General features: G+C 72.1%; 46 protein-coding genes and 1 riboswitch. Of the genes, 17 read left to right on the top strand and 29 right to left on the bottom strand.

Annotation, left to right across the window (positions count from 1 at the left end):
- Positions 1-194: 194 nt before the first annotated feature.
- The 16 genes from OTB19_RS27535 to rsmH form a co-directional block, all read right to left on the bottom strand.
- Entirely contained in the window at positions 195-1,409 is a 1,215-nt protein-coding gene (locus OTB19_RS27535) for a DivIVA domain-containing protein (RefSeq protein ID WP_267801198.1), read from the bottom strand.
- Positions 1,410-1,491: 82 nt separating this feature from the next.
- Positions 1,492-1,788, bottom strand: a complete 297-nt coding sequence (locus tag OTB19_RS27530) for a YggT family protein (protein ID WP_030155988.1) — start codon at positions 1,786-1,788, stop codon at positions 1,492-1,494.
- Between the two features lie 60 nt (positions 1,789-1,848).
- A complete protein-coding gene (locus OTB19_RS27525; RefSeq protein WP_267801197.1) occupies positions 1,849-2,457 on the bottom strand; it encodes a cell division protein SepF in 609 nt (202 codons plus the stop codon).
- Between the two features lie 166 nt (positions 2,458-2,623).
- Positions 2,624-3,343, bottom strand: coding sequence for a YggS family pyridoxal phosphate-dependent enzyme (locus tag OTB19_RS27520; RefSeq protein ID WP_267801196.1), 720 nt, complete (start codon positions 3,341-3,343; stop codon positions 2,624-2,626).
- A 3-nt stretch (positions 3,344-3,346) separates the two neighbouring features.
- Positions 3,347-4,078 (bottom strand): peptidoglycan editing factor PgeF, encoded by a 732-nt coding sequence (pgeF, locus tag OTB19_RS27515; protein ID WP_267801200.1) that lies wholly within the window; start codon positions 4,076-4,078, stop codon positions 3,347-3,349.
- On the bottom strand, positions 4,078-5,283 hold the full coding sequence (ftsZ, locus tag OTB19_RS27510; RefSeq protein WP_267801195.1) for a cell division protein FtsZ: 1,206 nt from the start codon (positions 5,281-5,283) through the stop codon (positions 4,078-4,080). Before ftsZ ends, pgeF begins: the two co-directional genes overlap by 1 nt.
- Positions 5,284-5,561: 278 nt before the next feature.
- Positions 5,562-6,404, bottom strand: a complete 843-nt coding sequence (locus OTB19_RS27505; protein WP_267801194.1) for a cell division protein FtsQ/DivIB — start codon at positions 6,402-6,404, stop codon at positions 5,562-5,564.
- 29 nt (positions 6,405-6,433) lie between these two features.
- Positions 6,434-7,528, bottom strand: a complete 1,095-nt coding sequence (gene murG, locus OTB19_RS27500; RefSeq protein WP_053676007.1) for an undecaprenyldiphospho-muramoylpentapeptide beta-N-acetylglucosaminyltransferase — start codon at positions 7,526-7,528, stop codon at positions 6,434-6,436.
- 6 nt (positions 7,529-7,534) lie between these two features.
- Positions 7,535-8,914: a putative lipid II flippase FtsW gene (gene ftsW, locus OTB19_RS27495; RefSeq protein ID WP_267801193.1), complete on the bottom strand. Its 1,380-nt coding sequence runs from the start codon at positions 8,912-8,914 to the stop codon at positions 7,535-7,537.
- A 68-nt stretch (positions 8,915-8,982) separates the two neighbouring features.
- Positions 8,983-10,410 carry a UDP-N-acetylmuramoyl-L-alanine--D-glutamate ligase gene (gene murD, locus OTB19_RS27490; protein ID WP_267801192.1) on the bottom strand — a complete coding sequence of 476 codons (1,428 nt, stop codon included), beginning with the start codon at positions 10,408-10,410 and terminating at the stop codon, positions 8,983-8,985.
- Positions 10,392-11,462 (bottom strand): phospho-N-acetylmuramoyl-pentapeptide-transferase, encoded by a 1,071-nt coding sequence (mraY, locus tag OTB19_RS27485; protein ID WP_053676010.1) that lies wholly within the window; start codon positions 11,460-11,462, stop codon positions 10,392-10,394. Before mraY ends, murD begins: the two co-directional genes overlap by 19 nt.
- Entirely contained in the window at positions 11,459-12,883 is a 1,425-nt protein-coding gene (locus OTB19_RS27480) for a UDP-N-acetylmuramoyl-tripeptide--D-alanyl-D-alanine ligase (protein ID WP_267801191.1), read from the bottom strand. The genes mraY and OTB19_RS27480 overlap by 4 nt, the downstream gene beginning before the upstream one ends.
- Positions 12,880-14,595, bottom strand: coding sequence for a UDP-N-acetylmuramoyl-L-alanyl-D-glutamate--2,6-diaminopimelate ligase (locus tag OTB19_RS27475; protein ID WP_267801190.1), 1,716 nt, complete (start codon positions 14,593-14,595; stop codon positions 12,880-12,882). The genes OTB19_RS27480 and OTB19_RS27475 overlap by 4 nt, the downstream gene beginning before the upstream one ends.
- Before the next feature lie 37 nt (positions 14,596-14,632).
- Positions 14,633-16,657: a peptidoglycan D,D-transpeptidase FtsI family protein gene (locus OTB19_RS27470; protein WP_267801189.1), complete on the bottom strand. Its 2,025-nt coding sequence runs from the start codon at positions 16,655-16,657 to the stop codon at positions 14,633-14,635.
- Between the two features lie 111 nt (positions 16,658-16,768).
- Positions 16,769-17,203: a hypothetical protein gene (locus tag OTB19_RS27465; RefSeq protein ID WP_324290548.1), complete on the bottom strand. Its 435-nt coding sequence runs from the start codon at positions 17,201-17,203 to the stop codon at positions 16,769-16,771.
- A 77-nt stretch (positions 17,204-17,280) separates the two neighbouring features.
- Positions 17,281-18,210, bottom strand: a complete 930-nt coding sequence (rsmH, locus tag OTB19_RS27460) for a 16S rRNA (cytosine(1402)-N(4))-methyltransferase RsmH (protein WP_329448123.1) — start codon at positions 18,208-18,210, stop codon at positions 17,281-17,283.
- A gap of 278 nt (positions 18,211-18,488) precedes the next feature.
- Between rsmH and OTB19_RS27455 the strand changes: the two genes are divergently transcribed.
- The 4 genes from OTB19_RS27455 to OTB19_RS27440 all read left to right on the top strand — a co-directional run bounded on the left by OTB19_RS27455 (position 18,489) and on the right by OTB19_RS27440 (position 24,047).
- On the top strand, positions 18,489-19,103 hold the full coding sequence (locus OTB19_RS27455; protein WP_385646928.1) for a beta-class carbonic anhydrase: 615 nt from the start codon (positions 18,489-18,491) through the stop codon (positions 19,101-19,103).
- A 158-nt stretch (positions 19,104-19,261) separates the two neighbouring features.
- On the top strand, positions 19,262-20,272 hold the full coding sequence (locus tag OTB19_RS27450; RefSeq protein WP_267801187.1) for an AAA family ATPase: 1,011 nt from the start codon (positions 19,262-19,264) through the stop codon (positions 20,270-20,272).
- A complete protein-coding gene (locus OTB19_RS27445) occupies positions 20,272-21,636 on the top strand; it encodes a DUF58 domain-containing protein (protein WP_267801186.1) in 1,365 nt (454 codons plus the stop codon). Before OTB19_RS27450 ends, OTB19_RS27445 begins: the two co-directional genes overlap by 1 nt.
- Positions 21,633-24,047 carry a DUF3488 and transglutaminase-like domain-containing protein gene (locus OTB19_RS27440; RefSeq protein WP_267801185.1) on the top strand — a complete coding sequence of 805 codons (2,415 nt, stop codon included), beginning with the start codon at positions 21,633-21,635 and terminating at the stop codon, positions 24,045-24,047. The genes OTB19_RS27445 and OTB19_RS27440 overlap by 4 nt, the downstream gene beginning before the upstream one ends.
- Positions 24,048-24,316: 269 nt before the next feature.
- Here OTB19_RS27440 and OTB19_RS27435 read toward each other — a convergent pair whose 3' ends face one another.
- Genes OTB19_RS27435 through OTB19_RS27425 form a run of 3 tightly spaced genes read right to left on the bottom strand, consistent with a single transcriptional unit; the run spans position 24,317 to position 28,045 of the window.
- Positions 24,317-24,961, bottom strand: coding sequence for a TetR/AcrR family transcriptional regulator (locus OTB19_RS27435; RefSeq protein WP_420716918.1), 645 nt, complete (start codon positions 24,959-24,961; stop codon positions 24,317-24,319).
- 14 nt (positions 24,962-24,975) lie between these two features.
- Positions 24,976-27,069 (bottom strand): YhgE/Pip family protein, encoded by a 2,094-nt coding sequence (locus OTB19_RS27430; RefSeq protein WP_267801183.1) that lies wholly within the window; start codon positions 27,067-27,069, stop codon positions 24,976-24,978.
- Entirely contained in the window at positions 27,041-28,045 is a 1,005-nt protein-coding gene (locus tag OTB19_RS27425) for an ATP-binding cassette domain-containing protein (protein ID WP_267801182.1), read from the bottom strand. The genes OTB19_RS27430 and OTB19_RS27425 overlap by 29 nt, the downstream gene beginning before the upstream one ends.
- A 281-nt stretch (positions 28,046-28,326) precedes the next feature.
- Between OTB19_RS27425 and OTB19_RS27420 the strand changes: the two genes are divergently transcribed.
- The 5 genes from OTB19_RS27420 to OTB19_RS27400 all read left to right on the top strand — a co-directional run bounded on the left by OTB19_RS27420 (position 28,327) and on the right by OTB19_RS27400 (position 32,544).
- Positions 28,327-28,830 (top strand): SAV_6107 family HEPN domain-containing protein, encoded by a 504-nt coding sequence (locus tag OTB19_RS27420; protein WP_267801181.1) that lies wholly within the window; start codon positions 28,327-28,329, stop codon positions 28,828-28,830.
- A 72-nt stretch (positions 28,831-28,902) separates the two neighbouring features.
- A complete protein-coding gene (locus tag OTB19_RS27415) occupies positions 28,903-29,661 on the top strand; it encodes a class I SAM-dependent methyltransferase (RefSeq protein WP_267801180.1) in 759 nt (252 codons plus the stop codon).
- Positions 29,662-29,926: 265 nt separating this feature from the next.
- Positions 29,927-30,328 (top strand): DUF3040 domain-containing protein, encoded by a 402-nt coding sequence (locus OTB19_RS27410; protein ID WP_267801179.1) that lies wholly within the window; start codon positions 29,927-29,929, stop codon positions 30,326-30,328.
- A gap of 92 nt (positions 30,329-30,420) precedes the next feature.
- Entirely contained in the window at positions 30,421-31,050 is a 630-nt protein-coding gene (locus OTB19_RS27405; RefSeq protein WP_267801178.1) for a DUF4126 domain-containing protein, read from the top strand.
- Between the two features lie 96 nt (positions 31,051-31,146).
- Positions 31,147-32,544, top strand: a complete 1,398-nt coding sequence (locus OTB19_RS27400; protein WP_267801177.1) for a phytoene desaturase family protein — start codon at positions 31,147-31,149, stop codon at positions 32,542-32,544.
- 27 nt (positions 32,545-32,571) lie between these two features.
- Here the strand turns inward: OTB19_RS27400 and OTB19_RS27395 are convergent, their stop codons facing one another.
- The 5 genes from OTB19_RS27395 to OTB19_RS27375 all read right to left on the bottom strand — a co-directional run bounded on the left by OTB19_RS27395 (position 32,572) and on the right by OTB19_RS27375 (position 36,938).
- Entirely contained in the window at positions 32,572-33,474 is a 903-nt protein-coding gene (locus OTB19_RS27395; RefSeq protein WP_267801176.1) for a hypothetical protein, read from the bottom strand.
- Positions 33,475-33,524: 50 nt separating this feature from the next.
- Entirely contained in the window at positions 33,525-34,439 is a 915-nt protein-coding gene (gene metF / locus OTB19_RS27390) for a methylenetetrahydrofolate reductase [NAD(P)H] (protein WP_267801175.1), read from the bottom strand.
- A gap of 73 nt (positions 34,440-34,512) precedes the next feature.
- Positions 34,513-35,151 (bottom strand): thiamine phosphate synthase, encoded by a 639-nt coding sequence (thiE, locus tag OTB19_RS27385; protein ID WP_267801174.1) that lies wholly within the window; start codon positions 35,149-35,151, stop codon positions 34,513-34,515.
- A gap of 82 nt (positions 35,152-35,233) precedes the next feature.
- The gene (locus tag OTB19_RS27380) at positions 35,234-35,599 is read right to left on the bottom strand and encodes an Rv2175c family DNA-binding protein (RefSeq protein WP_053676030.1); all 366 of its coding nucleotides are present in this window, start codon (positions 35,597-35,599) and stop codon (positions 35,234-35,236) included.
- A gap of 118 nt (positions 35,600-35,717) precedes the next feature.
- The gene (locus OTB19_RS27375) at positions 35,718-36,938 is read right to left on the bottom strand and encodes an NAD(P)/FAD-dependent oxidoreductase (protein ID WP_267801173.1); all 1,221 of its coding nucleotides are present in this window, start codon (positions 36,936-36,938) and stop codon (positions 35,718-35,720) included.
- A gap of 91 nt (positions 36,939-37,029) precedes the next feature.
- Positions 37,030-37,142: riboswitch (TPP riboswitch) on the top strand.
- Here OTB19_RS27375 and thiO point away from each other — a divergent pair.
- From thiO to OTB19_RS27345, 6 genes are all read left to right on the top strand, one after another.
- Complete coding sequence (gene thiO, locus OTB19_RS27370; protein WP_267801172.1) at positions 37,140-38,330, top strand: glycine oxidase ThiO; 1,191 nt, start codon at positions 37,140-37,142, stop codon at positions 38,328-38,330. It overlaps the preceding riboswitch by 3 nt.
- On the top strand, positions 38,327-38,527 hold the full coding sequence (gene thiS / locus OTB19_RS27365) for a sulfur carrier protein ThiS (RefSeq protein WP_267801171.1): 201 nt from the start codon (positions 38,327-38,329) through the stop codon (positions 38,525-38,527). The genes thiO and thiS overlap by 4 nt, the downstream gene beginning before the upstream one ends.
- Positions 38,528-38,532: 5 nt before the next feature.
- On the top strand, positions 38,533-39,327 hold the full coding sequence (locus tag OTB19_RS27360) for a thiazole synthase (RefSeq protein WP_267801170.1): 795 nt from the start codon (positions 38,533-38,535) through the stop codon (positions 39,325-39,327).
- A gap of 88 nt (positions 39,328-39,415) precedes the next feature.
- Positions 39,416-41,326 carry a Stk1 family PASTA domain-containing Ser/Thr kinase gene (pknB, locus tag OTB19_RS27355; RefSeq protein ID WP_267801169.1) on the top strand — a complete coding sequence of 637 codons (1,911 nt, stop codon included), beginning with the start codon at positions 39,416-39,418 and terminating at the stop codon, positions 41,324-41,326.
- A gap of 4 nt (positions 41,327-41,330) precedes the next feature.
- On the top strand, positions 41,331-42,191 hold the full coding sequence (locus tag OTB19_RS27350; RefSeq protein WP_267801168.1) for a deoxyribonuclease IV: 861 nt from the start codon (positions 41,331-41,333) through the stop codon (positions 42,189-42,191).
- An 89-nt stretch (positions 42,192-42,280) separates the two neighbouring features.
- On the top strand, positions 42,281-42,805 hold the full coding sequence (locus OTB19_RS27345) for a DUF4396 domain-containing protein (protein ID WP_267801167.1): 525 nt from the start codon (positions 42,281-42,283) through the stop codon (positions 42,803-42,805).
- A 10-nt stretch (positions 42,806-42,815) separates the two neighbouring features.
- On the opposite strand, the gene OTB19_RS27340 is transcribed toward OTB19_RS27345, so the two are convergent.
- Positions 42,816-43,448, bottom strand: coding sequence for a sulfite oxidase-like oxidoreductase (locus tag OTB19_RS27340; RefSeq protein WP_267801166.1), 633 nt, complete (start codon positions 43,446-43,448; stop codon positions 42,816-42,818).
- Between the two features lie 173 nt (positions 43,449-43,621).
- Between OTB19_RS27340 and bfr the strand changes: the two genes are divergently transcribed.
- Complete coding sequence (gene bfr, locus OTB19_RS27335) at positions 43,622-44,101, top strand: bacterioferritin (RefSeq protein WP_053676038.1); 480 nt, start codon at positions 43,622-43,624, stop codon at positions 44,099-44,101.
- Between the two features lie 14 nt (positions 44,102-44,115).
- Here the strand turns inward: bfr and OTB19_RS27330 are convergent, their stop codons facing one another.
- Both OTB19_RS27330 and OTB19_RS27325 read right to left on the bottom strand, forming a co-directional pair.
- Complete coding sequence (locus OTB19_RS27330; protein WP_267801165.1) at positions 44,116-44,355, bottom strand: (2Fe-2S)-binding protein; 240 nt, start codon at positions 44,353-44,355, stop codon at positions 44,116-44,118.
- 177 nt (positions 44,356-44,532) lie between these two features.
- Positions 44,533-45,888 (bottom strand): class II 3-deoxy-7-phosphoheptulonate synthase, encoded by a 1,356-nt coding sequence (locus tag OTB19_RS27325; protein WP_267801164.1) that lies wholly within the window; start codon positions 45,886-45,888, stop codon positions 44,533-44,535.
- Between the two features lie 309 nt (positions 45,889-46,197).
- On the opposite strand from OTB19_RS27325, the gene OTB19_RS27320 reads away from it, so the two are divergent.
- A complete protein-coding gene (locus tag OTB19_RS27320) occupies positions 46,198-48,075 on the top strand; it encodes an anthranilate synthase family protein (RefSeq protein ID WP_267801163.1) in 1,878 nt (625 codons plus the stop codon).
- An 87-nt stretch (positions 48,076-48,162) separates the two neighbouring features.
- On the opposite strand, the gene OTB19_RS27315 is transcribed toward OTB19_RS27320, so the two are convergent.
- Positions 48,163-49,152 (bottom strand): 2-hydroxyacid dehydrogenase, encoded by a 990-nt coding sequence (locus OTB19_RS27315; RefSeq protein ID WP_267801162.1) that lies wholly within the window; start codon positions 49,150-49,152, stop codon positions 48,163-48,165.
- 86 nt (positions 49,153-49,238) lie between these two features.
- Positions 49,239-50,267, bottom strand: coding sequence for a 6-phosphofructokinase (locus OTB19_RS27310; RefSeq protein ID WP_267801161.1), 1,029 nt, complete (start codon positions 50,265-50,267; stop codon positions 49,239-49,241).
- Positions 50,268-50,449 lie beyond the last annotated feature (182 nt).

Here is a 50,449-nt window from a genome sequence, read left to right as displayed (position 1 = left end):
GACACCCCCCGCCCCGCCGACACCCCCCGCCCTGCCGAACACCCCCAGCCCCGCCGGCGTTTGAGGCGCGGGGTCCGGGGCGGAGCCCCGGGAACGGCGGCCCGGGACCGGGTACGGAAACGGGCCGGGCCCGGTACCCCCTGAGGGGAACCGGGCCCGGCCCGAAAGACTGCCGACAGACGCGGCGGCGGCGCCTAGTTGTCGTCCTCGTCGATCAGGAAGCCACGCATCGGCGACGGCGCCTGCATCGGCTGCGGAGCAGCCGGCCGCACCGGAGCCATCGGCTGGGTCATCGCCGGGGACATCTGCTGCTGGCCACCATAGGACGGACCGCTCATCGGGGACTGGCCACCCATCGGGGAGGGACCACCCATGGGGGACGGGCCACCCATCGAGTGCCCCATCGCACCGGCCGGAGCCATGGAGGGCGACGGCGACGGCGGCAGCGCGGGTCCGGCCGGGTTGCGGGGCGGGGCCAGCGAGTCGTCGGCCTGGGTCTCCAGCTGGCGCAGCTGGGACTCCAGGTAGGACTTCAGACGCGTGCGGTACTCACGCTCGAAGCCTCGCAGGTCCTCGACCTTGCGCTCCAGCGTGGCGCGGGCGGACTCCAGGGAGCCCATCGCGACGCGGTGCTTCTCCTGCGCGTCCCGTTCCAGGGCGTCGGCCTTGGCTCGGGCGTCCCGCTCCAGGCCCTCGGCGCGCGAACGGGCCTCGCCGACGATCTTGTTGGCCTCGGAACGGGCCTCCGCGATCGCCTGGTCGGCGGTCTGCTGCGCGAGCGACAGGACGCGGGCGGCGCTGTCGCCACCGGGGCCCTGCTGCGGGAGCTGCTGGTGCTGCTGGTGCATCTGCTGGCCCATGGGCTGCATCTGCTGCCCCATCGGCTGCATCTGCTGGCCCATCGGCTGGCCGAGCGGGTTCTGGCCACCCATGGACTGCTGCTGCATCTGCTGCATCTGCTGGGGCTGCTGCATCTGCTGCGGCTGGCCCATCTGCTGCTGGCCACCCATGTTGTGCTGCTGCATGGGGCCGCCCATCGGGCCGGGACCCTGCTGGCCCTGTCCACCGGGGCCGGGGGGCAGCTGCGGCTGACCGCCGGGCAGCTGGGGCGGGCCCATCTGCGGCTGCTGCTGCTGCGGCGGGCCGGATATGGCCGCGGGCACGGGTGCGCCGGGGCCACGCTGGTCCTGGGGTTCGGGCTTGCGCATGCCCTGCTGCTGCTGGTTCTGCGCGGCGGCGCGTGTGGCGGCGGCCAGCTTGGCGCGCAGGTCCTCGTTCTCGCGCAGCAGGCGCGTCAGTTCGGACTCGACCTCGTCGAGGAAGGCGTCGACCTCGTCCTCGTCATAGCCTTCTCGCAGGCGGACGGTCGTGAACTGCTTGTTCCGCACGTCCTCGGGAGTCAGCGGCATGTCTTCTTCACCTCTACGTAGTCGTCGGCAGTCGGCAAGACCGTATCGGGACTGTCCCCGGATTCGCGGGGAAGCACATCGTTCACACGCTTCTCGCAGCGGTGCTCACGAAACTGATGAGGATGTAAACGATGATCATCAGAACGAAGAAGGACAGGTCGAGTGCCACGCCCCCGAGACGCAACGGCGGAATGAAACGCCGAAGAAGCTTGAGCGGTGGATCGGTGACAGTGTAGGTGGCCTCCAGAACGACCACCATCGCCTTGCCGGGTGTCCATGAACGTGCGAACTGGAACACGTAGTCCATGACCAGTCGGAAGATCAGCACGATGAGGAAGCACATCAGAGCGATGTAGACCACTTGCAGTGCGACGCCCATCCCGCGCTTCCCTCTCCCCTGCTCCCACTGTGTCCCCGGCCCCGTGTCTGACGGATCGGTCTAGCTTTGGTTGAAGAACCCGCCCTCCGCGATGCGGGCCTTGTCCTCCGCCGTGACATCGACGTTAGCAGGAGACAGCAGGAACACCTTCTGCGTCACGCGTTCAATGCTGCCGTGCAGACCGAAGACGAGGCCGGCGGCGAAGTCGACCAGACGCTTCGCGTCGGTGTCGTCCATCTCCGTGAGGTTCATGATCACCGGAGTGCCCTCACGGAAGTGTTCCCCGATGGTACGGGCCTCGTTGTAGGTCCGGGGGTGCAGCGTCGTGATGCGGTACGGCTCCCGCTCGGAGACGACCTTGGGCATGATCACGGGTGCGTTCTTCTCCAGGTTGGCGCGGTCAGGTGTGATGGACGCCACGGGGGCGATTCGCGCCGGACGTCCGTTTTCCACCGGCATCGGGATGGGTTCCCGCTGTGCCGGGGGCTGTACTGCTCGTACCGGTTCGTCCGTTACGGGCGGTTGGTGCGCGGGCTGCTGACGCCGGCGATCCCGCTCCGGCTCCGGCTCGGGTTCGAACTCGTCATCGGGGTCGTACCCCGGGTTGTCGTACCGGTCGTCCTCCACGAGGCCGAGGTAGACCGCCATCTTGCGCATCGCGCCGGCCATTCTCCGAGTCCTCCGCTCTGTGGTGGATCGCCCTGTCGCAGGTGTCGCCGTGCCACCAAAGTCGCTGTGTCACCAAAGTCACCAACTGCCCGCGATCCACGTGGTCTGTCCGCTCATCAGCGGAAATGACCATATTTTCTGCTGTGGTCCGACTTTCTTCGCGACGTTACCCGAGCCGGGGTCTCGCGCCGAGTACCGCAGTGCCGACGCGTACATGTGTCGCACCCGCCAGCACCGCCTGTTCCAGGTCGGCGCTCATTCCCGCCGAGACCATCGTGGCAGCAGGATGGTCGGCGCGCAGGCCGGATGACAATTCCATCAGCCGCTCGAAGGCCGCCTGTTCGCGGCCCGCGTACGACCCCGCCAGCGGGGCCACGGTCATGAGACCGTCGATCCGCAGTCCCGGCGCGGCGGCCACGAGGTCCGCCAACTCCGGGAGGAGGTCCGGCGCCGCCCCGCCCCGGGCCCCCCGCTCCCCCGACTCGGCGTCGAGGGCGATCTGCACGAGGCAGCCGAGTTCCCGTCCGGCGGCCGTGGCGGCCGCCGAGAGCGCGGTGACCAGTTTCGGCCGGTCGACCGACTGCACCACCCGCGCGTATCCCGCCACGGAACGGACTTTGTTCGTCTGCAACTGGCCCACGAAGTGCCAGTCGAGCGCCAGGTCCGCGCAGGCCGCGGCCTTGGGGGCGGCGTCCTGGTCGCGATTTTCCGCAACATGACGGACACCCAGGTCCGCCAGCAGTCGTACGTCACTCGCCGGGTAGGTCTTGGTGACCACGATGAGGGTCACCTCTTCCCGCCCGCGCCCCGCCGCCGCGCACGCCGACGCGATGCGCTCCTCGACCCGCGCGAGGTTCGCCGCGAGCTCGGCCTTACGTTCCGTCATCCCTCAGTCCAACCAGACATATCCGGCAAGCCGCCCGGTCACCCGGTCACGGCGGTACGAGAAGTGGTCCCGTGACTCCAGTGTGCAGACCGGGGAGCGGTCGGCGTTCGCCACCCCCGCCCGCGCCAACTGCGCGTGCACGCCGGCGACCACGTCCACGGCCGGTGTCCCCCAGCTCGTCTCGGCCCGCGCCGCCGGCACCACTTCCGCGACCGCGTCCCGCATCTCGGCGGGCACTTCGTAGCACCGTCCGCAGACCGCCGGTCCCGTACGGGCGACCATGCGTCCGGGGTCCGCCCCGAGGGCGACCATCGCCTCGACGGTGGCGGGCACCACCCCGGCGACCAGTCCGGGCCGCCCCGCGTGGGCCGCTCCCGCGATCCCCGCGACCGGGTCGGCCAGCAGGACCGGCACGCAGTCGGCCGTGAGCACCGCCAGGGCCAGTCCGCGACGGGCGGTCACCACCGCGTCCACCGAGGGGATCGGCTCCCGCTCGGCGTCCCACGGGCCGTCCACCACCGCGACGTCCCGGCCGTGCACCTGGTTCATCCAGATCACCAGCTCGGGAGCGAGGCCGAGGGACCCGGCCGCGGTCGCCCGGTTCGCGCGAACGGCGGCCGGGTCGTCTCCGACCGCGCCGCCGAGATTGAGCTCCTCGTACGGAACGGCGCTCACCCCGCCCCACCTGTCGGTGAAGGCGAAGTGCGCGCCGTTCTCGTCGTGCTGTCCCAGGATCACTTCAAGAAGTCCGGGACATCCAGCTCTTCCGCCGGGCTGTCCTGGTAGGGACGGGCCGTCGGGACGTGGGCCGGCGGCGGGAACTCGTTCGCCGGCTCGGGCTCGACCGGAGCCTGGGGCTCCTCACGCGGGGTGACCGAACCGAGCCCGCCGAAGGCCGGGCGGACCGGCTCGGCGGCGCGGGTCGGCGCCGGGGCCGGCTCCTCGCGCTTGGTGGAGGCCGCGCCGATGACGTTGTCCCGGCGGGCCGGGGGCTGTCCTCCGTCGAACCCGGCGGCGATGACGGTGACCCGTACCTCGTCGCCGAGCGCGTCGTCGATGACGGCGCCGAAGATGATGTTCGCCTCGGGGTGCGCGGCCTCGCTCACCAGCTGCGCGGCCTCGTTGATCTCGAAGAGACCGAGGTCCGAGCCACCGGAGATGGAGAGCAGCACGCCGCGGGCGCCGTCGATGGACGCCTCCAGCAGCGGCGAGGAGATCGCCATCTCGGCCGCGGCCACGGCGCGGTCGTCGCCGCGGGCCGAGCCGATGCCCATGAGGGCGGAGCCGGCCTCGGACATCACGGACTTGACGTCCGCGAAGTCGAGGTTGATCAGGCCGGGGGTGGTGATCAGATCGGTGATGCCCTGGACGCCGGACAGCAGGACCTGGTCGGCCGACTTGAAGGCGTCGAGCACGCTGACCTGGCGGTCCGAGATGGACAGCAGGCGGTCGTTGGGGATGACGATGAGGGTGTCGACCTCTTCGCGGAGCTCGGCGATGCCGTCCTCCGCCTGGTTCGCGCGGCGCCGACCCTCGAAGGTGAACGGTCGGGTGACCACACCGATCGTCAGGGCGCCGAGCGAGCGCGCGATGTTGGCGACGACAGGTGCGCCGCCCGTGCCGGTGCCGCCGCCTTCACCGGCGGTGACGAAGACCATGTCGGCCCCCTTGAGGACCTCCTCGATCTCCTCGCGGTGGTCCTCTGCCGCCTTCCGGCCGACGGCCGGGTTGGCGCCGGCGCCGAGGCCCCGGGTGAGTTCACGGCCGACGTCGAGCTTGACGTCGGCGTCGCTCATCAACAGCGCTTGGGCGTCCGTGTTGATGGCGATGAACTCGACGCCCTTGAGACCGACCTCGATCATTCGGTTGATGGCATTGACACCACCGCCGCCGACACCGATGACCTTGATGACTGCGAGGTAGTTCTGCGGTGCTGCCACGTCGAAGGCCTCTCGCCTCGAGTTACGTGTCGCCGCCTCGCGGGCCTGCGTTGCGACGACTGATGCCGAAATTGGGCCGGTTCGTACACGCCGACCCGAACCCTAACCCTGAAGTTTAGGGTTATGAGTGTGTCTGTTCCTTGGACTCTCCGAACAGGACACTAAGTCGACAAGTAGCGCGTGTTCAACGAACACGCCGAACCTCCCGTTTTTCTTTTCACCCTATGTGATCACCCGTATCGCTGGCCAACCAGGGTGCGTCGCTGTTCGACTCGACGTCAACTCCCGGACACCGCCGGGGCGGTGGGGACGCTCACGTCGAAGTGGTCAGCCTTGGGCGAGGCCTTCAGCAGGGCGGTCAGCGCTCGCCCTTTCGCTTCACCCAGTTCGCCGCTTCCCCACACCACGGTTCGGCCCTTGGTGAGCGCCAGCACGACCGAGTCGTACGACTCCACCCTGACCTGCAGGGTCTCCTTCGCGACGGCCTCGGGCAGGCTGCCCGCGATGCCCACCGCCTCGCGCAGCAGCCGCTGCTCGTCGAAACGGCGGGCGCTGGGTGACCGTTCCGCTGCCAATTCGAGGACGGGAACGCCTCCGGGTGCTTTCGCAACCGTGTCGAATCGCACACCCGAAGAGTCCACTTCGACGAAGTCCGTGCCCTTCTTGATGAGCAGCACGGGCTTGCGTTCCGTCACTTTCAGGCTGATTCCACGCGGCCACGACCTCGTCACATCGACCGAATCGATGCGGGGCAGCCGCTCGCGCAGCCGGCTCTCGATCTCGTCGGTGTCGATGCTCACCAGCGGCGCGCCGATCGGGACGGCCGCGGCCGACACCACCTGCCCCGCCGTGAGCACCTCGGTGCCGGCGGAGGAGACCTTCTCGACGCGGAGCCAGGAGGATCCGTAGAGCACCCAGGTGCCGCCGGCGGCGAGGAGCACCGCGGCGGCCAGGCAGGCCAGGACGAGGACCCGGCGCCGTTTGACGCCGGGGCCCCGCGGGCCGGATCCCCTCGACGACTTGGGACGCCTGCCCGGCTTGGGAGGGCCGGGGTTCCTGCCCTTGCGGGCGTCCCCGTCGGAACCGGGTGTCCCGCGCTGTGCGGTCGTCGCTCCGGCCACTCCTGTGCCTCCTGGTCAGTGCTCCCGCCTCAGCGGGCTCTGCGTGCGGCGATCGCCTCGTAGACCAGACCGACGAGCAGGTCGTCGGCGTCCCGGCGGCCGAACTCGGCGGCGGCGCGGGACATCTCGTAGAGGCGGTGCGGGTCGGCGAGCACCGGGAGGACCTGACTGAGCACCCATTCGGGCGTCAGCTCCGCGTCGTCCACGAGCAGGCCACCGCCGGCCTTGACCACCGGCTGGGCGTTGAGCCGCTGTTCGCCGTTGCCGATCGGCAACGGTACGTAGGCGGCGGGCAGCCCGACGGCGGAGAGTTCGGCGACGGTCATCGCACCCGCGCGGCACAGCATCATGTCGGCGGCGGCGTACGCGAGATCCATCCGGTCCACGTACGGTACCGGCACATAAGGCGGCATCCCGGGCATGTTGTCGACACGCGGCAGTTCGTTCTTCGGCCCGACGGCGTGCAGGATCTGGATCCCGGAGCGCTGGAGGGTCGGGGCGACCTGCTGGATGACCTCGTTGAGGCGCCGGGCGCCCTGCGAGCCGCCGGAGACCAGCAGCGTCGGCAGGTTGGGGTCGAGACCGAACGCGGCGCGCGCCTCGGGGCGCACGGCGGCCCGGTCCAGGGTCGAGATGGACCGCCGCAGCGGGATGCCCACGTAGCGGGCCCCCCGCAGCTTGCTGTCCGGGGTGGACACGGCGACGGCGTGCGCGTACCGGGAGCCGATCTTGTTGGCCAGTCCGGGCCGGGCGTTGGCCTCGTGGACGATGATCGGCACCCCGAGCCGCTTGGCGGCCAGGTAGCCGGGCAGCGCCACGTAGCCGCCGAAGCCGACCACGCAGTCGGCCTTGGTGCGCGTGAGGATCTCCTCGGCCGCCTTGATGGTGCCGCGCAGCCGTCCCGGGACGGTGATCAGCTCAGGGGTGGGCTTGCGGGGCAACGGCACGGCTGGGATCAGGCCCAGCTCGTAGCCGCGTTCCGGCACCAGGCGGGTTTCCAGTCCGCGCTCCGTGCCGAGGGCGGTGATGCCCACTGAAGGGTCCTGCCTGCGCAGGGCGTCCGCGAGGGCGAGCGCCGGCTCGATGTGGCCGGCGGTCCCCCCACCGGCGAGTACGACATGCACCGAAATTCACCGCTCTCCGGACGGACGCTTCTTGACGCGCCGTCTCATCGACTTCCATCTCAGCCCGGTCCGCGGCCGGCCGGTCTTCGGCTGCCGCATCGCGAGCGCCGCGCGCGCCGCCGGCTCCTCACGCGCGAAGGCGATGAGCAGTCCGACCGCGAACATGGTCGGCAGCAGGGCCGACCCTCCGTAGGAGAACAGCGGGAGCGGGACCCCGGCGATCGGCAACAGGCCGAGCACCGCACCGATATTGATCACGGCCTGCGCCGTGATCCATGTGGTCACGCCTCCCGCGGCATACCGTACGAAGGAGTCCTCCGTGCGTCCGGCCACGCGGATACCCGCATAGCCTAGAGCCGCGAACAGGGCGAGCACCGACAGCGTCCCCGCCAGACCCAGTTCCTCGCCCGTGATGGCGAAGATGAAGTCGGTGTGGGCTTCCGGCAGTTGCCCCCATTTTTCCACACTGGCACCCAGCCCGGAACCGAACCATCCCCCGGACGCGAGGGCGTAGGTTCCGTGGACGGCCTGCCAGCAAAGGTCGTTCTTGCCCGGTTCTGTCGCACCGAGGCAGGAGAGCCGGTCCATCCGGTGCGGACTCGTCTTGATCAGCAGTGCGATGATCACACCCGCGAACGCGAGAACACCCACGAACATCCGGGTGGGCGCGCCCGCCAGCCAGAGCAGGCCGAAGAGGATCGCCCCGAGGATCATCGCGGTGCCCATGTCACCGCCGAGCATGATGAGTCCGAGCAGCAGGAAGGCGACCGGTACCAGCGGCACCAGCAGGTGCTTCCACTGGCTCAGCAGCCCCTTGTCGCCCTTGCGGGCCAACAGGTCGGCCCCCCACAGGATCAGCGCCAGCTTGCCGAACTCGCTGGGCTGGAGCATGAACGGGCCCCCGAGGGAGAGCCAGTTCCGGTTGCCGTTGATCGACACTCCTATCCCGGGGACCTGCACCAGGACCATCAGGAAGAGGGTCCCGGCCAGTACCGGGTAGGACAGGGCCCGGTGGAGCTTCACGGGCATCCGGGAGGCGGCCAGCAGCAGGACGGCGCCGATGAGGGCGGCGAGGAACTGCTTCTTGAAGAAGTACGCGTCCCCCAGGCCGAGCTGGAGCGCCTTGATCATGGAGGCCGAGTAGACCATCACGAGGCCGAGCACGGTGATCAGCAGCGAGCTGCCGAAGATCAGGTAATACGCCGTGAGCGGACGGTCCCAGGCTTTGCGCAACTGCTGTTGCGTACGCCGGAGCCCGGCGAGCGGCCCGCGCCCACCGGGCAGCTTCCCCCCGATCACCGGGCGCTTGCGCCCCTGCGCCTTGACGGCTTTGACGGCCTTCGCGGCGGACGGCCGCCGCCCCGGCAGTACTTGCTTGGCCGGCATCTGTGATCTTCCCCTCCACTCGTGCGAGGCGAGCAGCCGGTCGGGAAGGACACCTGCCCTGGTTCGACCTAGGCGCTCTCGGCGGCCAGTTCGCGCACCGCGTCGGCGAACGCGTCCCCACGCTCGTTGTAGTTCGCGAACATGTCCATCGAGGCACAGGCAGGTGCCAGCAGGACCGTGTCGCCGGGCTCGGCGAGACGGGCCGCTTCCCGGACCGCCGCGAGCATCGCCCCAGTGTCGGTCCGGTCGAGGTCCACGACGGGTACCTGCGGCGCGTGTCGCGCCAGCGCGTCCGCGATCAGGGCCCGGTCGGCGCCCATCAGGACGACGGCCCGCAGACGCTCGGCCGACTTCCGCACGAGCTCGTCGAAGGTCGCGCCCTTGGCGAGGCCGCCGGCGATCCACACGACCGGCTCGAAGGCCGCCAGGGAGGCCTCCGCCGCGTGGGTGTTGGTGGCCTTGGAGTCGTCGATGTACGTGACCCCGTCCACCTCGTCCACGTGCGCGACCCGGTGGGCGTCCGGCCGGAAGTCGCGCAGGCCGTCGCGGACCGCGCGGGGTTCGACGCCGAAGGCGCGGGCCAGGGCCGCCGCGGCGAGCGCGTTGGCGATGTTGTGCGGGGCGGGCGGGTTGACGTCCTCGACGTGCGCGAGTTCCTGGGCGTTCTTCTGCCGGTTCTCCACGAAGGCCCGGTCCACCAGGATCCCGTCGACCACGCCCAGCATGGAGGGGCCGGGGGCGCCGAGGGTGAAGCCGATCGCCCGGCAGCCCTCCTCGACGTCGGCTTCCACGACGAGGTCCTCGGTGGCCCGGTCGGCGACGTTGTAGACGCAGGCCACCGTGTTGCCCTCGTAGATGCGGCCCTTGTCGGCGGCGTACGCCTCCATCGAGCCGTGCCAGTCGAGGTGGTCGGGGGCCAGGTTGAGGACGGCCGCCGAGTGGGCGCGCACGGAGGGCGCCCAGTGGAGCTGGTAGCTGGAGAGTTCGACGGCGAGGACGTCGTACGCCTCCCCGCCGGTCACGACGTCGATGATCGGGGTGCCGATGTTGCCGACGGCCGCGGTCTTGAGGCCCGCGGCCCGCAGGATCGACGCGAGCATCTGGGTGGTGGTCGTCTTGCCGTTGGTGCCGGTGATCGCGAGCCAGGGGGCCGCGTCGGGGCCGCGCAGGAGCCAGGCGATCTCCACGTCCCCGACGACCTCGACACCGGCCTCGGCGGCGGCGGCGAAGAGCGCGCTGGCGGGCTTCCAGCCGGGCGAGGTGACGACCAGGTCGGTGCCCTCGGGCAGGGTCGTGGCGTCCGCGAGGCGCACGGAGATCCCCGCCGCCTCCAGCTCCGCCGCCCGGGCCCGGTGGCCCTCGCTGTCGCCGCCGTCGACGACGGTCACCGAAGCGCCGAGGCCGGCCAGGGCGCGGGCGGCACTGATGCCGCTCACGCCGAGGCCGGCGACGGTGATGTTCTTGCCGTGCCAGGAGGTCACTTGTCGGCTGCCCATCCCGCGTAGAAGAGACCGAGACCCACGATCACGCACATGCCCTGGATGATCCAGAAGCGGACCACCACGAGGACCTCGGACCACCCCTTGAGTTCGAAGTGGTGCTGGAGTGGCGCCATCCGGAAGACGCGCTTGCCGGTCAGCTTGAAGGAGCCGACCTGGATGACGACCGACATCGTGATGAGCACGAAGAGGCCGCCGAGGAGGGCCATCAGGAACTCCGTGCGGGAGCAGATGGCGAGGCCGGCGAGCGCGCCGCCGAGCGCCAGCGAACCGGTGTCACCCATGAAGATCTTGGCCGGCGAGGTGTTCCACCACAGGAAGCCGAAGCAGGCGCCCATGAGGGCCGAGGCGACGACCGCGAGGTCCAGCGGGTCGCGCACCTCGAAGCAGGCGGCCGGGTTGGTCAGGGTCTGCGCGTTGGCGCAGGACTCCTGGTACTGCCAGACGCCGATGAAGGTGTAGGCGCCGAAGACCATCACGGCGGCGCCGGTGGCCAGTCCGTCCAGGCCGTCGGTCAGGTTCACGCCGTTGGACATCGCCAGGATCATGAACAGGGCCCAGACGACGAACAGCACCGGCCCGAGCGCCCAGCCGAAGTCCGTGACGAACGACAGCTTGGTCGAGGCCGGGGTCAGCCCCTTCGAGTCCTTGAACTGGAGGGCGAGCACCGCGAAGGCGATGCCGACGATCAGCTGGCCGGACATCTTGGCCTTGGCCCGCAGACCGAGCGAGCGCCTCTTGACGATCTTGATGTAGTCGTCGAGATAGCCGACCAGTCCCATGCCGGCCATCAGGAAGAGGACGAGCAGTCCGGAGAAGCTCACCTCTTCCCCGGTGATGACCTTCGTCAGGGCGTACGCGATGAGCGTCGCCAGGATGAAGGAGATGCCACCCATGGTGGGTGTGCCCTTCTTCCCGGCGTGGCCGCGGGGGCCGTCGTCGCGGATGAACTGGCCGTAACCCTTGCGGGCCAGCAGCTTGATCAGGAGAGGGGTGCCGATGAGGGTCAGGAACAGACCGATCACACCGGCGAAGAGAATCTGCCTCATCGGTCGGCGACCTCGCCCTCGCGCTCCAGCAACGCAAGCGCGACCCGCTCCAGGCCGATCGACCTGGAAGCCTTCACCAGCACGACGTCACCCGGGCGCAGTTCACTGCGCAACAGGTCGACCGCCGCCTGCGCGTCGGACACGAGCACCGACTCCTCACCCCACGAACCCTCGTTATATGCGCCCAGTTGCAGCCAGGACGCTTCCCTGCCCCCGACTGCGACGAGCCTGCTCACGTTGAGCCGGACGGCGAGCCGTCCCACCGCGTCGTGCTCGGCCAGCGATGCGTCACCCAACTCGGCCATGGGACCGAGCACCGCCCACGTGCGTCCCCCGTCGGCCCGCGCGGAGCCGCCCATCGCGGCAAGCGCGCGCAGGGCGGCCCGCATGGACTCGGGGTTCGCGTTGTAGGCGTCGTTGACGATCGTCACGCCGTCCGCTCGCTCGGTGACCTCCATCCGCCACCGGGACAACGTGCCCGCCCCGGAGAGCGCGGTGGCGATCTCCGGAGTGGACATGCCCAGTACATGGGCGACGGCGGCCGCGGCGAGCGCGTTCGACACGTGGTGCTCACCGTACAGCCGCAAGGTCACATCGCTGCACCCGGAGGGTGTGTGGAGTGTGAAGGCGGGCGTTCCCCCGGCCGTCATCCGTACGTCCGTGGCCCGGATGTCGGCGTCCTCGGCCTCGCCGAAGAGGACCGTACGGGCCTTCGTGCGGGCGGACATGGCGCGCACGAGCAGGTCGTCGGCGTTCAGGACGGCGACGCCCCCGTCGGCCTCGGACGGCAGGGCCTCGACCAGTTCGCCCTTGGCCTGGGCGATCTGCTCGCGGCCGCCGAACTCCCCGATGTGGGCGGTGCCGACGTTGAGGACCAGGCCGATGCGCGGCGGGGTCAGGCCGGTGAGGTAGGCGATGTGGCCGATCCCGCGGGCACCCATCTCCAGCACCAGGTGCCGGGTGTCCTCGGTGGCCTTGAGGGCGGTGAGCGGCAGGCCGATCTCGTTGTTGAGGGAGCCGGGCGTCCACACGGTGGGTGCGTGCTGCTGGAGCACCTGGGCGATGAGGTCCTTGGTGGAGGTCTTGCCGGCCGAACCGGTCAGGGCCACCACGTCGGTGCCGAGGCGTTCGACGACGGCGCGGGCGAGGGCGCCGAGCGCCTTCTCCACGTCGGGGACGACGATCGCGGGTACGCCGACGGGCCGGGCGGCGAGGACGGCGGTCGCGCCGGCCGCGACCGCGCGCTCCGCGTAGTCGTGGCCGTCGACGTGCTCGCCCTCGAAGGCGGCGAACAGGCTGCCGGCCTTCACCTGGCGGGAGTCGATGACCACGGCCCCGCTGATCCGCACCGCCGGATCCGGTATGTCGTGGGGCCGCCCGCCGGTGATGTCGGCGATCTCGGCGAGGGAAAGGGCGATCACTGGTTCACCTCGGCCTGCGTGGTTGCGTGGTGCGGGGCCGCGGTGCGCGCCTCGATGGCCGCGCGCAGGACCTCGCGGTCGTCGAAGGGGCGTACGACGCCCGCGGTGTCCTGGCCCTGTTCGTGGCCCTTGCCCGCGACCAGCACCGTGTCACCGGGACGGGCGCTCGCGACGGCGGCGGCGATGGCCGCGGCCCGGTCGGCGTCGACGAGGACGGCGCCGCGTTCGGCGGGGGGCACGGACACGGCGCCCTCGAACATCGCGGCCAGGATGGCGAGGGGGTCCTCGGAGCGCGGGTTGTCGGAGGTGAGCACGGCGACGTCGGCGAACCGCGCGGCCGCGGCGCCCATCGGGGCCCGCTTGGTGGTGTCGCGGTCGCCGCCGCAGCCGAGCACGATGTGCAGCCGGCCCTCGGTGACCTCGCGCAGGGCGCGCAGCACCGATTCGACGGCGTCGGTCTTGTGGGCGTAGTCGACGACGGCGAGGAAGGGCTGTCCCGCGTCGACGCGTTCCAGCCGGCCGGGCACCCCGGGGACCGCGGCGACGCCGTCGGCGGCGGTCTGCGGGTCGATGCCGGCGGCGGCGAGGGTGACGATCGCGGCGACGGTGTTGGCGACGTTGAACGGGCCGGGCAGCGGCGCGGTGGCGCGTACGCGCTGTCCGTCCGGGCCGACGAGGGTCAGCGTGGAGTCGGCGGCCCCCAGGACCACGTCCTCGGCGCGCCAGTCGGCGGCCGGGTCGCCCGCGGCCGAGAAGGTCACGATCGGGATCGTCGCCTCCTTGGCGAGGCGGCGGCCGTACTCGTCGTCGGCGTTCACCACTCCGAGGCGGGCGCGGCGCTCGGTGAAGAGCTGCGCCTTGGCCTGGAAGTAGTCCTCCATGTCGGAGTGGAACTCCATGTGTTCCGGGCTCAGGTTGTTGAAGACGGCGACGTCGAAGACGCAGCCGTCGACCCGGCCGAGCACGAGGGCGTGGCTGGAGACCTCCATGGCCACGGCCTCGACCCCGCGTTCGCGCATGACGGCGAACAGGGCCTGGAGGTCGGTGGCCTCGGGGGTGGTGCGCTCGGACTTGATGCGTTCGTCGCCGATGCGCATCTCGACGGTGCCGACGAGTCCGGTGGCCCGGCCGGCGGCGCGCAGGCCGCCCTCGACGAGGTACGCGGTGGTGGTCTTGCCGGAGGTGCCGGTGATGCCGAGCTGGAGGAGGGCCTCGCCCGGCCGGCCGTAGATCGCGGCGGCGAGCTCGCCCATCCGGGCGCGCGGGTCGGCGACGGCGAGCACCGGCAGTCCGGTCGCCGCGGCGCGTTCGGCGCCGGCGGGATCGGTCAGCACGGCGGCGGCGCCGAGGGCGGCCGCCTGGGCCGCGAAGTCCGCGCCGTGCGCCTTGGCGCCGGGGAGGGCCGCGTAGAGGTCGCCGGGGCGCACCGCACGGGAGTCGTGCGTGATGCCGGTGATCCGCGGACCCGTCGGCTCGCCGGCGGCTTCGAGGTCCACCAGGGCCGCGAGCTCGGGCAGCGGGGTGGGGCGCACGGACACGGGGCGGGGCGCTCCCGGCGGCGCTGCCGGGGCGTCTTTCCGGGTGGTTCTGGGCTGATCAGCGTGGGACACGGCGGTGAGCGTACCGGGCGCGGTGGCCCCGTCGCGAAGCGAGGTCCCGGCCGCGGGGCCGGTGGCCGACTGGTTCCCGGGTTTCGGGGTGATCGTTGTCACTGATGGTGCCTCACGCTTTTCTGGCTGGGCGGCGGGTTCACTGGCCGGGCTGCGGGCCGGGCCGGGTACCGGGCTGCGGTGCGGGCTGCGGGCCCGGTTCGAAGGTGACCGGCAGTCCGGCGGGGGCGGTGCCGGTGGGGGCGACCTGGAGGGTCTTGAGGGCGAACTCCATGACCTTCTTGTAGATGGGTCCGCAGATCTGGCCGCCGAAGTAACTGCCCTTGGTGGGGTTCTGGATGGCGCAGTACACGGTGACGCGCGGGCTGTCGGCGGGCGCGAAGCCGGCGAACGAGGCGGTGTACCCCTTGTAGCGGCCGGTGGCCGGGTCGACCCGGTTGGAGGTGCCGGTCTTGCCGCCGACCCGGTAGCCGGGGATGCGCGCCTTGGTGCCGGTGCCCTCCTGGTCGTCGACCACGGATTCGAGCATCGCGGCGAGGGTCTTGGAGGTGTCCTGGCTGATCACCTTGGTCTGCTCGGGGGCGGGGGCCGGGGTGAAGCGGCCGTCGGGTCCCCTGGTGCCGCGGACCAGGGTGGGCTCGATCCGGACGCCGCCGTTGGCGATGGTGGAGTACACGGAGGCCGCCTGGACGGCGTTGAGGGACAGGCCCTGGCCGAAGGGGATCGTGTACTGCTGGGAGGTGGACCAGGCCTCGGGCTTGGCGAGGATGCCGCGGGATTCCCCGGGGTAGTCCAGGCCGGTGGGCTGCCCGATGCCGAACTTGGTCAGGTAGCCGTACAGGACCTTGTTGGCCTCGGGCTGGGTGGCGCCGAGCCGGCCGGTGGCCAGGATGGTGCCGATGTTCGAGGACTTGGCGAGCACCCCGTTGAGGGTCAGGTACCAGGTGGGGTGGTCCACGTCGTCCTTGAAGAGGCGGTCGCCGCGGTGGAGGCGGTTGGGGACCTCGACGGGGGTCGCCGGGGTGGCCTTCTTCTCCTCCAGGACGGCGGCCATCGACATCACCTTGGCGGTGGAGCCGGGCTCGTACACGTCCTGGAGGGCGGCGTTGCCCATGGCGGTGGAGCGGGCCTTCGACAGGTCGTTGGGGTCGAAGCCGGGGGCGTTGGCCATGGCCAGCACCTCGCCGGTGCGGGTGTCCTGCACGACGACGTAGCCGCGGTCGGCGCCGGACTTCTCGACCTGTTCGGTGATGGCGCTCTGCGCGGCCCACTGGATGTCGCGGTCGATGGTCAGCTCGATGTCCTCGCCGGGCACGGCGGCCTTCTCGCTGGACTCGGCGGTGGGCACGCGCCGGCCGCCGGACTGGGCGTAGGTGAGGCTGCCGTCCTTGCCGGAGAGCTTCTTGTCGAGGGAGGACTCCAGGCCGCCGCCGCCCTTGCCCTCGGCGTTGACGTAACCCAGTATCCCGGCGGCGAGGTCGCCGTTCGGGTACACGCGCTTGCTGCTGTCCTCCTTGAACACCCCCGCGATGACGTTGGCGCCGGGGCCGTTGTTCCGCTTGTCGGCGGCCGCCTTGTCCGCGAAGACCTTCTTGAGGTCCTTGATCTGGTTCCAGACCTGGGGGGTCTGGCGGCGGGCGAGGATGACGTAGCGGGAGTTCTTCGTCTCCAGTTGCTTGGCGAGTTCCTTGGCGTCCTTGCCGAGGATCGGCCCGAGGAGGGCCGCGGCCTGCTCGGGGGCGTCCGGGGCCTTGCTCTCCTGCGCCGTGAACATCTTCGGGTCGGCGGTGATGTCGTACGCGTCGACACTCGTGGCCAGGGCCACGCCCTTGCGGTCGGTGATCTCCCCGCGTTCGGCGGCCAGGGTGTAACTGGTGAAGCGGTTCTCGGAGGCCTTGGCGGAGTAGGCGGAGGCGTCGACGGCCTGTACCTGGAGCAGCCGTACGACGAAGGCGAGCATGACCAGGGTCAGCCCGAGGCCGACGAGCCGCAGCCGGGGTTTGGGGTTCCCGAGCCGGATGGTGTGGGCCGTGCGGGCCGGGGCCGGCCTGCGGGTGGCGGGGCGGGACGCGGGACGCGCCGTGGCCCTGGCCCGGTCGCCGCCGGTGAGCCGGGGCCGGCCGGGGCCCGGCACCCGCCGCCGGGGCGGCTCCTGGGGGCTCACGCGGCCACCGCCGACACGGCCCGGGCGGCGGCGGTGGCGGCCGGGGCGCCGCCCGGCGAACGAGGCGGGGGCGGGCTGGGGAGGAGCCCCGCGGGGGTCCGCGTCACGACGTCACCTTCCAGGGGTCTGGCTGGGCTGGGGGGTCCCGTTCGCCGCGGACGGGGTCGGCGCGGGCGGGCCGCTCGCCGCGGCGGGCGGGGCGCCGGAGGGCGCCGCGGACACCGGGGGCTGCGCGACCGGCGCGGGGGACGGCGGGGGCGGCGCCTGCGCCTGCGAGGCGGCGCCCGCGACCTTCCCGTCCGGTCCGATGAAGACGGGGCTGCCGCCCGGCACCAGGCCCAGTTCGTGTGCCCGTCGCTGGAGCGCGTCGGGGGCCGAGTAGCCGTCCACGTCCCGCTGGAGCGCCTGCTCCTCGTCGGTCAGGACGAGGGTCTCCTTCTTCAGCTGGGTGAGCTGGAAGGAGCCCTGGTTCAGCGCGGAGTTCAGCAACAGCAGGCTGATCAGGCCGCCGCCCAGCAGGGCGACGACCAACAGCACGAACGGCATCCGGGCCGCCTGACCTGCTCCGCTCCCCGCTCCGGCGCCGGCCGCGACGCCGGGCCTCAGCCGTCCCCCGCGCTTGATCACAGTCGCGCCTCGCGGATCCGTTCGACTCCGCGGCACCGGGCGGGGGCCGCCCGCCGGTTCTCGGCGATCTCCTCCTCCGTGGGGAGCTCGGCGCCGCGCGTGAGGAGTTTCAGCTTGGGCTGGTACTTCTCCGGCACCACGGGCAGTCCGGGGGGCGCCGTGGAGGCGGCGCCCGCCGCGAAGACCTGCTTGACCAGCCGGTCCTCCAGCGAGTGGTACGAGAGCACCGCGATCCGGCCGCCGACCGCGATCCGGTCCACGGCCGCCGGGATGGCCCGTTCCAGGCCGGACAGCTCGCCGTTGACCTCGATGCGCAGGGCCTGGAAGGTGCGCTTGGCCGGGTTGCCGCCGGTCCGCTTCGCCGCCTGGGGCAGCGAGTCGCGGATCAGCTCGACCAGCCGGGCGCTGTTGGTGAAGGGTTCCTTCTCCCGCTCCCGCACCACCGCGGAGACGATGCGTTTGGCCTGCTTCTCCTCGCCGTACTGGCGCAGGATGCGGACCAGCTCGCCGGGGGCGTAGGTGTTGAGGACCTCGGCGGCGCTGATGCCGGTCGTCTGGTCCATGCGCATGTCCAGCGGGGCGTCCTGGGCGTACGCGAACCCGCGGTCGGCCTCGTCCAGCTGCATGGAGGAGACGCCCAGGTCGAAGAGGATGCCCTGGACCGCGGGGATGCGCAGTCCGTCGAGCACCTCGGCCAGGTCGGCGTAGATCGCGTGGACGAGGGTGACCCGGTCGCCGAAGGGCGCGAGGCGCTCCCCGGAGAGCCGCAGGGCCTCCTTGTCGCGGTCGAGGCCGATCAGGTGGGCCTCGGGGAACCGGGTCAGCAGGGCCTCGCTGTGGCCGCCGAGACCGAGGGTGCAGTCGACTACGACGGCCCCCGGCCTCTCCAGCGCCGGGGCCAACAGGTCCAGGCACCGCTGGAGCATCACCGGGACATGTCGGGACTCGCTAGTCAAAGCGCCCTCTCAGATAACGGCGCGGCAGGCGTACGCCGCGCCGCGCACGCGGAGTTTTACCAGGGGGCCGGGCGGCCGGTGAGGGCCGGGCTCCGGCCGGTTCGCGTCACTTTAGTGCAACGGTCCCTGCGGTCAACGAACCGCCCGGCGCGCCGTCCGCTCCGCTCGTACGGAACCCGCGAATGCCGCGAATCACCCGAACAGCCGCGTCCGGCCCACCCTTGTGGGTTAGCTCACAACAAGGCCGGTTGACCTTCTTTGTCCCTCCTCGCTCCATGCCTCCCCCAGCGGTGCCCATTAACGTCGTAGGCATGACGACTTCCGCATCCCTGCCCGCAGAATCCGCAGCCCAGGCCTCCGCCGGCGGGTCCGTCACCGACCGGCTGGTCGAGGCGAACCGTCGCTACGCCGCCGCGTTCGGCGACCCCGGTATGGACGCCCGCCCGGTGCTCCAGGTCGCCGTCGTGGCCTGCATGGACGCCCGCCTCGACCTGCACGCCGCCCTCGGCCTGAAGCTGGGCGACTGCCACACGATCCGCAACGCGGGCGGTGTGGTCACCGACGACACGATCCGGTCCCTCACCATCAGCCAGCGGGCGCTCGGCACCCGCGCGGTGATACTCATCCACCACACCGGCTGTGGCCTCGAAAGCCTGACCGAGGACTTCCGGCACGAACTGGAGGACGAGGTCGGTCAGCGTCCCGCCTGGGCCGTCGAGGCCTTCCGGGACGTGGACCAGGACGTGCGCCAGTCCATGCAGCGGGTGCGCACGAACCCCTTCCTGCCCTTCCGCGACGATGTGCGAGGCTTCGTCTTCGACGTGCACACCGGGCTCCTGCGGGAGATCGATCCCGCCTCTTGAGTGACACAAGGCCGTAACGCCGTCAAGAATGCGGGGTGACGCCACCCGGGAGTGTTCCCGGGCCGGCGTCCGCACTCTCGCGATGCAGAGGTGTCGGGGTGGGCCGGTTCATGCGTCAAGAGCGTGATCGGCCCGGAGAAAGGGCCGAGGAGAACCAGGTGACCACGTATGACGACCGAGCGAGCCTCGCGGATCTGACCAGCACTGCGGAGCGGGTCCGCCGCTCGGTCGAGAGCGTGATCGAGGGCAAGCCGGAGGTCGTCCGCCTCGCGCTGACGGTCCTGCTCGCGGAGGGGCACCTGCTGATCGAGGACGTGCCCGGCGTCGGCAAGACCATGCTGGCCAAGACGCTCGCCAAGTCCATCGACTGTTCGGTGCAGCGCATCCAGTTCACGCCGGACCTGCTGCCCTCCGACATCACCGGCGTCAGCATCTACGACCAGCAGCGCCGCGAGTTCGAGTTCAAGCCCGGCGCGATCTTCGCCCAGATCGTCATCGGCGACGAGATCAACCGCGCCTCCCCCAAGACCCAGTCCGCGCTGCTGGAGTCGATGGAGGAGCGCCAGGTCACCATCGACGGCACGACCTACACGCTGCCGAGCCCCTTCATGGTGGTCGCCACCCAGAACCCGGTGGAGATGGAGGGCACCTACCCGCTCCCCGAGGCCCAGCGCGACCGCTTCATGGCCCGCGTCTCGGTCGGCTACCCCAGCCCCGAGGCCGAGCTCCAGATGCTGGACGTGCACGGCGGGCTCTCCCCGCTGGACGACCTCCAGGCCGTCGCGCACGCCCACGACATCGTCAAGCTGATAGAGGCCGTCCGCGAGGTGTACGTGGCCGAGCCCGTGCGCCGCTACGTGGTCGACCTGGTCTCCGCCACCCGCAGCCACCCGGACCTGCGCCTGGGCGCCTCGCCCCGCGCCACCCTGCACCTGCTGCGCGCCGTGAAGGCCTCCGCCGCCCTGGCCGGTCGGGACTACGTCCTGCCCGACGACGTCCAGACGCTGGCCGCCCCCGTCCTCGCGCACCGGCTGCTGCCGACCGCGCAGGCCCAGCTGAACCGGCGGACCGCCGAGCAGGTCATCGCCGACATCCTGCAGCGCACCCCCGTGCCGGCCGCGCACGCCCGCGGCGAGATGCCGCCCGGCGCGGGCATCCGGGGCTTCTGATGAGCACCGGTGCCCCGAGCGGCGCCGGTGGCGCGGGACGGGGCGGGACCGGTCTGCGCGCCTCCCTGTCGGGGCTGACCACGCGCGGCCGCTCGTTCCTGGCCGCCGGGATCGCGGCCGCCGCGTGCGCGTACGTGCTCGGGCAGGGCGAGCTGCTCCGCGTGGGACTGCTGCTGGCCCTGCTCCCGCTGATCTGTGTCGTCGCCCTGCACCGCACCCGCCACCGGGTCTCCGGCAGCCGCCGGCTGACCCCGGGCCGGGTGCCCGCGGGCGGCGAGGCCCGGGTGCAGCTGCGCATGGACAACACCTCCAGGATGCCGACCGGGCTGCTGATGCTCCAGGACCGAGTGCCGTACGTGCTGGGGCCGCGGCCCCGCTTCGTACTGGACCGGGTCGAGCCCGGCGGCCGCCGCGAGGTGTCCTACCGGGTCCGTTCCGACCTGCGCGGCCGCTACCCGCTGGGCCCGCTCCAGCTCCGGCTGACCGATCCCTTCGGGATGGTCGAGCTGACCCGTTCGTTCAGCACGTACGACACCCTCACCGTCATCCCGCGCACCGAGGCCCTGCCCGCGGTCCGGCTGACCGGCGAGGCCAACGGCCACGGCGACGGCAGCCGCCGCTCCCTGGCCCTGGCCGGCGACGACGACGTGATCCCGCGCGAGTACCGGCGCGGCGACGACCTGCGACGGGTGCACTGGCGCTCCACCGCCCGCTACGGCGAGCTGATGGTGCGCCGCGAGGAGCAGCCCCAGCGCACCAAGGCCACCGTCCTGCTGGACACCCGGGCGGACGCCTACCGGGGCGCCGGCCCGGACTCGGCGTTCGAGTGGGCCGTGTCGGGAGCCGCCTCCACCCTGGTCCACCTGCTGGAACAGGGGTTCTCGGCGCGGCTGCTGACCGACAACGGCACCTCGGTCCCCGGTGTCGCCGGCGGCGGCTTCTCCTCGGGCGGACACGATCCCGCCGAGGCGGCCGGACTGATGCTGGACACCCTCGCGGTCATCGGGCACTCCGACGAGAGCGGACTGTCCAAGGCCCACGACGCGCTCCGCGGCGGCGGGGCGGGCGGGGGCTTCGGCGGGGCGGGCTCCGACGGGCTCCTCATCGCCTTCCTCGGCGACCTGGACGACGTACAGACCGAGATGGCGAGCAGGATGCGGCAGCGCAGCGGGGGCGCGGTGGCGTTCGTCCTGGACTCCGCGGCCTGGACGGGCGGGCCCTCGCGGGTGGACACACGGCTGGGCCGGCTGCGCGACGCGGGCTGGACGGCACTGGCCGCCCCGCCCGGGGTGGCCTTCGGCGATCTGTGGCGGCAGGCCGGGAACGCTCCGCTCGGCACGGCGACCTCCGGAGGTTGGGGATGAGCGGGCGCGCACGACTGACACTCTTCGCGATGCTGGCTACGTTGCTGACCTCCTGGTCACTGGCCCCGCTGGTGGAATCCTCCGGCTGGCTGGTGCAGGCGGCCGTGCTGCTCGGCGTGCAGAGCGCCGTGGGGGCCGGGGCCCGGCGGATCCCGCTGGCGCGGTCGCTGACGGTGGCGGCGCAGCTCCTGGTGACGCTGTTGCTGCTCGCCTTCCTCTTCGCGGGGAAGGCCGAGACGCCCTCCGGCGGGCTGTTGGGCTACCTGGTCACGGACTTCGGGTCGCTGTTCCAGCAGGGGGTGCGCGATGTCGGCGAGTTCGCCATACCGGCGCCGCTCACGGACGGCATCCGGCTGCTGCTGCTCTCCGGGGTGCTGCTGATCGGTCTGCTGGTGGACATGTTGGCCGTCACGATGCGGACGGCGGCGGCGGCCGGGCTGCCGCTGTTGGCGCTCTACTCGGTGGCCGCCGGGCTGTCGGCCGGTCAGGGCGGCGCCTGGTTCTCCTTCCTGCTGGCGGGCTGCGGCTTCCTGATGCTGCTGCTCACCGAGGGACGGGACCGGCTCGCGCAGTGGGGCCGCGTCTTCGGCGCGGCGCCGGGCGGCCGCGTCTCGGCCGCCTCCGGATACGGGGGCGGCAAGGACGGCACCCGGGCCGTGGCCCCGGTGCGCACCGGCCGGCGGATCGGCGTGGTCACGCTCGGTCTGGCGCTGGCCGTGCCGGCGGTGCTGCCGTCGCTCGGCGGCGGCATGCTGGGCACCGGGGACGACGGCGGTGCGGGCAACGGCGCGGGCGGCGGGACGATCTCGGCGGTCAACCCGCTGGTGTCGCTCCAGGGCAGCCTGAACGCGCAGGACAACCGGGTGGTGCTGCGGTACCGCACGGACAGTCCGGAGCAGTCCGAGCAGTACCTGCGCATCCTCGCGCTCGACGAGTTCAACGGGGTCAAGTGGGAGGCCTCCGGGCGTCCCCTGACGGACGTGCCGGAGCGGCTGCCGAACCCGCAGGGTCTCGACGGTGCGGTCCGCCAGGACGCGGCCGAGGTGCGGACGACCGTGTCGGCGGCCCAGACGTACGCGCAGCGCTACCTGCCGATGCCGTACCCGGCGACGCAGGTGGACATCGGCGGGAAGTGGCGCTTCGAACCGGCCGGCCGGACCCTGGTCGGGGACCAGTTGGGCAAGGACCGCTTCCAGAACGTGCAGGGCGCCCAGTACACGGTGCGCAGCCTGCTGCTCCGGCCGACGGCCTCGCAGTTGCGCGAGGCCCCCGCTCCGGACCCCGAGGTCCGGTCCGAGTACACGAAGCTGCCGGCCAACCTGCCGGCGGTCGTCGCCGAGACGGCCCGGCGGGTCACCCGGGGCGCGACGGACGACTACACCCGGGCGGTGCGGCTCCAGGACTTCTTCGCGGTGAGCGGCGGGTTCCGCTACGACACCACGGTGAGCTCCGGTTCGGGTTCCCAGGCCATCGCCCGGTTCCTGAACGACAAGGAGGGCTTCTGCGTCCACTTCTCGTTCTCGATGGCGGCGATGGCCCGCTCGCTGAACATCCCGGCGCGGGTGGCGGTCGGGTTCACCCCGGGCACCAAGCAGGCCGACGGCAGCGTGAACGTGTCGCTGCGGGACGCGCACGCGTGGCCCGAGCTGTACTTCGAGGGCGTGGGCTGGACCCGGTTCGAGCCGACGCCCCGGTCCGGCATCTCGGTACCGGACTACAGCCGGGCCGCGACGCCGACCGCTCAGCCGTCGGCCCCGGCGGCGCTGCCCTCGCCGGGCGCGTCGGCGCCCTCGGCGGCCCCGTCGAAGGCGCAGGACTGCCCGCCGGAGCTGAAGAAGCTCGGCGAGTGCGGCGCTCCCGTGGCATCGCAGGGCGGTGACGCGGGCGGCGGGGTGACGCCGCTGTCGGTCCTGGGCTGGACGGCCGCGGGGATCCTCGTCCTGGGTCTGCCCCTGCTCCCCCTGGTGTGGCGGCGCAGGATCCGGGTGCGGCGGCTGGCGGCCGGCGACGTGTTGCTCGCCTGGCGCGAGTTGGGCGACGCGGCCTGGGACGTGAACATCCCGCCGGACGAGGCCCTGTCCCCCCGCCGGGCGGCGCGGCGGGTGGCCGTCCTGGGCCGGCTGGAGGACGAGGCGGCGCAGGCCGTGCACCGGGTCGCGGGCGCGGTGGAACGGGCGTTGTACGCCCCGCCGGGCGCGGACACCTCGTACGAGGGCCTGGCGGACGACGTCCTGCTGGCGCGCTCGGCGCTGCTGGCGAACGTGTCGCGGGGCACCCGCGTACGGGCCCTGGCACTGCCCCGGTCCCTGGTCCGACTGTCCTGGGCCGCGTCGGACCGCTGGTCGGGCGTGACCGCCCGGGGAGCCGCGCTGTCCGGACGGATCCGGCTCCCGCTGCGCGGCCGGGGCTGAGCCCGGGCCGGCCCCTCGGGGTCGGCCCCGGACGGAGACACGCGAAAACGCCGGTGCGGCGAGGCTCGTTCCCCCCGAGCCCCGCCGCACCGGCGTTCGTGTCGCGCCGGGTCCCCCGAACCCCGGCGAGGGACGAGGGCCCGGTCCGTACCCCCAGTCTGCCGGGTGCGCAGGGGGAACCCATCCGTACTCGTACTCATCCGGAGGTCTGGGTACGGATACTCAGTTCTACGCCGGGACCGTCCCCGGGCGGCACCGCCGACCGGGGGTCAGCGGCTGCCGCTCACCCGGCCGCGCAGCAGCAGCGACAGGGCCGAGTGGACGTCGTCCAGGGACCGCTCGCTCTGGAAGGACTGCCAGTCCAGCGCGGCCACCAGCACCATGCCCACCATCGCGGCCGCCGTCAGCGGGACGTCGATCTCGGCGCTGAGTTCGCCCCGCTCGACCCCCTCCCGCAGGACGTCCTCCACCACCGCCACCGCCTCGCGGCGGACCACCATCAGCGTGGACTGCCAGGTGCGGTTGGTCCGCCAGAGCTCGGCGACGTACAGCTGGGTGAAGGCCGGGTACCGGTCGATGAAGACCAGGCCCGCGCGGATCATCGCGTCGAGCGCCTCGATCCGGGTGCCGCCGCGCGCCTCCGTCTCCTCCGCCGCCGTCCGCAGCGAGACGGTCAACAGCCCCACCCCGTGCCGGAGCAGCTCCTCGAAGAGGTCGTTCTTGCTCGCGAAGTTGTAGTAGACGGTGCCCTTGGCCACGCCCGCCCGTTCGGCGATCTCGTCGACCGTGGTCGCCGAGAAACCCTGCTCGGCGATGAGGGTGACGGCCGCTTCGTAGAGCTTCTGCCGGGTGGCCTGACGTCGACCGCCGGCGGCCGTACCGGTGCTGCTGCTTTCCATGGCGCTGATTCTCACAGGTCAACAGCTCTCTACAGGCTCAGTTCCGGGTGCAGTCGACTCATCGTCCACACCTGCTTGCCGCGGGCGGCCAGCGCGGTCAGGGCCAGGGCTCCGACCGTGAAGGCCAGCAGGACCAGGGATCCCTGCCACACCGGGGTGAGGTCGCCGCCGGTGATGAGGCGGCGCAGGCCCTCGACGACGTACGACATGGGCAGGTACGGGTGGATCCAGTTGAAGAATGCGGGGCTGGTCTGAACGGGGTACGTGCCGCCCGCCGAGGTCAACTGGAGCATCAGGGCGGCGAGGACCAGGATGCGTCCGGCCGCCCCGAACTTGGCGTTGAGCCACTGGACGATCGCCGCGAAGCAGCAGGTGACCAGCATCAGGAAGGCGATGGTGAGCGCGGGCCGGGCCATGTCCAGGCCGAGGCCCGGGGCCCAGTGGAGCACGGACATCAGCAGGCCGACCTGTGCGAAGCCGATGCCGGCCACGGGCAGCCAGCCCGCGAGGGCGACCCGCCAGGGCGAGGCGCCGGCGGCCAGGGCGCGCCGGTTCAGCGGGGCGATCAGCATGTAGGCGACCATCGCGCCGACCCACAGGGAGAGCGGGATGAAGTACGGGGCGAAACCGGTGCCGTAGTTGGGCGCCTTGTGCAGGGACTGGTTGGCGAGCCGGACGGGGTCGGCCATGACCTGGGTCCGGGCGTCGCGGGCCTGCTGGTCGTAGTCCGGGATCTTGCCGGCGCCGTCGTGCAGACCGCCGGCGAGCTCGCCGCTGCCGTCGACCAGCTTGTACATGCCGCTGTCGAGGGTGTGCGCACCGTCCCCGAGCTTGCCGACGCCCTCGGTGAGGGCGCCGGAGCCGGTGAAGGCGGTGCCGAGGCCGGTGTGCAGCTGCGTCATGCCGGAGGCGACCTTCTGGGCGCCGGTGTTCAGGGCGTTGACCTTGGCGACGGCCGTGTTGAGGTCGGAGGACAGGCCGGGGGCCTTGTCGGCGAGTTCGCGGGCCTTGTTCTCCAGGTCGCCGAGCTGACGGCGGAGCTTGCCCATGTCGGTGCCGGAGGCCTTCACGACGTCGTTGACGTCACCGGCCAGCATCGCGCCCTCGGCGGTGTCGTCCTTGATCCGCTTCAAGTCGGGGCAGGAGGCCAGGTGCGGCTCGGCGCCCGGGGTGACGCAGTGGGCGGTGTAGTACTTGTCCGCGCCGGTCGCGGCCCGTTGGGTGACGGCGGCGGCGGCCGGGGCGTTCTTGGCGAAGGAGTCCAGGTGCTTGTTGACCACCTGGGCGGTGTCCGCGACGAGTTCGGCGGTGGCGGCCAGGGACTTCGGGTCGCTGACGAAGGGCTTGGCCTTGGCGGCGGCCCCGTTGACCTTGTCGGCGAGGGTCTGGGTGCCGGCGGCGAGGTCCTTCGTACCGGTCTCCAGCTGCCCGGCGGCCGTGTTCAGCTTCTTCAGCCCGCCGTTGAGCTCGCCCGTCTTCTCCTTGGCCGTGTCGAGGCCGTCGGCGAGGTCCTTGGCGCCCTGCTTGGCCTTGCCGGCGCCGTCCTTGAGCTTGTCGGCGCCGTCGGCGGCCTCGGCGGTCTTGTCGTGCAGGTCGGAGAAGTTGACGAAGATCTTGTCGAGGAATCCGCGGGCGGCGTTGGTCGACGCGGCCGAACGGACCTCGGAGAAGACGGTCTTGGAGATCGAGCCGACGATGTAGTTGTTCGCGTCGTTCGTCCGGACCTGGAGCGCCCCGGTGGCGGGGTCCGCGCCGGAGCTGGAGGCGATCTTCGCGCTGAAGTCGGCGGGCATGGTCAGGGACAGGTAGTACGTCCCCTCCTCCAGGCCCTTGGCCGCCTCGTCGGCGTCGACCTCGCGCCAGTCGAAGGTCTTGCTGTCGCGCAGCTTCCTGGTGATCTCGTCGCCCGCGGCGAGGTGCTTGCCGTCCACGGTGGCGCCGCGGTCGGAGTTGACGAGGGCCACGGGAATCTTGTCGAGGTTGCCGTAGGGGTTCCAGAAGGACCAGAGGTACAGGGCTCCGTAGAGCAGCGGCAGGAGGAGCAGCGCGACGAGGGCGGCCCGGGGCAGCTTCCCCCGCCCGAACCGCTTCAGCTCAAGCGCGGCGAGCTTCGGCGAGCGCATCGTCCGTCCCCTTCGTGTCGTCGTCGGTGTCGTCGTGCGTGTCGGTGGTGGGGGTGGCCGGGTCGCCGTCCTCGCCGGTGTCGGGCTCGGCGTCGCTTTCCGGCTCCGTGCCGGCCCGGGTGTCGGGGTCGGCCTCCGGTGCGGCCTGCGGCTCCGGCTCGTCCGCCGGCTCCGCCGTGCCGTCGGGCTTGGCACCCCAGGTGATCGCGGGTTCCGCGCCGCCGCCCGACCGGACGGCCGGGGCGGGCGACCCCGCGAGCGCGGTGGTCGGCTCGGCGGTGGGCTCGACCGTGCGCAGGACCAGGACCCCCTCCGGCGCCTCGTTGCACACCGCGAGGACGGTGGTCCCCCGGTCGGCGATCGAGCGGAGCAGCGCCCACAGTTCGGCGCGTTCGGCGGTCGAGAGCTTGAGGTCGGTGTCGTCGAGGGCCAGCAGTCGGGGCCCGCCCAGCAGGGCGATGGCCACGGACAGCCGGACGGCCTCCAGGCGCTCCAGGTCGCGGACGGAGGTGCGCGGCCCCTTGGGCAGGGTCGCCGGGTCGAGCCCGGCGGCCGCGAGGGCCTCCTCGATCCGGTTCGCGGCGGCGGCGCGGCGCTCCGAGCGCGGCCGGAACAGGGCCCGCACGGGGCCCTCGTAGCGGCGCTGGAGCATGGCTCCCTCGCGCAGTTGCTCGGCGACGGTGAGCGCCTCGTCGAGGTCGTTGACCCCGGGGACGTGCCCGAGGGCGGCGATCCGCCGCACCGCGGTCATCTTCTTCGGCAGCGGGTGCCCGCCGATCTCGGCGCGGCCCTCGGAAGGCTTCATCCGGCCGGTGAGGGCGAGCAGCAGGCAGGTCCGGCCGCTTCCGGAGGGACCTTCGAGCGCGATGAGCGAACCGGGCGCGGCGTCGATCCCCACGCCCCGGAAGACCCAGCCGCGCGGGCCCTTGAGTCCGAAGTCCTCGGCCTTGACGGCCGCCCCGTGTGGGCTCTCCACGCCGCCCCCCCTTCTTTTGAACTGACCGGTCAGTTCAAAAACTAGCAGGTTCCGTGACGGGTCATCGGCAAGAGGGGGGATGAAGATCCCCAATGGGGGGTAAAAGTGCAGGTCACCGGGATTGTCAGTGGCGGGCGTCACGATGGACTCACGCAGCGCGACAACGCGGTGGGCAAGGCAGCACCACCCGAACGGCGGTACCCGAACAGCCAGTACCCGAAGAGGCGGTACCCACGCAGTACCCGGCATCAGAAGCAGCACGCATCGACAGGAGGTTCGTCATGGCCACACCGTCCCCGTCCCCTGTCCACCCCGTCCCGAGGAAGTCGTCGGCACCGCCGGCCGCCCTCGATCTGCTCGCCAAGGCCCACCGCGGCCTGACCGAGGCGGTCGGACTGTCCCGGCCCAATGAGCGCTACGCCACCGCCCACCTCGCGGCGCTGCGCGCGGCCGCGGCCGTGCTGGCCGCTCGCGGCAGGCCCGAACCGGTCAACCCGCGCCGACGGCCCCGGATCCGCAGCGCGTGGGAGGTGCTGCCGGAGATAGCCCCGGAGCTGACGGAGTGGAGCGCCCTGTTCGCCTCCGGCGCCGACCGTCGGGCCCGGGCCGAGGCCGGCATACCGGACGCGGCGACCGGCCGGGAGGCCGACGACCTCGTCCGCGAAGTGGGGATGTTCCTGCGCCTGGTCGAGCGGATGCTGTCCCTGCGACCGGTGACCCCGGCCGCGCAGGAGCTGCCCAAGGCCCTGCCGCAGCCCCGGCCGGAGCGTCCGCACGCGGGATGAGCTGGTCCGCGGCCTGAGGCAATAGGGTGGGGCACGCCCGCTCACCCTTACCGCGCCGAGGAGCCATCAGCCGTGTCGGACACTTCCCGCCCCCGTGCCTCCCTCCGCACCGCCGTGGTGTGGGAGGTCCTCAAGGAGGCCCTCGACCGCCGGGTGAAGGCGACCGGGCGGGAAGCGCTGGACGTGCTGGACACCGGCGGCGGCACCGGCAAGTTCGCCGTCCCGGTGGCCCGACTGGGCCACCGGGTGACGGTGGTCGACCCCAGCCCCAACGCGCTGTTCGGGCTGGAGCGTCGGGTCTCCGAGGCCGGTGTCGCCGATCTGGTGCGCGGTGTCCAGGGCGACGCCCAGGGCCTGCTGGACGTCGTCGACCGGGACGCGTACGACGTGGTGCTCTGCCACGGTGTGCTGGAGTACGTGGACGACCCGGCCGAGGGCGTGGCCAACGCCGTCGCGGCCCTGCGACCGGGCGGGATCCTGAGCCTGCTCGGCGCCGGACTCGGCGGAGCCGTCCTGGCCCGCGCCCTGGCGGGGCACTTCACCGAGGCCCGTACCGCCCTCACCGACCCGGCGGGCCGTTGGGGATCCGGCGACCCGGTCCCGCGCCGCTTCACCGCCGAGCAGCTCACCGAGCTGGTGGGTGGAGCCGGCCTGGAGGTCGGCGCGGTGCACGGTGTACGGATCTTCGCGGACCTCGTCCCGGGCGTCCTGGTCGACACCGAGCCCGGCGCGGTGGAGGCGCTGCTGCGTCTGGAGGAGGCCGCCGCCGAGCTGCCGGCCTTCCACGCGGTCGCCACGCAGTTGCACGTTTTGGGCGAGAAGAGCGCCTGATCTGCGGCGCGTCCGCGCACGCGGATCCGCGGACACCCTGTGAACCGGCCGCCGGCCCCGTATGATCGAGGACACCGGCGGCATGGCGGACGAACCATTGGGGAATAAGCGCCTCAGTGACCGCACAGGCGACGGTACGGTTTGTGCGCAGGGCTTTATTTCGAACGTGGCGTAGAGGGCGGGTATCACGGGGGCGATTCCCCGCCTATCCTGAAGGGGACCCCTGGTCGCTACCCTTCGCGACCGACGGATGAGGAGGACTCCCGTGCCGCTCTCGGAGCACGAGCAGCGAATGCTCGAGCAGATGGAGCGAGCGCTGTACGCCGAAGATCCCAAGTTCGCGACAGCGCTTGAGGGAAGCGGACTGCGCACGTACACCCGGCGACGGGTATACCAGGCAGTCGCAGGCATTGTGGTGGGTATCGCGCTCCTCATGACCGGTGTGATCGTGCCGAACGTGCTCTGGATCAGCGTGGTGGGTTTCCTCGTCATGCTGGGCTGTACGGTTCTCGTGGTCACCGGTTGGCGCAAGGCACCCAAGCCTGGCGAGCAGCCCGTCTCCGGCAGTGCAGGTGGTTCGGCCCGTGGCCGGAACCGACAGCGTCGGTCGATGATGACCCGCATCGAGGAACGGTGGCAGCGCCGCCGTGACGAACAGGGGCAGTAGCTCCACAGGACATGAGCGAGGGGACGGTCGCCGACGGGCGGCCGTCCCCTCGTCGTTCTCCCGGATCACCCCTCCTGCGGCATGATGACCGAATGACTGTGCTGCCCCTGGTCTTCACCAGCGGCTGGGCCAGCGGGATCAACGCGTACGCCGTGGTCCTCCTGCTCGGCATCTTCGGCGCGACCGGGCTCACGGACGAGGTTCCGGCGTCGTTGCAGCGCCCCGACGTCCTGATCGTCGCGGGCGTGCTGTTCCTCTGCGAGGCGGTGGCCGACAAGATCCCCTATGTGGACTCGCTGTGGGACACCCTCCACACCGTGATCCGCCCGGTGGCGGGTGCGGTGGTCGGGGCCCTGCTGGCCGGGCAGAGCGGCTCGCTCCCCGACCTGGCCGCGGGCGCCGTCGGCGGCTCCACCGCGCTGGCCAGCCATTTCGTCAAGGCCGGCACCCGGATGGCGGTCAACACCTCACCGGAACCGTTCACCAACATCGCCCTCAGCACCGCCGAGGATCTCGGTGTCGCGGGCATCGTCACCTTCGCCATGTTCAACCCCCAGGCCGCCGCGATCATCGCGGCCGTGCTGCTGGCGGCCGGCCTGGCGATGATCTTCTTCCTCTGGAGCCGGATCCGCCGCTACCGGAGGCGGCGGGCCCAACGCCGCGAGGAGAAGCGGATGGCCGCCGAGTTGCGCCGGACCTCCGGCGCGCCACCACCGCACTAACCGTCGGGCGCCGGCGCCGGCCGGGCTCCGCCGCCCGCCCTGACCTCGTACGACCTCGCCGACCCGGCCCCCGGTACGCTCGATAGGCTCAGCCGCATGGCACGAATTGCGGTGATCGGCGCCGGGATGGGCGCGATGGCGACGGCGGCCCGGTTGGCCGTGGCGGGCCACCGGGTGACGGTGTACGAGCGTGGCTCCACGTACGGCGGCTCGGTCGGCCGGTACGAACGCGACGGTTTCGCCTTCGACACCGGCCCGGGGCTGTTGCACCTGCCCGCCGTCTACCGCGACCTGTTCGTGAAGACGGGCAGGAAGTCGCTGGAGGAGTGCGTCGAGCTCGTCCAGGTGGACCCCGCCGTGCGGCACCTGCTGCCGGACGGCACCTCGGTCACGCTCCCCAACGCCTCGCGCGGGGGTGCGGCCGCCGTGCTCGACGAGGCTTTCGGCGCGGGCTCCGGGGACCGCTGGAACGGGGTGCTCGGGCGCGCCCGGGACGCCTGGAACGCCACCCGCCGTCCGCTGCTGGAGGAGCCGCTGCGCCCCGACTGGCAGGTGCTGGGCACGGACCCCTACCCGGCGTTGCGCAAGAGCGGTCTGCTGCGGCGGCGCCCGCCGACCCTCGCCGAGGTGGCCGAGCGGGAGCTGGGCGGGCCGCTCGGGGAGCTGCTGACCACCCGGGTGCGCGCGTACGGTCTGCGCCCCGCGGACGCGCCCGCCTCGGCGGCGGTGCTCCCGTACATGGAGCAGACCTTCGGGAGCTGGTACGTGCGCGGTGGGATCCGGGAGCTGGCCACGGCCGTGTACGAGCGCTGCCTGGAACGGAAGGTGGACTTCGTCTTCGACGCGGACGTGCGGGGGGTCGTGGAGCGCGACGGCCGGGCCGCCGGCCTCTCGCTGGCCGACGCGAGCGCGGTGGAGGCGGACGCCGTGGTCTGCGGGGTCGATCCCCGGGCGCTGGCGATCCCGCCGGCGCCCGGTGCGGTCCCCGCCCCACCGGCGGGGCTCCCCGGCCGGTACACGCTGTTCCTGGCCCTCGACGGGCCCCGGCCGGCGGAGGCCGTGCACCGCACCCTGGTCGGCGCGGACCTCACCGTGCTGCGGCCCGACGACCCCGCGGTCCGGCCCGACGCCGGACACGAGGCGGTCACCGTCCAGGCGGTGGCGGAGCCCGGCACGGCGCCCTCCGCGGAGGAGTTGCTCGCCGCGGCGGCCCCGGCCGTGCCGGGTCTGCGGGAGCGGCTGCTGTGGTACGAACTGCGCACTCCGGCCGACATCGCCGGAGCGACGGGCGCCCTGGACGGTGCCGTGCCGCCGCCCGCGCTCGCCGGGGCCGGCGGACGGCTGCTCCACCCCTCGAACACCACGGGCCTGCCGGGGTTGTACCTCGCCGGCGGCTGGGCCCACCCCGGCGGCGGACTCCCGCACGCGGGCATGACCGGCGCCCTGGTGGCCGGGCTCATCGTGGAGGGTGCGGAGTTCCGCGGGTCCCGCTAGCCGGGCCGGGCGCCGGGGCCGGGCGGGTCAGTAGCGGTACTGCTCGTACTCGCCGGAGCCGCCCTGGTACGGGTACTGCTGCTGTTGCTGGTACTCCTCGTCCGTCGGGTAGGCCTGACCGCCGTACTCGTCGGTGGACCGCTGCTGCGGTACCCAGACCCCGCCGGGCGGGGTGTCCATCGCGTACTGCTGCCCGCTGTAGTCCGGGTAGGGCGCGTAGTCGTTGTTCTGGGGCGGGGTGACGCCACCGCCGGTGCCGATGTACGGGTCCGAGTAGGCCGCATAGACCTGCTGCTCGCCCATCGGGTAGCCGCCGGAGTAGTCGTAGCCGCCCTGGGGCTGCGCGTCGTACTGCGGCGCGTACGAGCCGTCCTGCCCGGCCGCGGCGAACGGCGAGGCGAACGCGGCCGTTTCGGCCGGCCGGCCCGACGGGTCGCCGTACTGGGGGGCGAAGCTCTGTATCCCGTACGAGCCGGTGTCCTCGGGAACCGGCTGCGGGGTGAAGACGTTCGTCTCTCGGTCGTCGAAGTCGTCGGGCGCGTCCGCGCCGTCGTGGCGCCCGGCGGTCGTCCGGTCGCCGTACTCCAGCCCCGTCACCTCCAGGGTGGGCGCGGGGCGTTCGGCGCGCGCGCCGCCGCCCCGGCGCCGGCCCCTCTGCTGCCGGACGGGTTCCCCGCTGCGGCGCAGCGCCCAACCGGCCACGAAGCCCTTGCGGAAGGAGAGCGTGACCAGCGTCTGGCCGATCGCGAACGCGGTCGCGCCGACGGCGATGACGAGCACCGAGGGCAGCACCACCCCGGCGACCACGCCGGCGAAACCGGCGAAGGCGAGCAGGCGCCAGCGGAGCCGGGCCTTGTACTGCATCAGGACCTCGGCAAGCAGCCACAACGCGACGAATCCGAACGCGGTGTAGAGGACCGTCATTCCCATGCGTGGCCCCTCTCGGTACGGCCGCCGGCGCGGGAACGGGGGACGGCCGATCAGGCCCGCTGGTGCAGGCCCAGGTTCTCGTAGATTTCGAGAGTCGCCGTGGAGTTGTTCAGCGTGATGAAGTGCAGCCCCGGAACACCCTCGGACAGCAGCCGCGCGCAGAACTCCGTGGCGAACTCGATGCCAATGGAGCGTACAGCGGCCGGATCGTCCTTGACCGCGAGCATGCGGTCTTTTACCGCCGAGGGGAAGACCGCGGTGCTGAGCTGGGGCAGCCGGTCCAACTGCTTGATGCCCACAACAGGCATGACCTCGGGGATGATCGGGGTGTCACAGCCCGCCTTCGCGACACTGTCGCGGAGCCTCAGATAATTCTCCGGATCGAAGAACATCTGGGTGATCGCATAGTCGGCGCCCGCGCGGCACTTGTCCACGAAGTGCCGGATGTCCGTGTCCCAGTCGTCGGAACGCGGGTGCATCTCGGGGAAGGCGGCGACGCCGACGCAGAAGTCGCCGGACTCCTTGAGCAGGCGGACCAGGTCGGCCGCGTAGTCCACGCCCTCGGGGTGCTTGACCCAGTCGGCCATGGGGTCGCCCGGCGGGTCCCCGCGCAGCGCGAGCATGTTGCGGATGCCGGCGTCGGCGAACTGGCCGATGACGTGACGCAGCTCCGCGACGGACTGGTCCACCGCGGTGAGGTGCGCGACGGGGGTGAGGGTGGTGTTCGCGGCGATCGCCTCGGTGGCCCGTACGGTGCCTCCGCGCGTGGAGCCGCCGGCCCCGTAGGTGACGGACACGAAGCTGGGGGCCACCGCCTCGATGCGGCGGAGCGCGTTCCAGAGGTTGCGTTCGCCCTTCTCGGTCTTGGGCGCCCAGAACTCGAAGGAGTACGAGCGCCCGGACGCGATGAGGTCGCGGACCGTGTGTGCGCGGTCCGACCAGGTGGAAGCGGTACCAAGGGCCATACCGGCAGGTTAGACGCGTGCCGGCGGACACCGAAGCGCTGTCCGCCCATTGGACACGTTTTTGGACACCCTGCTACGCGAGTCGGGCGCGGATCCGCTTGGCCAGGTCGGCGGCGGCCGCCCCGGGGTCGGAGGCCTCGGTGAGGGCGCGTACGACCACGACGCGGGTGGCCCCGGCGTCGAGCACCTCGTCCAGGTTGCCGGCGTCGATGCCGCCGATGGCGAACCAGGGCCGGTCCTGCCCGAGGGAGGCGGCGTGGCGGACGAGCCCGAGGCCGGGGGCGTGCCGGCCGGGCTTGGTGGGGGTGGGCCAGCAGGGGCCGGTGCAGAAGTAGTCCACGCCGGGTTCGGCGGCGGCCGCGTCGACCTCGGACTCGGAGTGGCAGGAGCGGCCGATGAGGACGTCGGGGCCGAGGATCGCGCGGGCGGCGGGAACGGGGATGTCGCCTTGGCCGAGGTGCAGGACGTCGGAGCCGATGGCGTGCGCGACGTCGGCGCGGTCGTTGACCGCGAGGAGCCTGCCGTGGCGGCGGGCGGCCTCGGCGAAGACCCGGAGGTGTTCCAGTTCCTCCCCCGCCTCCATGCCCTTGTCGCGGAGCTGGACGACGTCCACCCCGCCGGCCAGGACGGCGTCGAGGAACTCGGGAAGGTCACCCTGCCGCTTGCGGGCGTCCGTGCACAGGTAGAGCCGGGCGTCGGACAGCTGCTGCATGGGTGTACCCCCCGTGGTCGTGGCGGGGTACGGGCCCGCGCGCTCGGCCCGTACACCGCGTGTGGTTCGGCGAATCAGCCGGTCAGAGGGCGAGCGCCTGAGCGCGGCGCTTCACCTCCGTGCCGCGATTCTCGCTCAGCGCCTGCGCGGGGGTGCCGGGCAGGGTGGGGTCCGCGGTGAACATCCACTCCAGGATCTCCGCGTCGGAGAAGCCGTCGTCGCGGAGCACCGTCAGCAGGCCGACGAGGCCCTTGACGACCTTGTCGCCGTCGATGAAGGGGGCGGGTACCTGGAGGGAGCGGTTCTCGCCGCGGCGCACGGCGAGCAGCTGACCTTCCTTGACCAGCTGGCGGACCCGGGTCACTTCGATGTCGAGCATCTCCGCGATGTCGGGGAGGTACAGCCAGGCGGGGACAAGGGCATCGATCTTTGCGTCAATCTCGGTCACGGGGACAAGCCTGCCATCTCGGGCCGGCCGCCGGTACCCGGGCCGTCCGTCCGGGCGCCGGGGCAGGCGCCGCCCGGCCCGACCCGAGCCCGGCGGCGCCCCGCGACCGTCGCCGGGGTCAGGCGGCGGCGGACTTCAGGGGGGTGCCGGGGTCGGCGACCTTGGCCGGATCCAGGGCGGTGCCGGACTCGATCAGGCGGCGACCCTGGGCGAGGTCGCGGGGGCGGCCCACGGCGAGGACGGCGACCAGGACCCCGTCGCGGAGCCAGCAGACGGACCACGCCGGGTCGGCGGGGTCGCCCCGCCACACGGTCTCGTCCGCCGCGTCGTGGTGTCCGGCGTACTGCACGAAGCGTCCGAACTGCTCCGACCAGAAGTACGGCACCGGGTCGTAGGCCCGGTCCGTCCCGCCGCTCAGGATGTCGGCGGCGACCACCCTGGGGCCCTGGAGGGCGTTGTCCCAGTGGTGGACCAGCAGCCTGGTCCCGTAGCGGGCGGAGGGGAAGGAGGCGCAGTCGCCCACCGCGTACACGTCCTCCAGCGAGGTCCGCAGCCAGGCGTCGGCGGTGACCGAGCCGTCCGGTCCCAGGTCGATGCCCGAGTCCGCGAGCCACGCGGTGGCGGGGCGGGCCCCGATGCCCACGATCACCGCGCCGGCCGACAGTTCCCGGCCGTCCGCCAGCAGGACCCGGCCCGGCTCCACCGAGGCCACCCGCGCGCCGGTCAGCAGGGTCGCGCCCGCCTCCCCGTACCAGCGGCCCATCGCCTCCCCGACCGCCGCGGGCAGGGCCCCGGCCAGGACCCGGTCCGCGGCCTCGACGACGGTGACGGCGCAGCCCGCCTCCCGGGCCGCGGTGGCGAACTCCGCGCCGATCCAGCCGGCCCCGACCACGACGACGGCCGACGCGGCGGCGAGGACCGGGCGCAGCCGTGCGGCGTCGTCGAGGGTGCGCAGCAGGTGGACGCCGCGGACGCCCTCGGAGCCGGGCAGGGTCAGGGGCTCGGCGCCGGTGGCCAGGACCAGGGCCTCGTACGGGACCGGGCCGGCCTCCGTGTCGAGTTCGCGCGCTCCCGCGCGCAGGCCGGTGACCTCGGTGCCCAGTCGAAGGCGGATGTCGAGCGCCTCGAAGTCCACGTCGAACGCGGAGTCCTCGGCCTTGCCCAGCAGGACCGCCTTGGAGAGCGGGGGCCGGTCGTAGGGCTGGTGGGGTTCGGCGCCCAGCAGGGTCACGGGGCCGGTGTAGCCCTGTTCGCGCAGGGCCACCGCGGTCTGCACGCCGGCCATTCCGGCGCCCACGATGACGACGCCGCTCTGAGTCTGTTCCGTCTGCTCGCTCACGTCGCCCACCCTAATCTTCTGACGATTCGTCAGGAATAGCGGGCGGGGAGGCAGCCTTACCCGGCATCTCCCCCGGGGTTAGTCTGGCCACCGTACCTATCGCGGGAGTCCGGGCGCACCGGGCTGAGAGGGAGGCTGACCGGCCTCCGACCGTACGAACCTGATCCGGGTCATGCCGGCGAAGGGAGGGGATGGACACCCATGCACTCATCGCGTTCATCGCACGCGTCACGACAGGCGGGTCACGACGTCCTCGTCATCGGGGGCGGCGTCATCGGCCTGGTCGTCGCCTGGCGGGCCGCCCGGCGCGGACTGCGCACCGTACTCGCCGATCCGTGCCCCGGAGGGGGCGCGGCCCAGGTCGCGGCCGGCATGCTCGCCGCCGTCACCGAGCTGCACTACGGCGAGGAGACCCTGCTCGGGCTCAACGTCGCCTCCGCCGCCCGCTACCCGGCGTTCGCCGCCGAACTCACCGAGGCCGCCGGCGGGCTGGGGATCGGCTATCGCGCCTGCGGCACCCTCGCCGTGGCACTCGACTCCGACGACCGACTCCACCTGCGCGAACTGCACGCGCTCCAGCGCCGCTGCGGGCTGGAGTCGCAGTGGTTGACCGGCCGCGAGTGCCGGCGCCTGGAACCGATGCTGGCCCCGGGCGTCCGGGGCGGCCTGCGCGTCGACGGGGACCACCAGGTGGACCCGCGCCGGCTCGCCGCCGCGCTGCTGGCCGCCTGCGAACGGGCCGGGGTGAGCGTCCACCGGGCCACCGTCGACCGGTTGACCGTGCTGCACGACCGGGCCGCGGGCGCCGTGCTCGACGACGGGACGGAGCTGCGCGCCGACCAGGTGGTGCTGGCGGCGGGCTCGCTGAGCGGGCGGCTGGCGGGCGTGCCACCGCAGGTGCGGGTCCCGGTGCGGCCGGTGAAGGGTCAGGTGCTGCGGCTGACGGTGCCGGCCTCGTACGCGCCGTTCCTCTCCCGGACCGTACGGGCCGTCGTCCGGGGCAGCCACGTCTACCTGGTGCCGCGCGAGAACGGCGAACTCGTCGTCGGGGCCACCAGCGAGGAACTCGGCTGGGACACCACCGTCACCGCCGGCGGGGTGTACGAGCTGCTGCGCGACGCCCACGAGTTGGTGCCCGGCATCACCGAACTCCCGCTGACCGAGACCCGGGCGGGCCTGCGACCGGCCTCCCCCGACAACGCCCCGCTGCTCGGGCCCACCGAGCTGCCCGGCCTGCACCTGGCCACCGGGCACTACCGCAACGGGGTGCTGCTGACCCCGCTCACCGGGGACGTGATGGCGGAACTGCTGGCCACCGGCACGATGCCGGAGGTCGCCCGCCCCTTCACCCCGCGCCGTTTCACCCAGGCACGTCAGGAGTCGTACGCATGACCATCTCCGTCAACGGCGAGCCGCGCGAGGTCGCGGCCGGAACCACCCTCGACGCGGTGGTCGCCACCTTGACCCGGGCCCACAAGGGGGTCGCGGCGGCGCTCAACGAGACCGTGGTGCCGCGCGGCCGGTGGCCGCTCACCGAGGTCGGCGAAGGCGACCGGGTCGAGGTCCTCACCGCGGTCCAGGGAGGCTGACGGCGATGGCGGACGACCTCTTCACCCTCGGCGGCCGGACCTTCACCTCCCGCCTGATCATGGGCACCGGCGGCGCCCCCAGCCTGGACGTCCTGGAACGCGCCCTGATCGCCTCCGGCACGGAACTGACCACCGTGGCCATGCGCCGCCTGGACCCCACGGTCCAGGGGTCGGTGCTGTCCGTGCTCACCCGGCTGGGCATCGCGGTCCTGCCGAACACCGCCGGCTGCTTCACGGCCGGCGAGGCCGTGCTGACCGCGCGGCTGGCCCGCGAGGCGCTCGGCACGGACTGGGTCAAGCTCGAAGTCGTGGCCGACGAACGCACCCTGCTCCCGGACGGCGTCGAGCTGCTCGACGCCGCCGAGATCCTGGTCGACGAGGGCTTCACCGTGCTCCCGTACACCAACGACGACCCGGTACTGGCGCGGAAGCTGGAGGACGTGGGCTGCGCGGCGATCATGCCGCTGGGCTCCCCCATCGGTTCCGGCATGGGCATCCGCAACCCGCACAACTTCGAGCTGATCGCGGAACGGGCCGGGGTCCCGGTGATCCTGGACGCGGGCGCCGGCACCGCCTCGGACGCGGCGCTGGCCATGGAGCTGGGGTGCTCCGCCGTCATGCTGGCGTCGGCCGTCACCCGGGCCCAGTCGCCCGCGCTGATGGCGGCCGCCATGCGGGACGCCGTGTCGGCGGGCCGCCTCGCCCACCGCGCGGGACGCATCCCCCAGCGGCGCTTCGCCGAGGCCTCCTCCCCCACCGAGGGCCGCGCCGCCCTCGACCCGGAACGCCCCGCCTTCTAGCCGTTTCAGCCTCGCCGGCGTTCGAGGCGCGGGCCACCTCCAGCCCCGCCCGCGTCGGCGCACTCCGTGCCGCTCGTAGAATCGCCGGGTGGATACGACCCTGGATGACCCCCTCGTCGGGCGCGTGCTCGACGGCCGCTACCGCGTCGACGCCCGGATCGCGGCCGGCGGCATGGCCACGGTCTACCGGGCCCTCGACACCCGTCTCGACCGGATCCTCGCGCTGAAGGTGATGCATCCGGCCCTGGCCGCCGACGGCGCCTTCGTCGACCGCTTCATCCGCGAGGCGAAGTCCGTGGCCCGGCTCGCCCACCCCAACGTGGTCGCGGTCTTCGACCAGGGGACGGACGGCCCGTACACGTACCTCGCGATGGAGTACGTCTCCGGTTGCACCCTGCGCGACGTGCTCCGCGAGCGCGGCGCGCTGCGGCCCCGGGCCGCCCTCGACATCCTCGAACCGGTCCTGGCCGCCCTCGGCGCCGCCCACCGGGCCGGTTTCGTCCACCGGGACATGAAGCCCGAGAACGTGCTGATCGGCGACGACGGCCGGGTCAAGGTCGCCGACTTCGGTCTGGTGCGCAGTGTGGACTCCGTCACGAACACCACCGGTTCGGTCCTCGGCACCGTCTCCTACCTCGCCCCCGAGCAGATCGAGAACGGGATCACCGACACCCGCGTGGACGTCTACGCCTGCGGTGTGGTCCTGTACGAGATGCTCACGGGCGCCAAGCCGCACACCGGCGGCAGCCCCGCCCAGGTGCTCTACCAGCACCTCAACGAGGACGTGCCGGCCCCGTCGGCCGCCGTCCCCGGGCTGCCCGCCGGTCTCGACGAGCTCGTCGCGCTGGCGGCCGCCCGCAGCCCGGAGCTGCGCCCCTCCGACGCCGCCGCCCTGCTCGGGCTGACGCTCGAAGCCCGCGCCCGGCTGACCGACGCGGAGCTCGACGCCGCGCCGCCGCGGGCCCGGGCCGAGGACCGGCCCGCCTCCGAGGACCGCACCAGCGTGATCGCGCGGCCCGTCACGGCGCAGCAGCCCGTGCACCACACCTCCCGCCTGGAGTCGCCCGCGCCGATCCCGCCCCGGCGTCGGCCGGCGGGAGGCCTGCGGGCGCCCCGTCGCGGGCCTCTCCTGATCGTCGTGGGAATACTGTTGGCCCTCGGTCTGGGGGCCGGCGTCTGGTACATCAACTCCGGGCAGTTCACGAAGGTCCCCAACCTGCTCGGCAAGTCGGAGCAGGAGGCCAGGTCGCAGCTGTCGGCGGCCGGTCTCGGCGTGAAGGGCGTGAACCGGAAGTTCAGCGACGCCTTCGACCGCGGCACCGTCATGAACACCGACCCTCCGGGCGGCAAGCGCATCCGCGGCAACGGCGCCGTGACGATCACCCTGTCCCGCGGCCCCGAGGTCGTGAGCGTGCCGGCGCTGAAGGGCAAGCCCCTGGAAGCGGCGAAGGCGGAGCTGACGGCGGTCGGGCTGGCGCCCGGCATCGTCACCCAGGCGTTCAACGAGGACGTCGCCCAGGGCTCCGTCATCGGCAGCGATCCGGCGGGCGGGGAGAAGCGGGCCCCCGACACGGCGGTGGCGCTCGTCGTCAGCAAGGGCAGCCCGGTCCGGGTGCCGAGCGTCACCGGCCGGTCCGCGGACGAGGCCCGGTCGACCCTGGAGGGCCTCGGCCTGAAGGTGGGCACGGCCGCCGAGCAGGTCAACTCCGCGTCGCCCGCCGGTGCGGTCGCCAACCAGTCGATCGGGGCCGGCACCCAGGCCGCCGCGGGCGACACGGTCACCCTGACCCTTTCCAAGGGACCCCGCCAGGTCCAGGTGCCGGACGTCACCGGCCAGGATGTGGACGCGGCCCGGAAGGCGCTGGAGGGATCGGGCTTCAAGGTGAAGGTGGACCGGCCGTTCCTGTCCTTCAGCAACACCGTGGAGAGCCAGTCCGTGCCGGGCGGCCAGAACGCCGCCGAGGGAAGCACGATCACGATCAAGACCAAGGGGCTGTAGGCACGTGACACGCAATCCGGTGGGCGGGCACGTCCCCGTCGCGGGCGGCCTCGCCTCTGTCGGGCTCGCGTACGCCCGCGAGATGGGCGCCGAGGCCGTCCAGGTCTTCGTGGCCAATCCTCGCGGGTGGGCGACCCCGGTCGGCAACCCGGCGCAGGACGAGTTGTTCCGCGAGGAGTGCGCGGGGGAGTCGATCCCCGCGTACGTGCACGCGCCGTACCTGATCAACTTCGGCTCGCACACCGAGGCGACCGTCGAGAAGTCGGTGGAATCCCTTCGGCACTCGCTGCGCCGGGGTCGGGAGATCGGTGCGCTCGGGGTGGTCGTCCACACCGGTTCCGCCACCGGAGGCAGGCCGCGCGAGAAGGCGTACGCGCAGGTCAGGGAGCACATGCTGCCGCTCCTGGACGAACTGACTCACGACGACGACCCGTTCCTGCTGTTGGAGTCCACGGCCGGTCAGGGGTTCTCCCTGTGCTCGCGCACCTGGGACTTCGGGCCGTACTTCGACGCCCTGGACCACCACCCCAAGCTCGGGATCTGCCTGGACACCTGCCACATCTTCGCGGCCGGGCACGATCTGGCGGAGACGGGCGGCACCAAGCAGACGCTGGACCTCCTGGTGGAGACGGTGGGCGAGGGCCGGCTGAAACTGGTCCACGCCAACGACTCCAAGGAGGGTGTCGGCGCCCACAAGGACCGGCACGCGAACATCGGCCAGGGGCACATCGGCCGGGAGGCGTTCGCCGAGCTGTTCACCCACGCGGCGATGGAGGGGGTGCCGCTGATCATCGAGACGCCGGGCGGCAAGGAAGGTCACGCGGCGGACGTGGCGCTGCTGAAGGAGCTGCGCGGCCCGAGGTGACACACCGGGCGACCGCCGGAATACCCCAGGGGGGTATACGGTTCCACGTATCGCGGACCCGTTCCTCAGTCGTTCCCAGGGGGCATTCGATGGACCACGCACACGCACACCACGAGCACCACGGACCCGCCGACCACGCAGACCACCACGACGGCGGGCACGACGGCGGCCACGGCCGGGTCAGTTGGGCGATGGCCGCGAAGGCCACCCTGCACTGCCTCACCGGATGCGCCATCGGCGAGGTGCTGGGCATGATCATCGGCACGGCGCTGGGCTGGGGCAACCTGGCCACGATGATCCTGGCGATCGTCCTCGCGTTCCTCTTCGGCTACGCGCTCACCCTGCGCGGGATCCTCGGCGCCGGCGTGGACCTCCGTACGGCCGTCCGGGTGGCACTCGCGGCCGACACCCTCTCGATCGCCGTGATGGAGCTGATCGACAACGGGGTGATCGCCCTGTGGCCGGGCGCCATGGACGCCCACCTCTCGGACCCGCTGTTCTGGATCGTGCTGGCGATCGCGCTCGCGGCCGCTTTCGTGATCACCACACCGGTCAACAAGTGGATGATCGGCCGGGGCAAGGGCCACGCGGTCGTCCACGCGTACCACCACTGAAGCGCGGCGGTCAGAGCTCCGGGCCGTCCCCCGGCTCCTCCTGGTACGAGTAGCGCTGCTCGCGCCAGGGGTCACCGACGTTGTGGTAGCCCCGCTCCTCCCAGAAACCCCGCCGGTCGGCGGTCATGTACTCGATGCCGCGGACCCACTTGGGGCCCTTCCAGGCATAGAGGTGCGGGACCACGAGACGCAGGGGGAAACCGTGCTCGGCGGTCAGCAGTTCGCCACCCTGATGGGTGGCGAAGACCGTGCGGTCCGCGGCGAAATCCGCCAATCGCATGTTCGAGCTGAAGCCGTACTCGGCCCACACCATCACGTGCGTGACCTGGGGGGCCGGCGGGGCGAGCGCGAGGACGGTGCGGGCGCGGACGCCACCCCATTCGGCTCCGAGCATGCTGAACTTCGTCACGCAGTGCAGATCGGCCACGACCGACTCGAACGGCAGGGCCGCGAACTCCTCGTGGTTCCAGCAGTGCTTGTCACCGTCGGCGGTCGCGCCGAAGACCCTGAACTCCCAGCGGTCCGGCTTGAACTTGGGGACGGGGCCGTAGTGGGTGACCGGCCAGCCGCGCTGCAACCGTTGCCCCGGAGGGAGCTCGAACTGCTCTGCTCCCGGAGATTCCCGGCTTTCCGGCTGACCCATGAGTCCATGGTGACAGATTGGGCAGGGTGGTCATGACCAGGTCTGGACCGATTCGGGCAAGTCATGGCAACTCCCACTAAGGAGGCACTTACTGGACGCCCCCGGGCGGCGGTGCAAGGATGCGCGCACCTGCCCAGTCACTTAGCTGACATTGCTTGGAAGGAGCCTCTGCGATGCAGGGCGACCCCGAGGTCCTTGAGTTTCTCAACGAGCAGCTGACCGGCGAGCTCACGGCGATCAACCAGTACTGGCTGCACTACCGCATCCAGGACAACAAGGGTTGGACGAAGCTCGCCAACTACACCCGTGCCGAGTCCATCGACGAGATGAAGCACGCGGACAAGATCACCGAGCGCATCCTGATGCTCGACGGTCTGCCCAACTACCAGCGCCTCTTCCACGTCCGCGTGGGCCAGACGCTGACGGAGATGTTCCAGGCGGACCGCCAGGTCGAGGTCGAGGCCATCGACCGCCTCAAGCGCGGCATCGAGGTCATGCGCGGCAAGGGTGACATCACCTCCGCGCGCCTCTTCGAGGAGATCCTGGAGGACGAGGAGCACCACATCGACTACCTCGACACCCAGCTGGAACTGATCGAGAGCATCGGGGAGCCGCTCTACATCGCGCAGCTCATCGAGCAGCCGGAGAGCTGAGCCGAACCGATGCGCTAGGCCGCTTCGGCGAGCTGCGGGTCGACGGCGAGCACGGCCGCCGCGTTGCCCGTCTCCAGCAGTTCGCGGCGCGGGCACGCCCCGCGGCCAAGGATTCCCTGGATGGTCCGCACGCACGAACCGCAGTCCGTGCCGGCCTTGGTCTCCGAGGCGATCTGGCGGGGGGTGCAGGCCCCGGCAGCCGCGTGGTCCTTGACCTGCTTGTCGGTGATCCCGAAACAAGAGCAGACGTACACGCGGTTCACCTCCCTGGCAGGAATGGTTCGGCGAGCCATCCCCTATTCGGTGAGGCTTACCTAACCATACCCAAACTTAGGGTCCCCTAAAAGACCTGGATACGACGGTGGGGCACGGATCACATCGATCCGTGCCCCACCGTCGTAGGAAGCCACCTACTGATCGCGCGTCGCGTCCTACTGGTCGCGGTACATCTCGGCCACCAGGAACGCGAGGTCCAGGGACTGGCTGCGGTTGAGCCGCGGGTCGCAGGCCGTCTCGTAGCGCTGGTGCAGGTCGTCGACGAAGATCTCGTCGCCGCCGCCCACGCACTCGGTGACGTCGTCACCGGTGAGCTCGACGTGAATGCCGCCCGGGTGGGTGCCCAGGGCCTTGTGGACCTCGAAGAAGCCCTTGACCTCGTCGAGCACGTCGTCGAAACGGCGCGTCTTGTGGCCGGAGGCCGCCTCGAAGGTGTTGCCGTGCATCGGGTCGGTGACCCAGGCGACGGTCGCACCGGACGCGGTGACCTTCTCGACCAGCTCGGGGAGCTTGTCGCGGACCTTGTCGGCGCCCATGCGGACGACGAAGGTGAGCCGACCGGGCTCGCGCTCGGGGTCCAGGCGGTCGATGTAGGTCAGCGCCTCGTCCACGGTGGTCGTGGGGCCGAGCTTGATGCCGATCGGGTTGGCGATCCGCGAGCAGAACTCGATGTGCGCGTGGTCCAGCTGGCGGGTGCGCTCACCGATCCAGACCATGTGGCCCGAGGTGTCGTACAGCTTGCCGGTCCGCGAGTCGGTGCGGGTCAGCGCGCCCTCGTAGTCCAGGAGCAGCGCCTCGTGGGAGGCGTAGAACTCGACCGCCTTGAACTCGGCCGGGTCGGTGCCACAGGCCTTCATGAAGTTCAGCGCGTTGTCGATCTCCCGCGCGAGCTGCTCGTAGCGCTGCCCGGACGGGGAGGACCTCACGAAGTCCTGGTTCCAGGCGTGCACCTGGCGCAGGTCGGCGTAGCCACCGGTGGTGAAGGCGCGGACCAGGTTCAGCGTGGAGGCCGACGCGTGGTACATGCGCTTCAGGCGCTCGGGGTCCGGGATCCGGGCCTCTTCGGTGAAGGCGAAGCCGTTGACGGAGTCGCCGCGGTAGGTCGGCAGGGTGATGCCGTCGCGGGTCTCGGTGTCCTTGGAGCGCGGCTTGGAGTACTGGCCGGCGATGCGGCCGACCTTGACGACCGGCACGGAGGCGGCGTACGTCAGGACGGCGCTCATCTGGAGCAGCGTCTTCAGCTTGGCACGGATGTGCTCGGCGGACACGGCGTCGAAGGCCTCGGCACAGTCGCCGCCCTGCAGCAGGAACGCCTCGCCCTTGGCGACGGCTCCCAGACGGGCGCGCAGCTGGTCACACTCACCCGCGAACACGAGCGGAGGATACGATTCGAGGTCCGCGACGACAGCGCGCAGGGCCTCGGCATCGGGGTACGAAGGCTGCTGCGCCGCGGGAAGGTCTCGCCAGGTCGCCTTGGTGGCGGGGGCTTGGGTTTCAGCGTTCACGGTCACCTCGTACACATTACGGCGTCGCACGTCGCGTCCAGCCCGGTGCCCACACCCTGAGACGGATGTCTCTCGGAACGCGACCCGCCCCCGCGGACGCTTCGCCTCCGCCGGCGGCGTGGGCTAGGGTCGGCGACATGTACGCGCACTCGAACATGAACTGGTGGTGGCCCGCTTCCGGCGGCCCACTCCTCGCGCGTACGTAGACGACGAACGACGCGAAGGCCGCCCGAGGGGCGGCCTTCGGCGTTTCCGGGCCCGGGCCGGCCCCTCTCACCCCCTCTCTTCCGAGATCTCCGAGAAGGACGCCCGCCCATGGACATCAGCAGACTGCTCGACGACTCCTGCCCGCCGTTCGCCCTGCTGCGCCGCCGCACCCCCGGCCGCGACCACGACACCGTCGAGCTGCTGATCGGCCCGGTCCACACCGCCGAGCGGCTCGCCGACCTGCCCGTCGGGGAACTGCCCACCCTGGCCCTGGTGCCGTTCCGGCAGATCCGGGAGCGCGGTTTCGACGTGCGCGACGACGGCACGCCGCTGAGCGTGCTGGCGGCCGAGGAGGCCTACGAGCTGCCGCTGACGGAGGTGCTCGCCGCGCTGCCGGACCACGAGGTGCGGGTCGAGGACGGCGGCTTCGACGTCCCGGACGCGCGGTACGCGGCGACCGTGGAGCGCGTCATCGAGCACGAGATCGGGCGCGGCGAGGGCGCGAACTTCGTCATCCGGCGCACCTACGAGGGGCGGATCGAGGGCTTCGGGCGGGCGGACGCCCTGGCCCTGTTCCGGCGCCTGCTGGTGGGCGAGCGGGGCGCGTACTGGACGTACGTCGTGCACACCGGGGAGCGCACGCTGGTGGGGGCCAGCCCGGAGGTGCACGTGCGCATGTCCGGCGGCACGGTCGTGATGAACCCGATCAGCGGGACGTACCGGTATCCGGCGCAGGGCCCCACGGTCGATTCGCTGCTCGCCTTCCTCGGCGACCGCAAGGAGACCGAGGAACTGTCGATGGTCGTCGACGAGGAACTCAAGATGATGTGCACGGTCGGCGACCGGGGCGGGGTGGTCGTCGGGCCCCGGCTGAAGGAGATGGCCCACCTCGCGCACACCGAGTACGAGCTGCGCGGCCGCTCCTCGCTGGACGTGCGCGAGGTGCTCCGGGAGACCATGTTCGCGGCGACGGTGACGGGCTCGCCGGTGCAGAACGCCTGCCGGGTGATCGAGCGGTACGAGAGCGGTGGCCGGGGCTATTACGCGGGCGCGCTGGCCCTGCTGGGCACGGACGCCGCCGGGGCGCAGACCCTGGACTCGCCGATCCTGATCCGCACGGCCGACATCGCGCCCGACGGGGCCCTGCGCGTCCCGGTCGGGGCGACGCTGGTGCGGCACTCCGACCCGGCGGGCGAGGTGGCCGAGACGCACGCGAAGGCGGCCGGGGTGCTGGCCGCGCTGGGGGTGCGGGCGTCCGCGCCGCGCCCTGCGGCGACCGGGGGGCCGCTCGCGGGCGACCCCCGGGTGCAGGCGGCCCTCGCCGCGCGGCGGGCCGACCTGGCCCCGTTCTGGCTGCGGATGCAGGAGCGGCCGGCCGCGGCGCCGGGCCACGCGCTGGTGGTGGACGGCGAGGACACCTTCACGGCGATGCTGGCCCACGTGCTGCGGGTGACCGGCCTGGAGGTGACCGTGCGCCGCTACGACGACCCCGGGCTGCGGGCGGCGGCCCTGGCCTGGGAGGGGCCGGTCGTCCTGGGCCCCGGACCGGGGAACCCGGCGGACGCGTCCGACCCGAAGATGCGGACGTTGCGCGCGCTGGCGGCGGAGCTGCTGGCGGGGCACCGGCACGGGCTGCTGGGCGTGTGCCTGGGGCACGAGCTGTTGGCCGCCGAGCTGGGTCTCCCGCTGGTCCGCAAGGCGGAGCCGGCGCAGGGGGCGCAGACCCGCATCGACCTGTTCGGTGCGTCCGAGGTGGTCGGCTTCTACAACACGTACACCGCGCACTGCCCGGCGGAGCTCGCGGAGCGGCTGGCGCTGCGCGGGGTCGAGGTCGCGCGGGACCCGGCGACGGGCGAGGTGCACGCGCTGCGGTCGGCGGCGGGCTTCGCGGGGGTGCAGTTCCACCCGGAGTCGGTGCTCACCCTGCGCGGGGCGGAGCTGCTGCGCGACCTGCTGACGGGCGTACGGACGGCCGCCCCGGCCTGAGGCCCGGGTGTCGGCGGCGGGGTCGGGCGACCGGCCCCGCCGGCGACGGGGCGGCCGGCGCGGCCCGGGGCGACGGCGACGGGGTGTTCACGGCGACAGGGTGTTCTCGGAGCGGCGGCCGGCCAGGTAGTCCTGCACGTTCGCGAGGGTGGCGTCGATGATCTGGCCCACCGCGTCGTGGGTGTAATACGCCTGGTGCGAGGTCACCACCACGTTCGGGAAGGTGATCAGCCGGGCGAGGGCGTCGTCCTCCACGGCTTCCGGGGAGCGGTCCATGAAGAACAGTCCGGCCTCCGCCTCGTACACGTCCAGGCCGACGCCCGCGAACCGCCCCGCCCGGAGTTCGTCCACCAGAGCCTCCGTGTCCACCAGTGCGCCCCGGCTGGAGTTGACCAGGATCGCGTCGTCCTTCATCAGCCGCAGCGCCGCGCCGTCGACGATGTGCCGCGTCGCGTCGAGCAGCGGGACGTGCAGGCTGATCAGGTCCGACTCGACGAACAGCGTGTCCTTGTCCACGTACTTCATGCCGAGGTCCACGCAGGCCGGGTTCGGGGTCACGTCCCAGCCCAGCAGGTTCATGCCGAAGCCGTGCGCGATCCGGGTGAAGGCCTCGCCGATCTTCCCGGTGCCGAGGACACCGACGGTGCGGCCGCGCATGTCACGGCCCATCAGTCCGTTGAGGCGGAAGTCGAAGTCCCGGGTGCGGTTCGAGGCCCGGACGATGCTGCGGTTGACGGCCATCGCGAGGGTCCAGGCGAACTCGGCCACCGAGAACGGGGAGGAGTAGGAGACCCGGCTGACGGCCAGGCCGAGTTCCCGGGCCGCGTCGAGGTCGATGTTGTTGAAGCCGGTGGAGCGTTGGGCGATCATCCGGGTCCCGCCGTCGGCCAGGATCCGCAGGACCCGCCCGCCGAGGTCGGCGTTGACACTGGAGGAGACGATCTCGTACCCGGCGGCGATGGGGGCGGTGTCCTCGCTCAGGAACACGTCCAGGCAGCGCACCTCGTGCCGGCCGGCGAACGTCTTCTCCATGAGCGGCTTCTCGTCCGTCTGCACCCCGAAGGCGAGGATCTCCACGTTCGCTCCCGTCCCGCGTCGTCGCCCGCATCGGATCATGGGCCCTTTGTCACGATACGACCCATGATCCGCACATGCGCTCCGGCTCAGCCGAAGAAGACGCCGGCTTCCGCGTAGAGCGCCGGGTCCACCGTCTTGAGCTTCGACGTGGCCTCCAGGATCGGCACCCGGACGATGTCCGTCCCCTTCAGCGCCACCATCTTGCCGAAGTCTCCGTCGCGCACCGCGTCGACGGCGTGCAGCCCGAAGCGCGTGGCCAGCCAGCGGTCGAAGGCGCTGGGCGTGCCGCCGCGCTGGACGTGTCCGAGGACCGTCGTACGGGCCTCCTTGCCGGTCCGCGCCTCGATCTCCTTGGCGAGCCACTCGCCGACGCCCGACAGCCGCACGTGCCCGAAGGAGTCCGTCGTGGCGTCCTTGAGCACCAGCTCGCCGTCCGTGGGCATGGCGCCCTCGGCGACGACCACGATCGGGGCGTAGCTCGCCTTGAAGCGGGAGGTGACCCAGGCGCAGACCTGGTCCACGTCGAAGCGCTGCTCGGGAACGAGGATGACGTTGGCTCCGCCGGCCAGGCCGGAGTGGAGGGCGATCCAGCCCGCGTGGCGCCCCATGACCTCGACGACCAGCACCCGCATGTGCGACTCGGCGGTGGTGTGGAGCCGGTCGATGGCCTCGGTGGCGATGCCGACGGCCGTGTCGAAGCCGAAGGTGTAGTCGGTGGCCGAGAGGTCGTTGTCGATGGTCTTCGGCACGCCCACGCAGGGGATGCCGTACTCCTCGTACAGCTTGGCGGCCACCCCGAGGGTGTCCTCGCCGCCGATCGTGACGAGGGCGTCGACCTCGAACTTCGCGAGGTTCTCCTTGATCTGGCGGAGGCCGTTCTCCAACTTGAACGGGTTGGTGCGCGAGGAGCCGAGGATGGTCCCGCCGCGCGGCAGGATCCCGCGCACGGCCGGGATGTCGAGCGGGATCGTGTCGCCCGTGACCGCGCCGCGCCAGCCGTCCTTGAAGCCGAGGAACTCGTACTGGTACTCCTGCACGCCCTTGCGGACGACGGCCCGGATGACCGCGTTGAGCCCGGGGCAGTCTCCGCCGCCCGTCAGCACTCCGACCTTCATGGAATCTCCCTTCGGCAAAGGGCCCACTGAGCCCAATGAGCCCGCACGACCGTCACGCTAGTGCAGCGCGTCGCAGGTCCTTTGCCGGTTGGGCGTGGCTGGATTGGTGACGCTGTGTGAGCGCGCAGGCATCCTGCGGGAAGCGGTCCTCGGACGACCCGGCTTCGGTCCGGCACACGGTG

The organism is Streptomyces sp. H27-H5, assembly GCF_026627505.1.
In the GTDB taxonomy this organism is placed as follows: domain Bacteria; phylum Actinomycetota; class Actinomycetes; order Streptomycetales; family Streptomycetaceae; genus Streptomyces.
The sequence above is the reverse complement of the archived record's forward strand: the minus strand, read 5'-3'. Positions and strand labels throughout refer to the sequence as shown.

Excerpts from the sequence above, each read along its gene's own strand:
- OTB19_RS27535 (WP_267801198.1), bottom strand. The coding sequence starts at position 1,409 with ATGCCGCTGACTCCCGAGGACGTGCGGAACAAGCAGTTCACGACCGTC.
- OTB19_RS27530 (WP_030155988.1), bottom strand. The coding sequence starts at position 1,788 with ATGGGCGTCGCACTGCAAGTGGTCTACATCGCTCTGATGTGCTTCCTC.
- OTB19_RS27525 (WP_267801197.1), bottom strand. The coding sequence starts at position 2,457 with ATGGCCGGCGCGATGCGCAAGATGGCGGTCTACCTCGGCCTCGTGGAG.
- OTB19_RS27520 (WP_267801196.1), bottom strand. The coding sequence starts at position 3,343 with ATGACGGAACGTAAGGCCGAGCTCGCGGCGAACCTCGCGCGGGTCGAG.
- ftsW (WP_267801193.1), bottom strand. The coding sequence starts at position 8,914 with ATGCCGGCCAAGCAAGTACTGCCGGGGCGGCGGCCGTCCGCCGCGAAG.
- murD (WP_267801192.1), bottom strand. The coding sequence starts at position 10,410 with ATGGGCAGCCGACAAGTGACCTCCTGGCACGGCAAGAACATCACCGTC.
- mraY (WP_053676010.1), bottom strand. The coding sequence starts at position 11,462 with ATGAGGCAGATTCTCTTCGCCGGTGTGATCGGTCTGTTCCTGACCCTC.
- OTB19_RS27465 (WP_324290548.1), bottom strand. The coding sequence starts at position 17,203 with ATGCCGTTCGTGCTGTTGGTCGTCGCCCTGCTGGGCGGCGGCCTGATC.
- rsmH (WP_329448123.1), bottom strand. The coding sequence starts at position 18,210 with ATGCTCCAGCGGTGCCTGGACCTGTTGGCCCCGGCGCTGGAGAGGCCG.
- OTB19_RS27445 (WP_267801186.1), top strand. The coding sequence starts at position 20,272 with ATGAGCACCGGTGCCCCGAGCGGCGCCGGTGGCGCGGGACGGGGCGGG.
- OTB19_RS27440 (WP_267801185.1), top strand. The coding sequence starts at position 21,633 with ATGAGCGGGCGCGCACGACTGACACTCTTCGCGATGCTGGCTACGTTG.
- OTB19_RS27430 (WP_267801183.1), bottom strand. The coding sequence starts at position 27,069 with ATGCGCTCGCCGAAGCTCGCCGCGCTTGAGCTGAAGCGGTTCGGGCGG.
- OTB19_RS27420 (WP_267801181.1), top strand. The coding sequence starts at position 28,327 with ATGGCCACACCGTCCCCGTCCCCTGTCCACCCCGTCCCGAGGAAGTCG.
- OTB19_RS27405 (WP_267801178.1), top strand. The coding sequence starts at position 30,421 with ATGACTGTGCTGCCCCTGGTCTTCACCAGCGGCTGGGCCAGCGGGATC.
- OTB19_RS27400 (WP_267801177.1), top strand. The coding sequence starts at position 31,147 with ATGGCACGAATTGCGGTGATCGGCGCCGGGATGGGCGCGATGGCGACG.
- OTB19_RS27395 (WP_267801176.1), bottom strand. The coding sequence starts at position 33,474 with ATGGGAATGACGGTCCTCTACACCGCGTTCGGATTCGTCGCGTTGTGG.
- metF (WP_267801175.1), bottom strand. The coding sequence starts at position 34,439 with ATGGCCCTTGGTACCGCTTCCACCTGGTCGGACCGCGCACACACGGTC.
- thiE (WP_267801174.1), bottom strand. The coding sequence starts at position 35,151 with ATGCAGCAGCTGTCCGACGCCCGGCTCTACCTGTGCACGGACGCCCGC.
- thiO (WP_267801172.1), top strand. The coding sequence starts at position 37,140 with ATGCACTCATCGCGTTCATCGCACGCGTCACGACAGGCGGGTCACGAC.
- thiS (WP_267801171.1), top strand. The coding sequence starts at position 38,327 with ATGACCATCTCCGTCAACGGCGAGCCGCGCGAGGTCGCGGCCGGAACC.
- OTB19_RS27360 (WP_267801170.1), top strand. The coding sequence starts at position 38,533 with ATGGCGGACGACCTCTTCACCCTCGGCGGCCGGACCTTCACCTCCCGC.
- OTB19_RS27345 (WP_267801167.1), top strand. The coding sequence starts at position 42,281 with ATGGACCACGCACACGCACACCACGAGCACCACGGACCCGCCGACCAC.
- OTB19_RS27340 (WP_267801166.1), bottom strand. The coding sequence starts at position 43,448 with ATGGGTCAGCCGGAAAGCCGGGAATCTCCGGGAGCAGAGCAGTTCGAG.
- bfr (WP_053676038.1), top strand. The coding sequence starts at position 43,622 with ATGCAGGGCGACCCCGAGGTCCTTGAGTTTCTCAACGAGCAGCTGACC.
- OTB19_RS27320 (WP_267801163.1), top strand. The coding sequence starts at position 46,198 with ATGGACATCAGCAGACTGCTCGACGACTCCTGCCCGCCGTTCGCCCTG.
- OTB19_RS27310 (WP_267801161.1), bottom strand. The coding sequence starts at position 50,267 with ATGAAGGTCGGAGTGCTGACGGGCGGCGGAGACTGCCCCGGGCTCAAC.